The organism is Streptococcus sp. 27098_8_69 (assembly GCF_041432445.1).
In the GTDB taxonomy this organism is placed as follows: Bacteria; Bacillota; Bacilli; order Lactobacillales; family Streptococcaceae; genus Streptococcus.
Genome location: NZ_JAPVZO010000009.1, coordinates 1 through 57,671 on the forward strand (window position 1 = coordinate 1; position 57,671 = coordinate 57,671).

The following is a 57,671-nucleotide window of genomic DNA, read 5'->3' on the forward strand; positions in this document are numbered from 1 at the left end:
TATTATTCTCTTTATTTTCGCTTATTATCAGCTTTTCTAGTCACTTTCTGATATAATAGAAAACATCTTATCTGAAACTAGATTCGGGAGGATTTTATGACTAAAAAAATGATTGCCGTCGATTTGGACGGAACCTTGCTCAACTCTGAAAGCAAACTTTCTGATTTTACTATTGAAACGATTAAGAAAATCTCTAAAAAAGGCCACCAAGTTGTTATCGCAACTGGTCGCCCTTACCGTATGGCCAAAGATTTTTATGACCAACTTGAACTTGAAACCCCTATGATCAACTTCAACGGCTCACTAACTCACCTACCAGGTAATACTTGGAAACATGAAAAGTGTCTGACTGTGGACAAAAAATACCTCTTGGATATCGTGAAACGAAAAGAGGAGATTGAGGCAGACTTTATCGCAGGGGAATACCGTAAAAAGTTTTACATTACAGCCCCGGACAAAGAAATTGCCAACCCTAAATTATTTGGTGTTGAAAACTTTCGCCCAGAAAATCAATTCCAGTCTAACTTAGTGACCAAAGGGCCTAACTGTATTTTATTACAAACTAGGGCAGACGATAAATATGCACTGGCTGAAGAGATGAACAACTTCTACAAGCACCAACTCAATATTAATACTTGGGGTGGCCCTTTGAACATTCTCGAATGCACTCCCAAAGGAGTTCACAAGGCCTTTGCCCTTGAATATCTTCTCAATGTCATGAATATAGACAAACAGAATTTGATTGCTTTTGGTGACGAACATAATGACCAAGAGATGCTTTCTTTTGCAGGTAAAGGCTATGCCATGAAAAACGCAAATCCTGCTCTGTTACCATTCGCAGACGAGCAATTACCATTGACCAACGAAGAAGATGGCGTCGCTCAGTTTTTACAAGAACGATTTCTTTAATTTCACTCATTCTATGCTTTTTTGGTAGACATTAGCGACCTTAAAAGTATGGAATTTTTTTGAGCTCAAAGTAAACAAAAAAGGATTTGAATCCGTCTTTTACAGATCCAAATCCTTACAGAATATCTATTTTTTTAAGACAATACGATCAGAAACGCCGCGGCCCATGTCATCGATAATAATCTGGTTCTCTTCTGCCACATAAATCTTGACGTCATCACCGATGATGACTTTCTGATTTTCTGGTTCGAAGGTCACCTTCTTAACCTTTTGATCTCCGTTCGCTTCAACTTCTGTCCACGTTCCGGTATTTCCAGTGACTACAAGAGTAATGCTATCACCCTCGTCTTGTCCCTTGTAGGTCCCATCTATATTAGTAGTTGTGTCAGTCTTTGTACTAGTAGTAGAACTAGAAGCACTGGTTTCTGATACTTGACTAGTGCTCGCCTCAGAGCTAGTGCTTGCTTGGGATGAAGGTGTCGACTTAGTTGTTGACGAACAAGCAACTAAAAGACTAAGACTTGCTACAGTAGCAAGAGAAAGTGTAAATTTCTTTAGTGACATAATGTCTCCTTTCTTTCAGGAGCTAAGGCAGAAAAACTGCAGAACTATTCCACTTATACTATATCAAATAAAGGAAACAAGGTCAATCAAGCAACTATGTTTTTATAAGGTAGGCACGAACTTCAGATATAAAATAGAGGGAACCTGTAACAAACAGTAAGTCTTTCTCCCCTGCAGACTTTTCAAAATCATCTATAAAGTCTCGATAGGAAGCAACTCTATGATAGCCGCTCAAATCCTGCTCCTCCAAAGATCCCTGATAGTCAAAACTCGTCACATAGAGAGCTGTATCAGGTAAATGAGCTGTCAGATAAGCAAGCATGCCACTGTAATCTTTACGCTTTAAAGCACCAAAAAGGATTTGAGGTTGATAACCTTGCTGAATTTTTTCCTGGATAAATTCAACCAATCGTTCTAAAGCCGGTAGATTATGGGCACCATCTAGATAAATATGCTCCGTAACAGCTTCTAGACGCCCAGCCCAGCTGGTTGTTTTCAGAGCACGCCGGATAGCTTCCTCATTGACTTTTTCACCTCTCGCTGTCATAAACAACAGAAATGCCTGCAAAGCCAAAGCAGCATTCTCCTCTTGATAAGCTCCTTCCAAACCCAGTTTTAGTCGGGTCAAATCCGCTAGAGAAGAAAAAAAATGTCCTGATTTGAAAGAAAAATCTCGGTCAGCTTGGTAGAGAGTGACATCTAAATCTTCTGCTATCTTTTGACAAACGAGCTGGGATTCAGGAGCTAAGTTTGCAATCACTGCTGCTCTTCCTTGCTTAAAAATTCCTGCTTTCTGTTCAGCGATTTCTTCCAGACTATTGCCCAAGGTCTCCTGGTGATCCAGGCCGATTGATGTAATAACTGCGATCTCTCCAGTCACCACATTAGTCGTGTCAAGCAAGCCACCAATTCCAACTTCTAATAGAACTAGATCCACCCCTTGTTCTTTAAAATAAAGCAAAGCAATCACGGTTAACAACTCAAAAAAAGATAGCTGATCGTGTGTTTCTAGAAGTCTTTGCTCCATTTCCTTAACTTGATTTGCTAAACGGATAAAGTCTGCGTCCGATATGGGTTGACCATTGATACAAATCCGATCATGGATGCTAACAATGTGGGGCGAAGTAAAGGTCCCTACCTTCTTACCATGAGAAAGAAAGAGCTCTCTCATAAAGGCGATGGTTGAACCCTTTCCATTTGTCCCTGTCACATGGATAATAGGATAGGCTTGCTCAGGGTTCCCCAGCAAGTCTACCGCTCTCTGCATCCGCCCCAAACCTGATCTGAAATTCAAACCGATTCGACTATGAAGCCATTTTTCTACTTCAAACACGCTTAATCTCCTTAATCCTTAACAAAAAAGCGAAGATTCTCTTCGCTTTTTACTTCATTAGCTAGTATTTAATTCTAGTATGGGAGAAAAATGTCCCCCGGACGTTCTAACTCTCCCTAGTTTCTAGGAGTTGGGGTAAAAACATCCACTGGATATGCCTGCGTTTCTATTTTCTAGCGCAGGGCTAAACACGTCCACTGGACTTACCAGTTCTTTCTTATTTCAAGGAACTGGGCTGATACAGTCTCCCAGACTTACTTACGGTCTTTATTTTTAGCGTAAGGGTAAAAATGTTCACTGAACATTTTTACTCCTCCATAAAGCTGTTGAAGACTTCTTCAATCATGTTCCATTCATCTTCTGAATCTTCAGGGATTGGTTGCAATTCGCCTTCTGTTCCATCTTCATTTTCGATGAATGAGTATGCTTGGATTTCAACTTCACCGTTTTCATCTTCTTCTGCATTAACTGGTACAAGAAGAACATAGTTTTTACCAAATTCTTCTTTTCCATCAATAGTCAAAAGGATTTCAAATAAAGTTTCGTTTCCTTGCTCATCTACAAGTGTAATAAGTTCACGTTCTTCGTGATCGTGGTTGTGATCGTGTGACATAGTTTCTCCTCTGTCTTAAAATTTTCTATCTAAATAATTTTGCAAAATCAATTGAGCGGCTAATTTATCAATAACTTTTTTACGCTTATTGCGACTAATATCCGCTTGCTCAATCAACATACGCTCTGCAGCGACCGTAGTTAGGCGTTCATCTTGATACTCTACTGGTAGACCAAAGAGTTCTTCTAGTTTAGACCCATAGGCTTGACTGGCTTCTACCCGTGGTCCGCTGGTATTGTTCATGTTTTTAGGCAAACCAACAACAAAACGGTCTACCTTATAGGTAGTAACCAGTTCCTTGAGGCGTTCAAAACCGAACTCTCCCTGTTCTTCATTGATTTGGATGATTTCAAGTCCTTGTGCCGTAAAACCTAACGGATCGCTAATCGCTACTCCTACCGTTTTGGAACCAACGTCCAATCCCATAATTCTCATAGATTATAGATCGACTCCTTGTCCTTTAAGGTAGTAGCGAACCAGTTCTTCAACGATTTCATCTCGCTCATACTTACGGATTTGATTTCGTGCATTGTTATAACGAGGAACGTAAGCTGGGTCTCCACTGAGAACATAGCCCACGATCTGGTTAATAGGGTTATAGCCCTTTTCATTCAAAGAAGCATAGACATCTGTCAATGTTTCACTGATTTCTTTTTTATTGGAATCGTCCAATTTAAAACGTACGGTTTCTTCAGTAAATCCCATTCTAACACCCTCTTTCCTTAGAATAGTACTATTATAGCACATTCGCGGTCGTTCTACAAATCACACAGTCTGATTCTGCTGATTTTCTCTGGCTTTTTACTGGACTGTTGCCCCATTTGCAACACGATTAGCAATATAGTCCTCTGGTTCGTTTTTCAATAGATTTTCCAGTCCAACATTCTTCAAGTATTCGTTTTCACTTGCTTTTTTGAGATCCAGTGTTTGGAAATCATAGCTCGTCTTGGTTTCCATTTCTTTCTCATTTAAAAGAGTCGTTTCGATGGTAAATCCTGAAATTTTTCGAGCCGCTTGAACAGACTCATCCTTGTCCTCAGCTTCTTTAAGAGCTTTTTTAGCTTCATCTAATCCTCGCTCAGAAATATAATTTTTTAAATCTTCTGATACAGGACGCTTTTGCTGAATGGTCAAGCTTAAAAATTGATTGCCTTTGTAGGTAATGATTTGAGTTTGCTGAGCACCACTCTCATCAGCTGGCAAAACCAAGGTCTTAGTAACAACTGTATTCTTGGTCGCATTTTCTAATACGGGCAAGGTAGACTGTAGAGCTTCTTGAGAACTCTCAGTAGTTGAAGTTGCTGTTTCTTTTTTCTGACCACATCCAACGAGCAAAAATAGTGCTGCGAATGTTCCAATGACTAACTTTTTCATAAATCCTCACATGTTATCCAATTTAAAAATTTAAATATTAGAGAAGGCCAGGAGTCACTCCCAGCCTTGATGTTTTATAGAGCCGCACGTAAACGCGCTTCTGCATTTTCCACATTACGGACAGAGCGTGGCAAAAAGGCACGGATATCGTCTTCTTTATAGCCAACTTGTAGGCGTTTCTCATCTACAAGAATCGGACTTTTCAAGATACGTGGTGTTTCCATGATTAGGTTGAGCACTTCATTGACACTCAAATCTTCGATATCAACACCAAGGGCCTTTGCATAACGATTTTTCGATGATACGATACTTGCAATTCCATTGTCTGTTTTTGTCAAAATATCAAGTAGTTCTTCTCTCGTGATTCCTTCCTTACCGAGGTTTTGTTCTTTATAACTTAACTGGTGGGCATTGAGCCAGGTCTTCGCTTTTTTACAGCTAGTACAACTTGAGACTGTATAAATTTTGATCATGTACCTACCCCTTTCGCTACATGTTACTATCAGTTTAGTCTATTATACCATAAAAAACATCGGACTTGCGACCTATTTTTAAATTTTTTTGACTTTTTTCGTCATTTTCGCACTTTTTTCTTGACAAATCACAAACTATAGCCATTCCTTGTACTTCTTAATGTAAAATTTCTTAATAACTGTGACACTGAACATATACAAGAAAATAATACAGATTAAGAACAAGAAGTAAGGAAATCCTAAGGGTGCTAGACGAAGGATATTTACTAGTGGTCCATAAGGTAGGCTGGTTACGAAAAAGGCTGCAACCAGAGTCATCAAAATCACAAGCCAAGCTGGTCTGCTTTGTACAAAAGGAACTTTTGCTGTACGAAGCATATGGATGACCATAGTTTGAGACCACATAGATTCGATGAACCATCCTGTTTGGAACAAGATAATAAACTGAAGGGCAGATTCAGATCCATGGACATAATGATGGCCAGTCACCAAAGGAACAATGATAAAGTAGAGGAAGATAAAGGTCAAAATATCAAAGATAGATGAGATTGGACCCATCCAAACCATAAATCGCGTAATGGATTTTGCTTCCCATGTATGGGGTTGTTTAAGGAAGTCTTGATCCACATTATCAAATGGCAATGCCACACAAGACAAATCATAGACTAGGTTTAGGACAATGAGATGAACAGGGGCCATTGGCAGAAATGGTAAGAAAATACTCGCAACAAGGAGTGAGAAGATATTCCCAAAGTTTGAACTAACTGTCATCTTGATGTACTTGGTCATGTTGGCGTAGACCTTACGGCCCTCAACGATACCAGTTTCAAGAACCATGAGATCCTTGTCTAGCAAAATAACATCCGCTGTTTCCTTAGCGATATCGACTGCTGTATCTACAGAAATTCCAACATCAGCCACCTTCATGGATGGAGCGTCGTTGATTCCATCTCCCATATAACCAACGGCATGACCATTTTTCTTTAACTGTAAAATGATACGCGCTTTTTGATCAGGAGACAATTTAGCAAATACTGTTACACTTTCAACCGCTTCTGCCAATTCTTGATCTGTCATTTGGTCAATGTCAGCCCCTAAGAGCATATGCTCAACGTCCAAACCAACCTTTTCACAAATGGCTTGGGTTACTTTTTCGTTATCCCCAGTTAAAATTTTTGTTTTGACACCATGCTCAAGCAGAGCTTGAATAGCTGGTGCTGCAGATGGTTTTGGCGGATCCAAGAAGGCAAGGTAACCCGTAAGGATCATGTCACTTTCATCAGTCACAGCATAGGCATAATCTTCACGTAGACCTGACTTGTAACCAACACCTAAAACACGCAAACCTTGACGGTTTAATTGACCAACTTCTGCCAATACTTCTTGGCGAATGTCTTCGGTTAGGGGAATGATTTCTCCGCGATATTCCACATGAGTCGAAATGGTCAACATTTCTTCTAAAGCGCCTTTGGTAACCATACTAACGACATTGCTATCGTCTTTGACGATGACACTCATGCGTCTGCGTTCAAAGTCAAAAGGCAGTTCATCAATCTTTTGGAAGATGTTATCCAAATCTTGTAGAATAGCGTGTTCTTTGGCTTCTTTTTCGGTTCTACTGATAATGGCACGGTCCATCAAGTTTTTCAAACCGGTTTGGAAATGTGAATTTAGATAAGCTCTTCTCAAGACGGCCATATCCAAATCACCATGGATATCCAAGGGGTATTCTAAGACAATCTCATCTTGCGTTAGAGTTCCAGTTTTATCTGTACATAGGATATCAATTGCTCCTAAGTCCTGAATAGCATTAAGTTTTTTGATAACCACCTTTTCCTTGGCCATGATAATGGAACCTTTGGCCAAGCTGGCTGTGATAATCATTGGAAGCATTTCTGGTGTAAGTCCGACACCGACGCTCAAGGCAAAGACTCCAGCCTCTAGCCAGTCTCCATCAGTCAACCCATTTGCGAAAAACACGATCGGAACCATGACAAGCATCAAGCGGATCAAGAGCCAAGAAATGCTGTTCATTTCACGTTCAAAAGAAGTTGGTTCATCGTAGGTGTTGAGAGTCTGCTCAATGGCTCCCATCATGGTGTCATCACCAACTGCCAGAACCATAGCTGTAGCACTTCCCGAAATAACGTTTGTCCCCATGAATGCCAAAGATTCTGCTTCTAAAAGACTCTCTATATTTTGACTAGTGGCTTTATTTAAAGCAAGCTTTTCAACTGCATCACTTTCTCCAGTCAAACCTGACTGTTGAACAAAAAAGTCGCGGGATTCAAATAAGATGACATCTGCAGGAATCATATCTCCCGCACTCAATTTCACCAGATCTCCTACAACCAACTCATCGATGGGTAACTCTTGTTCAAGACCATCACGAATAACAGTTGCAGTGTTGACAATCATTTTTGAAAGATTGGTTGTTGCCTTGTCGCTCCGCAATTCTTGGACAAAACGGATACCTCCTGAAATCAAAACCAAGACAACGATAATGATAGAAGTCGTTGGATCCTCTTGACCAGGTTTGGCAAGCCAGACGTTTGTAACGAGAGAGATAAAGGCAATCACAAGCAAAATGATTGTGAAAGGATTGATAATGGACTCATAAATCTTTTTTAAGATGGAATCCTCTTGGCCCTTGGTGATGGTGTTTTCACCATATAGGTCACGATTTTCTTGAACTTGTTCTGAATCTAAGCCTTTTAGACTTGTATGGTAAAAAGCTAGACTATCTTTAAATGGAGTTTGAATAGCTGCTGCTAGTCTTTCTTTTGTAGTTTTCATTGGTTTCTCCTATCTGTATGAATGGTGATTTCATACACGGGGACCAATCACTTTATAAGGACAGAACGACACAAATCAGCGATTGGCTGTGTATGTGCGGTTCTGGATGATCGTCAATTTGCATCGTTTGTCTCCCTTCTTTGTTCTAAAACAGCAGAAAGTCCTGCCATAAAATGGCAGGACTAAAAAACTTATTATCCGTTTTCGTTCAAGCTTTAACTCCATAGGGCGATGTAATGAGCTTAGTCTTGACCTTCGCGACCAGGACTGTTGACCAACGAGTAGTGTCTCCACTGCTTTGCGGTAGTCATCCGTATCCCTATGGTAGCCTCACCTACCGTTTTCGCCTTTCAGTATAAACCTTTAACTAGTAAAAGTCAACGATTTATCTCATTTTTCTTAGATTACGATTAATTCTTTTGGAGCAAGGGTTAATAACTCACAACCTGTATCTGTAATCAAGATATCATCTTCGATACGAACCCCGTATTTACCTTCAATATAAATACCAGGTTCATCAGTCAAGACCATACCAGTTTTGATAACTTCTTTGGAAGTTTGGCTAAAGTAAGGTTCTTCGTGGATATCAAGTCCAATACCGTGCCCGATACCGTGAGTAAAGTATTCTCCATAGCCTGCTTCCACAATGATATCACGAGGGATTTTATCAAAGTCACGGAAACCTAAGCCATTCTTAGCTTGGTCTATCAGAGCTTGATTGGCCTTCAAAACGGTGTTGTAGATTTCTGCTTGTTCGTCGCTCACATGACCTAGGTAGATGGTACGTGTCATATCACTGACATAGTGGTCATAAAGACAACCGAAGTCCATAGTGATAGCTTCGCCTAGTTCTACTGGCTTGTGCATTGGATGGGCATGGGGTTTAGAAGAGTTGATCCCGCTAGCTAGAATCGTGTCAAAAGACAAACCAGCAGCGCCTAATTCACGCATACGGAAGTCCAGGAAGTTGGCAATTTCAATTTCTGTCTTCCCTGGCTTGATAAAGTCAAGAGCATCGTGGAAAGCTTGGTCAGAGATAGAGCATGCCTTGCGAATAGTCGCAATCTCTGTCTCGTCCTTAATCATACGAAGGGCTTCAACAAACTGAGTCTGTGGAACTAGTTCTAAACCTTCAAAGGCGGTTTGCATGCGATGATAATAAGAAACTGAAACCTCATCTTCAAATCCGATACGAGAAAGGCCCATGTCTTTTGCAATCTTTGCGATAGTTGCCAACTCATCACGTTCTGCAAAAATCTCAAAGCCAGTAACTTCTTGCTTGGCAGCGATAATATAGCGAGCATCTGTCACCAAGACCTGACGGTCACGGCTGATGAAGACTGTCCCATTTGAACCCCAAAATCCTGTCAAATAGTAGACATTTTTAAGGTTATTGATAATGATTCCATCTAGTTCTTTTTCTTGCATTTTATCTAAAAATGCTTGTACACGTTTATTCATGATGTAACTTTCCTTTCAAATACTGTCCTGTATAGCTAGCTTCATTAGCAGCTACTTCCTCTGGTGTCCCTGTTGCGATAATAGTTCCGCCACCAACACCACCTTCTGGTCCTAAGTCGATAATATGGTCTGCTGTTTTGATGACATCCAGATTGTGCTCGATTACGAGAACTGTATTGCCATCATCGACAAAGCGAGACAAAACGGTGAGTAGTCGAGCGATGTCCTCAGTATGCAAACCAGTTGTCGGTTCATCTAAAATGTAGAAGGACTTACCTGTCGAGCGCTTGTGGAGTTCACTAGCCAGCTTCATACGTTGAGCTTCTCCACCAGAAAGTGTCGTAGCTGGTTGTCCCAAGGTCACATAACCTAGACCTACATCCTTGATGGTCTGGAGTTTGCGTTGAATTTTCGGAATGTGTTGGAAAAATTCTACTGCGTCATTGACCGTCATATCCAAAACTTGCGAGATATTCTTTTCCTTGTAGTGAACTTCTAGGGTTTCACTGTTGTAGCGAGTCCCATGACAGACTTCGCAAGCTACGTAAACATCTGGCAAGAAGTGCATCTCAATCTTGATAATCCCGTCACCCGAGCAAGCTTCACAGCGACCGCCCTTGACGTTGAAACTGAAACGCCCCTTCTTATAGCCACGAATCTTGGCTTCATTTGTCTGAGCAAAGAGGTCCCGAATGTCATCAAAAACACCTGTATAGGTAGCAGGGTTGGACCTCGGTGTTCGTCCGATTGGACTTTGGTCAATATCTATCAGACGGTCGATATGTTCAATCCCTGTAATGGATTTAAACTTACCAGGCTTGTCTGAATTGCGATTGAGCTTTTGTGCAATAGCCTTTTTGAGGATGCTGTTAATGAGGGTAGACTTCCCTGAACCAGATACCCCTGTCACTGCAATGAATTTTCCGAGTGGGAAGCGAGCGGTGATATTTTGCAAGTTGTTCTCACGCGCACCTGTCACTTCGATAAAACGTCCATTGCCTACACGGCGTTCTGACGGTACAGGAATCGCGCGTTTTCCTGATAGATACTGTCCTGTGATGGATTTGCTGTTGCGAGCTACCTGCTTAGGCGTTCCTGCAGCAACAATTTCTCCACCAAAGACACCTGCACCAGGGCCAACGTCAATCAGATAATCAGCTTCTCGCATGGTGTCTTCATCGTGTTCTACCACGATGAGAGTGTTACCCAAATCGCGCATTTTTTTCAGACTGGCAATCAAGCGGTCATTGTCCCTCTGGTGAAGACCGATTGACGGCTCATCAAGGATATAGAGAACTCCTGAGAGGTTGGAACCAATCTGAGTCGCCAAGCGAATACGTTGACTCTCCCCACCTGATAGGGTTCCTGCCGAGCGGGATAACGTTAAATAGTTAAGGCCCACGTTATTGAGGAAAGTCAAGCGGTCCTTGATTTCCTTCAGGATAGGACGAGCGATAATAGCTTCATTTTCAGATAGAGTTAGTTGATCAATGACCTCCAAATGGTCTGCGATGGAGAGGTCTGAAATTTCTCCGATATGGAGCCCTTTTTCTCCCCCTACTCGAACAGATAAGGCTTGGTCATTGAGACGATAACCATGACAAGTGCCACAAGTCAGCTCGTTCATATAGAGACGCATCTGTGTACGAGTGTAGTCGCTATTGGTTTCATGATAGCGACGCTTGATATTTCCAAGCACTCCTTCAAATGGAATGTCGATATCACGAACTCCGCCGAATTCATTCTCATAGTGGAAATGGAATTCTTTCCCATCTGAACCATAGAAAATGAGATGTTTATCCTCCTCAGACAAGTCCTCAAAAGGCGTATCCATATCCACTCCAAAAGCTGTCATGGCTTGTTCTAGCATGTTTGGATAATAGTTAGAAGAGATCGGGTTCCAAGGCGCTAAGGCTCCCTCGCGAAGGCTCTTGCTAGCATCTGGTACGACTAAGTCCGTATCAACCTCTAGCTTGATTCCCAAACCATCACACTCGCTACAAGAACCAAATGGTGCATTGAAGGAGAAGAGACGAGGTTCTAGCTCTGGAACTGTAAATCCACATACTGGACAAGCATAGTGTTCTGAAAATAGCAACTCTGAATCATCCATGGTATCAATAACGACATAACCTTCAGCGATACGGAGAGCTGCTTCAATCGAATCAAAGAGACGACTACGGATACCATCTTTGATGATAATACGGTCTACCACCACATCTATGTTGTGTTGCTTATTCTTTTCAAGTTCAGGAACTTCGGTCACATCGTAAACAACTCCATCGACACGGACACGAACGTAACCATCCTTTTGAATTTTTTCAATCAACGTCTTGTGCTGCCCTTTTTTCTTACGAATAACAGGAGCCAAAATCTGCAGACGCTGGCGCTCTGGCAATTCCAAAACCTTATCCACAATCTGCTCTACAGACGAAGCCTTGATAGCCCCATGTCCATTGATACAGTAGGGTGTCCCTACACGTGCATAGAGAAGACGTAGATAATCGTTGATTTCCGTCGTTGTTCCAACTGTCGAACGAGGATTTTTACTGGTCGTTTTCTGGTCAATGGAAATGGCAGGGCTGAGACCATCGATAGAATCCACATCTGGCTTTTCCATATTGCCCAAGAACTGACGAGCATAGGCTGACAGACTCTCAACGTAGCGACGTTGCCCTTCTGCATAAAGGGTATCAAAGGCTAAACTAGACTTTCCTGATCCAGATAGTCCCGTCACCACAACTAGCTTGTCACGTGGAATTTCCACATCTATATTTTTTAAATTATGGGCGCGTGCCCCATGGATGACAATCTTATCTTGCATATTACTTCTTTCTAGTCCATTGTTGCTTTCCATTATACCAAAAAAAGTGAAATTCTATTACCAAAAAAGCCGATTTTGTAGTATAATTAAAAACTTCTTATGTTATGTTTCCTTAGAGTTCCCTAACCCTTATATCACGCGCTTTTTAATAAAAATCACTAACATTACTATTTACTACTTGCTCCCCCAAAGTACGCAAAAAGGGGAGCAAAAAAGCCCCACAAAAGGGCTAGGATTTGATGAGTTCAGCAGGCAAAATTTAGCACCCTTTGAAGGGTGCTTTTTATATAAGATATTTTTATAAAAAAACTATCAACTACGAACATTAATTTTTATTTCACATCAGAAATATACTCTTTAGCAAGACTGATAATATGTTCCCATAAATCAGGATAGCTTCCTTTCAAATTGGAAATTTCTGGAACTCCTAAATCATTTTGATGGATGGTCATAAACTTACCACAACGAATATGGCATTCATCTTTAGTCAACTTCAAAAGAGGATACATAATTTTTGTAACTTCAACATCAAACTTTGGATCGATATTTTTTTTATTGCTAATTGATGAAATTGGTAAAACAGTAAAATCACTGAATCCTGATTCATTTTCAGCTTTTAAAATAAGGACTGGTCGAGCTTTATACTTTATCGAACTAGTTCTGACATCATAATATGGCATCCGTGAAGACTTTATAGTACCAACAAGAGAAGAATTATCACGCAAGATAAACCTCCTCATTAAAGTCATCGAATTCATCTAAATACATATCATATTGATGGTCATAAACTCGGACTTTTTCCGCATCTTTTTTGATATCTTCTTTAGAAATGATTTTATTTCCGATTTCGCTATCGTTTAGACCATTACGGCTGTTTTTCCATGATAATTCTTCATGAGATAAGTTTCTAAGATACCACGCATCATATTGACTGTATTTATTGATAACGCTCTCAATGATGTATTTATCTGTTTCACTCAGTGATGAGCTATCACCATCGTAAGGAACATAGGATTGTTCAAAAAAATAGCGCAACTCTACAAGAACTGGTCCATGTACCCATCCCTCAAAATCGCTAGAAAAAAGGGATTCACCAGTTAAAGCAAAACTTTCACGTTGTGCGAAATACATCAACTTCTGTAATTTTAATTCTTGCGTTTCGAATCTTGAGTTAGACATTTGTTCATAAGCATAAATCAAATATTTTGCGACATCAATTGTCTTGCTCATAGCTTCTTCCTCCTTAGTCATACAAATAAAAACACAAGTACCACATCTGTCACTTGTGTTTGTTTTTTTGTTAAATTATATAACCATTTTTAATATAACTTTTTTTAAACTTTTTGTCAATGATTTTAATCATTTTTTGTAAACTAAATATGGTTATTTAGTTTTATATTATTGACGAAATATGTACATACTTTTCCATACTTTAGTTTCTGATTGCTGATAGGTATATTATACCATGAAGCGCGTGATATATAAGATTATAGCCTTACAAAAGCCCCCAGATTCGTTTCTAAGGGCTTTGCTATAACGAAGGATAGGCGGGACCGCCGAATGTCGCCCGCATTTCTCGACCCACTAGCTAAGTGGCGCGTTGGTGGCGGATACTTTTCAACCTCTATCCTCTATGCTTTTATTATATCACATTTTCTATTTATTGATGTTCAGGTTATCTCCAAAGAGTAGAGTCTCAATGTTCTTGTATTTAAAAGTTTTTTAGGTTATAATCTAAGCAATGAGAGTTACTACCCCCTACATTAAAGGCTTCGGCTGTGGGGGGTGTGTGCTCTCTTTTTTCTTTCAAAAATATCTATGATTTCATCGCCTACTACCAAGAAAATATTATAACCCCGTCTCTGCCAAATGTTCTATAACTTCCGTTTTTACTCGTCCGCTCCAAAACAAAGCGAAATAGGGGTAAAATATGAAGTTTAGGGCTACTCATATACTAACAAAACACCACCACGATAGATTTTAGCAAAGTCTAGCAGTATCTCAACCTTAAGACGTTCATACTCAGCTTTATCAATCTCTAGTGTCTCATATAACTGCCATAGCTTTAATCTCTCCCCTACTCTTCTTGTAAAGAGATTAGCGAATATCTCGCGCCTTAAATCATCCAGATTATCCTTGTAAACATCAATCACACCCACCAACTCTTCAGCTTTGGCTCTAAACGCTCCATCTTGACCATCTAGGCTCAATTTAATCAATGAGTGATAGCTTTTTAGAAATCTGTATACCTGTTTGACTGTCTCTTTTTTATCGATTTGCATTTTTTACCTTGTCCAAGTTCTCAATGGCTTTTTTCTTAATTCTGTAAATTTGTACTTTGCTAAAATTTAAATCATTACAGATTTTTATCATAGGGAAATTATTAAAGTATATCATTACCAATACCAACCATTCAACTACATCATCTAACTGATCTATCATGTCCATTACTTCCATACGTTCGCTAGTAATAGTTTGTATTTGCTCCACTATTTTATCTTTAAGTTCCAATGTTTCCAGTATCTTATCCTCGGTGGTATTGGTTTTGCTAGTTTTTACCCTTGTAGTGAATTGATTGGATCCAGATAATAGCCCATTGTCTAAACTCTGGTACTTTAGTTGCAGTCTCTGGATGAGGTCGTTCCCTTTCTTTACTCTTTTTAGTTGTTCCTCTATTTCTTTAATGGTCAAGTTGATACTCCTTCATGGTATAATAGTTTTAAGGAATAATTTATAAAGGAGTCAGCCCTGTGCTGTCTTTTTTACGTTTTCTAGGAGTTTGATTATATCCCCCTTAACATTCTTTGTCTCTAAAAGTATCTATATCTTAGGAAATCTTAGTGTTTTATCTCTAAAATAAGGTCTTGTGCCTTGCTATTTTAAAATGTAAAACCTAATCAAAACCTAGCCAAAACCTAACCATTCTTTGGTTCTAAAATCAATTCTCATTTACCATACCTGCCAAGTGTTCTATAGCTTCTTTTCTAGCCTGATATATCGAAGTTTTAGACTTACCTAATTCTTCAGCGACTTCCAAAACTACAAGATCATTCAAGTAAAAAAGTCTTAGGACAGAACGCTCAAGCGGATTGTCCAGTTTATCGATTAGCCCAGATATTGCCATTCTTTCCTCGGTAAGGCGCTCAATTCTCTGGAGTATATCCTCTTTTAGCTTCAGAACACTTATAAGATTGTCCTCTGTCTTGTTCTCTCTGCTTGTCTGCACCCTGCTATGGCTTAGTGTTGGCTTTTTGATAATACCACCTTCCAGGGCTTCCAATTCCAAATATAAGCCTTTGATCTCCTTGTTTATCCACTTAACGCCCTCTAGTTTTTCTTTTACCTGCTCTGGTGTCATGCCTTGGCCTCCTCTATGATATAATAATAGTGTTGAAATTATAGCTGAGGCGGAGCGCCTTGGCTTTTTGCGTTTTCTCTAGCTTCGCTCGAGGTTCATTTATTCCCTGGGAAGTATTTCCCGTGAGAAAAAATGTATAATGACGGTGTGAAGTTCGCTAGCGCCTAGTGGGAGGGGGATACCCCCCTATGTTATAAAATTGGATAATTGAGTAGTAGCTTTATCGGTCAAAAAATCAAGCTAAACACTTAGTAAAACCACATGCTACCATCTTCAAAAACATTTCAAAAAGGGAATTTTCTGCACAAAAGAGGGCAGCGTTCTTATATCCGAACAATACCTACCCCCGTTTAAAATTAAAGGGGGTATCTCTGCCTCTTATCTCATAATCATAGTTGTTAGGTATCTTGTAATTGAACTGTTGTAACTGTGATCTTTATTTAGATTTGTTTGAAAATGTTCCAAAAAACTACTTCATATTGTCTCACAATCTCAATCCATTCAGCCAAAAACTATCTCCTTTCTTGGTATAGTTCACAAACTTTTGATAATGCTTATAATACTTGTCACGTTTCATATACTTTGGTCTTTCAGGAAAACTGTCAAACATATATCCGCCACGTTTGGGACTCCAACCTGGTTCCACCTTTCTAGCTTCCCTCAGTGCTCTCTCCCAATAGTATTGGCAATCTGTCTTACTTCGGTTCAGTGTTGATTTGTGTATTTTCTGGCATGATCCACAACCATATAGCAAAAGTCTCTTATAGAGTTTTCTGCATCGATTACCACAAATAGGACAAAGAAAGAAGTAGCGATTACCTCCCTTGGTTCCTGGTATACTTGCTAAATCAAAATGATTGTTTCCAAAGGTGATATATAGATTATCTAGGTCTATCTCTAGTTTTCTACCGTCCAACTCAGCTATTCCATAACTAATATTCTTGTCTTTCATTGGCTTTATAAACGTTTCTATGGTTATTGATTCTATAATTTCCATTCATTCAAAATACCTTTATATAGAAAAACCCAAATCAATTGGGTTAGTAGTAATAAAACCACAAAAAGAGGCTGGTGCCTCTCTTGATAGTTCTAGCTTTCTGCCTCTGCCACATAATCAGCAAGGCCTTTATATTCCCCTTCTACGTCCAATTTTTGGAGTAAGCTAATACTTTCATCGCCCAGCATTTCCAAAGTACCAAAAGCGGTCATAGAGTCCATAGGGATAGGCTTATCAGAAAGCAAGCGATCAGCATAGTCTAATAGCTCCAGCTCGTAGGCTGTGACCTTTTCCAGCAAACTCTCAAAGTCCTCTGACTCTTTGAGTTGAAGCACGCGCTCCTGTTTGTAACGTTCTTCAAATGCTTCATCGTCCACTGGTTGGTTGTAATAGTCTTTGAAACTGTCACAAATACGCTTGAAGGTCTTGTTTAGTTTGTTATCCTCCACATACTCAGCTACCAGCGTTCCCTTATCCTTATGAGTTATTGAAATAGATGGTACTTCATAAGTTCCAGTCATATATCCCAGTAGCGCGTGACCTGCAACCATAGCAGTATCTAGGTCTTTAAATTCGTAAGTGAAAGTAAATGTTTTTGCTTTATCTGAAAATGTTTTTAATGTCATGTTGTTTCTCCTTTTTCTATTTTTCAATAATCAATACCAACAAATTTTTTACGGTTATCGAGAACAATATACCCCTGTTGTATAGCTAAAATTACAAAATATTTTAGTAGTTGATTTTCACGCTTCAAGGTCTGGATAAGCTCACTGTTTTTAAAAGTTTCCCATTCAGAAATATAAGAAGCAGAACCTCCATCTTGTGGCGGAAGAAGATCCAATTCACTTTCTTCCATCTTCTCGTATATCTTTTTTGTGATGCACCTTAAACGTGGAGTTTTAGAAAGCAACTCCCTGGACTCCTTTCCATAATTCTTACCTTGCCACTTACAAGTAGCTTTGTCAAATACTAAATATTTCCTCACTCTATCAAAAATATACCTCATTGGTTCGTTATCACCAGCCCACTCAATAACTTCTCCAATATTTTCCATGTAAGACATTGACTTGAAAGCTAAAAAATTTTTGTCTTGGATAACTCGTTTATTTAATTTATTTTTTACCACTAGTTCCCTACTCCACTTTTTACAATATATATCCGCGCAACGTGGAAGTGTTAAAGGACAGGGTTACAGGGGGCGTAGCTCAATCGCCCCTGTTCCTGTTCCTTACTTCCACATTTCACGAAAATTGGACAAACTAGAATTGACGCTAGGCTATTCTAGTCATGTCCCTCCTTTTACATCTGTAAAATTTACAAACCTTTACAAGTCTTTACAACTCCTAAAAAATCCAATAATACCAACGCTTTTTGAGTTATGCTTTATATTTTACAAGTGTAAAAAAATAATTGTTTTACATCTTTTACAATGAGTTGTAAAGAAGTGTAAATTTTACGTTTGTAAAGGTGTAAAATCATGTAAAATTTTTACACTTTTTTTACAACTTTTTACAACTTTTACATTTGTAAAGTTTACAACTCTTTACATATTTAAAGTTGTTAATAAGCAGGATTTTCTTGTATCATTCCATCGACGACCACTATGTTATTATCGGATTCATCAATCAATTTGTCTAAGGTAGGTCTGCTGATTTTGGCAAAACGAGAAAGCTCTGACTTATTGGGTAGTCTATTATTCGCCTGTTCAAAGTTTGCTATCATAGATTTTACTTTGTTTGTCGCTTTTTCTTTCGTTTCTTCATTAGCCCATGCTTTTTCTTTCTGTTCTTTTGAAAGTGGTAACCCTGGTTCGTGATAGGCTAATATTTTCTCCTTATCATTTATCAACTGTGGATAGTAGAAAAGAAAATTTTTCTCCCCGTCGTAATCAGCTTCCGAGGTAACTGCTTCAAGTCTCCAATAAGTTCGCGTTTTTAACGGCAAATCTATGTTATCAAAATGTTTTAGAATTTCCTGCGTCTGTTCAGTAGGTAAATGTTCTAGCGCTACCTCAATATGATTTCGTAGATCCTCGCTTGTTGCTCTCTTGTTTTTAAAACTGATATAATCATTTGTTACGTTTAGCTGAAAATATCTTTTATTGTGCGTAGTCATTACATTCTTGGCCAAATCCCAGACAGCTTCTAGCCTCTCTAGGCGTAACAATTCTGGATCTAATTCCATCTTGAAAAATTCCAACAAGCTATCGCAATGAGCTAGAGACTCTGACCACTGCGCAAAGTCTGAACTTTCCGTAGTCCCTTTCGGTCTATCTCTATGACTTTGTGTATAGATCAGGCCACCGCCTACGTGTTGGGTAATCTGTTGCAAATAATCCCCTAAGGAGCCCCCGAACTGCAGTAATTTTAAATTATCAATACTATCAATAATAACCACTTGAAAAGCGTTGTTTGGTACTTTATCTTTTACAACTTTGGCTAAATCTTCTAAGGCCGTTGACTTTGGAAGAGTTAAGATAGAAATATTGTCAAGATCTTTTTGCTCAACTTCTAAAAGTTGGGCAATCTGCATGAACTTACTAAAACAGTCGTTTTCTTTATGATTCGTATTGATATACAAGACGTTGAAAGCTCTTTTACTCTTCCACTCTAGCCAATTACTCCCCTGAGCTAAAGATAGAGCTAGGGAAATAACTACGCTAGTCTTTAAGGATCTTCTTGGCGCCGATATACCCAATACTTGCCCGCGTCTCAACAATCCTGTCAAAATGCTAGCAGATGGCCCTATTGTCTCAGCAGGAACTTGTCCTAGTTTTTTAATTTCTGTCATTGGTTATCCTTTCTGGTTTTTCAATCGTTTCTTTTTCATTTTCTTTAATTGTTGTAACTCTTTGCGTTGCTCAAGCGTTAATTGTCTATTTTTCCAAGTGTAGCCGTTGGTAGTCCGGACAGATTTTCTCTGTCCGGGGAATCTTTCAAAGCTAGCCATTTTCTACCCCCAGAAACTTCCAGATGTCAGAAATTCTATAATAGATTTTCCTAGTGTCTTCTAGTGGGGGCTGGTATCGTCTTAGCCCAGCATCTTCCCACTTTTGGAGTGTCTTGTACTTTATATCTAACTCGTCCATGACCTCCTAGGCTGAGATTAACCCTGTCAATCGTGGTTTGACTGTATCACGGCTTTTTAGATAACGCTCAATAGCTTCTAATATTTTTGTTTTGAGTTCCTCAATCATCTTTTCAAACATACTAGCACCCCCACGGTCTCACCCCTGCAAGCTGGATATATCGGCCATAATCAGGGTTTAAATCCTCGCTAGGTGTTTCTATCGTCTGCTTGCTTTCTCGCTCAAATTGGGCGCTTTTTTTGCGGTCTCGGTGGTTTAGATAAAGCAGTAAGCCAATCAACACCACCATGAAGATAACTGCTTGTGTATTGGTCAAATCTAATTCATTCATGTTATGCCCTCGCTTTGTAATTCTTGATATAGTCCACTTGGTCGCTTCGTTCCATCTTCAGGAAGTCGTCCACCTCTTCAGTGCTTACTTTTCGATCTACAAAATCAGCGATGAACTGGAATAGGTTTGGATTTCTTGCCTTGATCTCAGCCATTTGTTTATCAAATTCTGATTGTGTCATGTTATCTAGGTCTAGAGTCATTTCAATAGCCCTCTTTCTTTCAAATCCTTTATAATCAAGCTACGTAAATACGTCCAGGTTGAAGCTGTTGTGTGATTGATCCCATTACTTAAATTGTTTTCTTTTATTGCTCTATCTAAGAAACTGAATAGCAACCAGTCAGGAGCTTCACCATGCCTTTCTGTGCATTCATCGTCATATTTTTTTAATTCTCCAAGTAGGTTCTCAACATTGCTATTAAAGAAATCCTCATGGCTTCCCTCTTGCTTTTTATATGCCTCAGATAATTTGTAAAACTGAATCCATAACTGACTAATTGCTGATCTACAATCTTCAGCAATTTCTGTTGCTCCATGGTGTTCCTTGGATAAATGCCACTCTGATAAAATATCTAGCTTTTCCTCTACAAGTCCCAGCTCTTTTTCAAAATCTTTAAAGTATGTGTCCATGTTTTTTACCTCTGTTTCTATGTTTGTGTAATCGCCTTGATGGGCTTTTTAATGCCTTTTACTATCCAGGATATCCTCACACTCAAAGATGGCCGTCGGAGAGTGTGGGGATTTTGAATGGTTGTTTCTTATACATGATTTCCTCACACTCAGAGTCGCCAATATTTGAAAGCGTGAGAAAGTACCAGTTTAAAGAGTTGGCGCTCTCCGTATGGTCAAAATGTCCTAAATATGCTATAATCTAGGTATAAATCTTTACTAAAACCTCTTTAATAATAGCTTGCCTGCTTTGTTAAATTCGTTTTAGTGTTAGTGTGAAAGGCTTTGCGGTGTGGTTATTGCTAAGCCTTTTTTGTTGTTCTCACGCGCTTCTTTGGCGTGCTTTTTTATTTCTGAATGCCATAGCTTTGATTTCCTGATAACTCATATTCAAGCCAATCATGGCTATTACCATGTCCTCAAATGCCTGGTACTGTTCCAACTCGTCACTGGTCAAGCTATCAATGCCATTGTAGCCCCCACGTTCTTCCCTTAACTGCTTAGCGTTCCTGTCGGTTACTGCTTTCAGTAGCAAGTTGTTCATGGTGCTATGCGCGTGCTTTGGTGCTTGTTCCCAGTTCTCAATACTGTCATGCAGTGTTTTTCTTTTTGGCTTTTCTAGCGCTCTCTGCATACGAAACTTAGAAAGTTCCTCACGCATTTCAAAGAAGGCTTTGACTAGGTTCATCTTAAAACGCCTTACTGGCTCGGTGTTCTTTAAGAATGTGATCAGCAATGTTGCTTGTTGCTCATTCAAAATATAGTCTTTCGTCTGTTGTCCGCTTTGTAAAGGTCGCATTTTAAATGACACCTTTCCAAATTGCTCCAGACGTCCAATTTGTTTTCTAATGTGTTCCTGTATTGCATGGTGTTTTATTCCAGCACATTCAGCTATGATTGCACTCGTAGTATACGGCTCTTTCTTTCCGTCCATGTAGACTAGTTCCATTGGTTTGTTCCTTTCTATTCTTCTGGTGTCAGTAGTTCATCAAGTGTGACTCCTAAATAGTCAGCAATCTTTAGCAAGGTTTCAATATCTGGGCGCTTAGTACGCTCATAGTACAAAGCTATCAAAGTGCTTTTTGCGATACTTGTCGCCTTGTGTACGTCTGAAACCTTTTTTCGTTGTTTCGCTAAAAGAACACGAAAATTATTTTTCATATCCCTAACCCTCCTTTTTTGTGTTTTTTAGAAAAATTGAAGCGTTAACGCTAAAATTATATCTCTGATTATACACTATATTTTTATTGTGTCAAGTAAAATAATTAAAAAACTTGAAAAAAATTAGCGCATAGGCTAAAATGTTTTCAAGGAGGAGTTTTCTTATGCTTCGTAATAATTTAGCTAAATTGATGATTGATAGAGGTATCTCGGCAACTCAATTATTTAATGACACTGGTATAGCACGCTCTACCATTTCAAAAATTTCAAATAATAATACAGATAAAATAAGCTTACAAACCATTGATAAAATTTGTAATTATCTAGAGGTTAGCCCTTCAGAATTTTTTGATTTTTGGCCTTATGATGTAAAGGTACAGTGTGGTTTTATTAATTTTGATTCTCTAGCGGAAGTAAAAGAGAAATGGAAGGCAATACCAGACTTTAAAGAACCTGCTTTTCTATTAATTGAATTCACTAGAGGTAAAAATATAAAAAAAATTCTTGAGTATAGATTTAATTACATAGAGGAATATGAACCAGGTATTCCATTTAACAATGGATATTTAGATAGTATTGTTCTGGACAATTCACCGTCAGAAACGAGTATTTTTGATAACATGCCTGTTCAATTTCAAAATGAATTAGTCGAAGAAGTAAAAGAAAAATTATATGAAACTTTTGAAGTTCTGCCATTTTCACCAACGATAGAGAATTTGGATCTATTCACCCTCAGCGGTCTGTTCTAAACCCACGCGCCACAATGTCCAACAATCCTGAAGCGCGTGTTTTCTCTTTGTTCGCTCGGTGTTCGCTTGACACCTATCACTTCAATAACGCCAGTAACTACCTGTATTTTAGAAAGGATACTTTATTCATGGAAATCCAACAATACGATGAACTAACTTTTGAAAACATCAAACATATAGACGAAAATGGAGTAGAATTTTGGTATGCCAGGGAACTACAAACCATTCTAGAATATATGGAGTGGCGTAACTTTAACCAAGTTATAGACAAAGCAAAAATAGCCTGTGAAAACTCCGGAGAGCGCGTGGTTACCAATTTTGTTGACGTCAACAAAACTGTACAACTTAATTTTGGAACGCGAGAAATTGCAGATATTAAACTATCACGCTATGCCTGTTATTTAATTGTACAAAATGGCGATCCTAGAAAAGAAGTCATTGCACTAGGGCAATCATATTTTGCTATTAAAACTCGTCAGCAAGAATTACACGATGATTTTAATCGACTGACCGAAGATCAAAAACGAATAGCTATTCGTGATGAAATTAAACGCCACAACAAATCATTAGCTGAATCCGCTGGCAATGCTGGCGTTAAAAACTTTGGCCGATTTCACAACTCAGGATATCAGGGGTTATATGGTGGGTTGAATATGCAGGATATCCATAACCTCAAAGAACTAAATGAAGGTGAACATATTTTAGACTTTATGGGAAGTGCTGAATTAGCTGCTAACTTATTCCGTGCTACTCAGACCGATGAAGTTCTACGCCGGAAGAATATAAAAGGCGAGGAATTAGCGAATAGTACACATTTTAACGTAGGGCGAACCATTAGAAATACCATGAAAGAACTTGGGACAACCATGCCGGAGAATCTCCCTACTCCTCGTGAAAGTATACAAGAATTGAAAAATAAACAAAAAGAACTTGAAAAACAAGCTGATAATAACCAACTTTCATTATTTGATGATATGTAATAGCGGGCAATATAAGCCCTATATCCGTCTTATTCCCAACTCTGGTAATTTACCGCCTGACTCTTTAAACTCGAATACAGGGCAATCTGTGAAGCCCTAGCATGATATAAACCACAATCTAAAACCTTTTTAATAATAGCTTGCCTGCTGATGTATTTTAGAAAGGTTTATCATCATGAAAATAACTGAAGTTATAAAAAAAGACGGTAGTAAAGTCTATCGTGCTAATGTATATCTAGGAGTTGACCAGGTAACAGGAAAGAAAGTTAAAACTAAGGTAACGGGGAGAACACAAAAGGAAGTTAAGCAGAAAGCTACTCAAGAAAAAATTGCTTTTCAAAAAGCAGGATCTACTAGACAAAAAGCTAGTACCATAAAAGACTATCAAGAATTAGCCACTCTCTGGTGGGAAAGTTATAAAAATACGGTTAAGCCAAACACTCAAGGCAATGTTAGAAAGCTAATCGATAATCACATATTGCCTACTTTCGGGGAGTATAAGCTCGATAAGCTCACTACTCCACTTATTCAGTCAATTATCAATAAACTTGCAGATAAGGCTAATAGAGGGGAAAACGGGGCTTTTCTACACTATGACATGATACACGCTTTAAACAAACGTATCTTACAGTATGGCGTAACCATGCAAGCGATACCGTCCAATCCTGCTCGTGATGTTGTTTTACCTCGTAACACTCAGAAAGCAAAGCGAAAAAAAGTAAAACACTTTGATAATCCAGAATTAAAAAAGTTTCTTGGTTATCTCGATAATTTAGATAGCGATAGATATCGTTACTACTATGAGGCAACGCTCTATAAGTTCCTATTGGCTACTGGTTGTCGCATCAATGAAGCTTTAGCCCTTTCCTGGTCTGATATTGACTTAGACGGTGCCATTGTACACATCACCAAAACACTAAATCGGGATTTAGAAATCAATAGCCCAAAATCTAAGGCTAGTTATCGGGATATAGATATAGATCAAGCGACTGTTAGCATGCTGAAACAGTACAAACTACGCCAAACTAAAGAGGCCTGGAAGATAGGACAACGTGAAAGCGTGGTATTCTCGGATTTCATTCATGAATATCCTTGCAGTTCAAAACTTAAAAGAAGATTGCTAACACATTTTAAGCGTGCTGATGTTCCTAACATTGGCTTTCACGGATTCCGTCATACTCACGCTAGTTTATTGCTTAACTCTGGCATTCCTTACAAAGAACTTCAGCACCGTTTAGGTCATTCTACTTTATCCATGACTATGGACATTTATAGCCACCTCTCAAAAGAGAACGCAAAAAAAGCAGTCTCATTCTACGAAACTGCACTAAAAGCACTATAAGGGGAGCAAAAAGGGGAGCAAATTCCAAAATCAACTTTTCAAGACAAAGTAAAAAGCCAATAACAACGGTACTTTTGTAAGATTTTATTTGAAAAAAGCCGATTTTGTAGTATAATAGTACGGTGTCAAAAATCACTGCAACACGGATTAGATTAGGAAAGGATAAGAGATATGAAGCAGATCTTTCTCTCAACAACAACTGAATTTAAAGAGATCGATACGCTCCAGCCGGGCACTTGGATCAATCTCGTCAATCCTACTCAAAGCGAATCGATGGAAATCGCCTCGGCCTTTGATATTGATATCGCCGATCTCCGTGCACCGCTCGATGCGGAAGAGATGTCACGTATCACCATCGAAGATGAGTACACCTTGATTATCGTAGACGTCCCAATCACAGAGGAAAGAAATAACCAGACCTACTACGTGACTATTCCCTTGGGGATTATCATCACAGAAGAGGCTATCATCACTACCTGCTTGGAGTCTCTACCACTTCTTGATGTCTTTATCAATCGTAGACTTCGCAATTTCTATACCTTCATGCGGTCGCGCTTCATCTTCCAAATCCTCTACCGCAATGCGGAGATTTACCTAACTGCCCTCCGTTCAATCGAACGTAAGAGTGAGCAGATTGAGAGTCAACTTCACAAATCTACTCGAAACGAAGAATTGATTGAACTCATGGAGTTGGAGAAGACTATCGTCTACTTCAAAGCTTCACTTAAGACAAACGAGCGCGTGATTAAAAAATTGACCAGCGCAACTAGCAATATCAAGAAATACCTTGAAGATGAAGACTTACTGGAAGATACTTTGATTGAAACGCAACAGGCCATCGAGATGGCGGACATCTATGGAAACGTCCTTCACTCTATGACAGAGACCTTTGCTTCTATCATTTCAAACAACCAGAACAATATCATGAAAACCTTGGCACTTGTGACTATCGTTATGTCCATCCCGACCATGATTTTCTCAGCCTACGGAATGAACTTTAAGGATAATGAAATTCCTTTAAACGGAGAACCGCATGCTTTCTGGCTCATCGTCTTTATCGCCTTTGCTATGAGTGTTTCTCTCACTCTTTACCTCATCCATAAAAAATGGTTCTAACAGGAGTTATTATGTCACAGATTGATTTAAAAGAATTAACCAAGAAAAACCAAGAATTTATCCACATTGCAACCCAGCAATTTCTAAAGGATGGAAAAACTGACGCCGAAATCAAGGCTATCCTTGAAGAAGTCATTCCTCATATCCTTGAAGAACAACCAAAAGGTGTGACTGCTCGTTCAATCTACGGAGCACCAACTCACTGGGCTCATAGCTTTAGTGAAAAAGAGCAATACGAAAAAGAACATCCAAAGGAAAATGACGATCCAAAATTGATGATGATGGATTCAGCTCTTTTCATCACAGGATTGTTTGCAGTAGTCAGTGCCTTGATGAGTCTCTTTTCAAACCAACCAGTAGCCTACGGCTTGGTAACACTGATCTGCGTAGGAGCCTTTGGTGGAGTTGCCTTTTACCTTCTCTACCACTTTATCTATCGCTACTATAGTCCAGATGCTGACCGTAGCCAACGCCCACCATTCTGGAAGTCACTTTTGGTCATGCTAGCAACCATGTTTGCATGGGTCTTCATCCTCTTCTTGAGTAACTTCCTGCCACAGGCAATCAATATTAGCCTACCACCTCTTGTTTTATTGGTGATTGGAGGAGCTCTCCTTGCCCTACGTTTCTACCTCAAAAAACGTTTCAACATTAAGAGCGCAAGTGCAGGACCAGCTAGATATTAAGATAAACAAAAAAAGTAGTGTGTTTTGTAGACAGACTACTTTTTTTGTAGTTCCAAATCATTTATTGATTCGTCAAAATCATAAATAGACATTTTGTCTAAATTTACTTCAATGTAAAGTCTTCCCTTGGAATCCCGAGGTTTTATCCTTGAATCCAAGTTGTTTTTCTGTTATACTAATAAAATAATAAGGAGAAATATATATGACTAAACAGAGAATTAATCAAATTGTTGGTTCAATTGGTGCCTTTATTGGGATTATTGTATTTATAGCCTACATCCCCCAAATTTTTGCCAATTTACAAGGAAATAAAGCTCAACCTTTCCAACCTTTATCAGCAGCAGTCTCTTGCTTAATCTGGGTCATTTATGGATGGACAAAAGAGCCTAAAAAAGATTGGATTCTAATCATTCCAAACTCGGCTGGGGTTATCCTTGGCGGACTGACCTTCCTTACTGCTCTATAAGAATGCAACTACTATAAAAAGCAACCACATCGAGCGGTTGCTTTTTTGCTTACTTTCGTGATCTAAAAGCCTTTTTCTGATTCTAATTCTTGTTGTTTCTCCTCTTCTTTTGTGATACAATAGCATCAATTTATTTCTAGGAGGATGAGATATGGTTTCTACTATTGGTATTGTTAGTTTGTCTAGTGGCATTATCGGAGAAGACTTTGTCAAACACGAAGTGGACTTGGGGGTCCAACGTCTCAAGGATCTAGGACTCAATCCTATCTTTTTGCCCCATTCGTTAAAAGGCTTAGACTTTATCAAGGACCATCCTGAAGCACGTGCGGAGGATTTGAGGCAAGCCTTTTCTGATAATAGCATCGACATGATCCTATGCGCCATCGGTGGAGACGATACCTATCGTTTATTACCCTATCTTTTTGAAAATGACCAACTAGAAAAGGTTATCAAACAAAAGATTTTTCTTGGCTTCTCGGATACAACCATGAACCATCTCATGTTGCATAAACTAGGAATCAAGACTTTTTATGGGCAATCCTTTTTAGCAGACATTTGTGAATTAGACAAAGAAATGCTAACCTATAGCCTTCACTACTTTAAAGAATTGATTGAGACTGGAAAAATCTCAGAAATCCGCCCTAGCGACGTTTGGTATGAGGAACGGATTGACTTTAGTCCAAAGGCCCTGGGAACAGCTCGTATCAGTCATGTAAATACAGGTTTTGACTTATTGCAAGGAAATGCTCAGTTTGAGGGAGAAATTCTCGGTGGTTGCCTCGAATCTCTCTACGATATCTTTGACAACTCTCGATACGCAGACAGCACGGAGCTCTGCCAAAAATACAAACTTTTCCCTGACTTATCCGACTGGGAAGGAAAGATTCTATTGCTAGAAACAAGTGAAGAAAAACCTGAACCTGATGATTTCAAAAAAATGTTGCAGGCTTTAAAAGAAACTGGTATATTCGAGGTCATCAGTGGACTCTTGGTCGGAAAACCTATGGATGAAACTTTCTATGACGACTATAAAGAGGCACTATTGGATATCATTGACAGCAATATCCCGATTGTCTATAATCTAAATGTTGGTCATGCAACTCCAAGAGCTATCGTCCCCTTTGGAGTCCACGCCCATGTAGATGCAACGGAGCAAGTTATTCGCTTTGACTATAACAAAGAAAGCTGAGATAGAAATCTCAGCTTTTTTCAGTATCGTTACTAGCATTTTCATCACATACTACCGATAGCTAAAATAATAAAGGAGAGGCTATTGCCTAACATGTGAACAAGTAGGGGATAGTAGACATTCTCCTTTTCTTTCACATAAATAATAGAAAAGGCAAGGCCCCCACCTAGGTATCCGACTGCACCGACCCACTCTGATAAACTTACATTATGCATATGAGTCAGAGCAAAGACAATTCCTACCAGAAGAATGCTTAGCCAACTTGGCAGACTTTTCTGCAAGTGATGCAATAAGAGCTGACGGAAAAAGAGTTCTTCCACCAAAGGTCCAATGATGCAGGCGAAAACTGCTATCAGTAGTGGTTGCTCTTGAAAGGTAATTTGAATATTCGACTGGTTTAGACCTTGTCCGACCAGCCCGAAAAACTGCCTCAACAACTCTGATATAAATCCAAAGGCAACAGTCATCAGAATGAGAAAGAGCCATCCTGTTAAGACGCCAAAGAAGAATTTTCTTTTAGTTTTTCTAATCTCATTCCATTGTTGAATTAATCTATCCTTGAACAAGAAAGAGCCGTATAGTGCTAATACTACATAGACTAGATAATTTGCAATGGTAGATGGCATCAAGGAAGCCAACCATCTAACGCCATCAAACACAAAGAGAATTGTATATAGGAGCCCAAAAATCAGAACTCCCTTATATTTGGTAGACATCATTTAAGACCCTTCCATTCACAATCATTCTCATGGTCATCAACTAGCCCTGCAGCCTGCAGATAGGACAAGACAGCGACTGGTCCAGTGAACTTAAAACCACGTTTTTTGAGATCTTTGGATATCCCTTCAGACAAGACTGTTTTAGCAGGAGCCTGTCTGTAGTCAAGGACATCATTGACCATGGTCTTTCCATCTACAAAAGACCAGAGATAAGCATCAAACGACCCAAATTCCTCCTGGACTTGTAAAAAGGCTTGAGCATTAGCACGCGTCGCAAAAATCTTTGCACGATGGCGAATGATAGCTGGATTATCCATCAAAGCTTCCAATTCAGAATCGGTCATCTTTGCAACAGCTTGAACTTGATACCCATGAAAAGCTTCACGGAAAGCCTGCCGTTTATTGAGCACCGTTTCCCAAGAAAGACCTGCCTGATAAGTCTCCATACAGAGCAACTCAAAAAGCGCTCGGTCATCATGGAGGGCCTGGCCCCATTCCTCATCGTGGTAGGCTACATATAGAGGGTTGTTCATTTTAACCCAGCCACAGCGTTTGGACATAGAAATCTCCTATTTCACCAACATCTTAAGGGCAGACTTGATGTAGTTTTCAGCTGTATCAGAAGTTCCTTCAAAGAATTTCTTGATCTTCTTAAGTTCCGTTGCCTTGTAGCCCAAGGCCAACATGGCTTCCATGGCTTCTTCCAATTCTTGGTTGTCGTTGCTAGATGGAATAGCAGTCTTAGCAGGGAGGTCATCTCCTGCCACAACCACCTTGCCTTCCAAGTCCAGCACCATCTGCTGGGCTGTTTTCTTACCGATTTTAGGGAACTTGGTCAAGTAGGTGATGTTCTTGGTCTCGATAGCTTGAACAAGCCCTGCATTGTCATCAGCAGCGATAATAGCAAGAGCTGATACAGGACCAATGCCTGATACAGAAATCAAGCTGAGAAAGAGCTTCTTTTCGTCTTCTGAGCGAAATCCATAAAGTAGATGAGCATCTTCACGTACAACTTGATGCACATAGATTTGCGCTTCTTGGTTGACTTGCCCTGAGTAGGCATAAGGGTTGGCTACATGCAGAATGTAGCCGATACTGTTAGCTTCTAGGACGATGTATTTAGCAGTAATTTTGGTAATAACACCCTTTAGATATTCGTACATAATTTTCCCTTCAATTTATACTCAATGAAAATCAAAGAGTAAACTAGGAAGCTAACCGTAGGCATAACTTGAGTTATGCAAGGTATGGCTGACGCAGTTTATATTTGATTTTTGAAGAGTATTAGTATTTTCCTAGCTCTCGGAGGCTAGTATGATTTTCCTGAATACGACGGAACATCTTTTCCATGTCTGACTTGGTAAAGTGCACCAAAACAGGACGTCCGTGCGGACAATTGTATGGGTTGTCACATTGAGAGAGCTGATAGAGGAGCTGTCTAGCTGAGTGGTCATCGATACGGTGGTTGGCCTTGATAGACCGCTTGCAGGACATCATGATGGCCAGCTCTGCTCGGTATTTCTTGATCGAAACTTCCTTGGTCAAAAGGAGCATATCACACATCTCATAGATACCAGACTCGATTTCCTCCTCTGCCATCCAAATCGGATGTTCCCGAAGGATGAATTGATTCTCACCATATTCTGCTAGAAAGACTCCCACTTCCTCTAAAAGAGGCATTCTTTCCTTGAGACGAAGGGCATCGTCTGCTGGGAATTCAAAGATGTAAGGTACTAGGAGTTGCTGCTGGCTCTGGTCAACATTGCCAATGCTTTCACGGTACTCTTCATACTTAACCCGCTCCTGGGCCGCATGCTGGTCTATGATGTAGAGCCCATCTCGACCTTGGGCAAAGAGGTAGGTGCCGTGCATCTGCCCGAAAAATTCCAACTCTGGGAAACTAGAAGACTCTTCTCGTTCCAGCTTGTCATAAGCCTTATCCAAACTAGCCATATCTAACTCTGGATGATCTAGTTGGTCGTAGCTGACAGGCTTTCTCTCTGCAAAATGCAGTTTGGCTGACTTGGTCATCTGATCCAAGGTTTCCTTGGCGAAGAGGTTCAAATCCTGTTTCTCTCCAGTCAAGTCTACTTGACTGTCTGAAACCTCAGCTGGAATAGAGCTTGTTGCTTCCGTTTGCTCGTAGTAGAGATTGTTTTCTTTAAGTGGGAGAATTGTTTGCTCTACTTTTTCACGATTACGAACAGTAGATTTGGCAAGATTTTCCAGAGCATCTGGAATCAAGGTCTGTTCCTTGAGACTCTTTGCGATAGCTTCTGAAACTAGCGCCATCAGCTCTCTTTCCTTGGAAATTCGCACTTCTTGCTTAGTTGGATGCACATTGACATCCGCCAGATAAGGATCGATATGGATGTGAATAACGGCTAGTGGAAAACGTCCCACCATGAGCTTGCTGCCGTAACCATCTAAAATAGCTCGATTGAGTAGGAAGTTTTTGATATAACGGCCATTGATAAAGAGGCTGATATAGTTGCGATTAGCCCGTGTCAATTCCGGCAATGAGACAAAACCAGAAATTTCAAAGTCTAGGTCAGAATTCTCAATTTCAACCATTTTTTTGGCACTGGCTAAACCATAAATACCAGCAATGGCCTGACGCAGTTGACCCGTACCAGCTGTCCGTGTCATTTCCTTGCCATCACTAATCAGGCTAAAGGAAATCTCCGGATGGGCCAAGCCTAGACGGTTAACGATATCGATGATATGAGATAACTCTGCCTGCTGGCTCTTCATATACTTGAGACGAGCTGGTGTGTTGAAAAAGAGATCCTCCACACAAACCTTGGTCCCAACAGGACTGGTCGCAGGCACAACTTCTTCTACTTCTCCCCCACGAGCCACTAGCTTGGTCCCGTGACTTGCTCCATCCACTGCTGTCAAAAGAGTCAGAACACTGACAGAAGCGATAGAGGGCAGGGCTTCACCACGAAAACCGAGGGTCCGAATCCGAAAAAGATCAGCTTGATTCTTAATCTTGCTAGTCGCATGACGGCGGAGGGCCAACTCTACTTCATCGTGTGCAATCCCGTGACCATTATCGGTAATTTGGATTTTCTTAAGACCAGCTTCTTCGATCTCAACGATAATCTGGCTAGAACCAGCATCGATAGCATTTTCAACCAACTCTTTAACTACGCTGGCAGGACGTTCGATCACTTCTCCTGCCGCAATCTGGTTGGCCAAAACCTCTGGCAATTCAATAATATGAGACATCTTTCAGCCCCTTTCTTAACTGTTTTTATCTATTTCTCTGAAAATAATACTCTTCAAAAATCAAATTCAAACCACGTCAGTCTCGCCTTGCCGTACTCGAGTACAGCCTTCGGCTATCTTCCTAGTTTGCTCTTTGATTTTCATTGAGTATAAGCTAGTGCTATTATACCATATTTCACTCGTTTCCAAAAAAGTCCAAGAAGCAACTTTCTTCCCGATTTTACTAGGTTATTTGCCAAGTTTGTGGTAAAATAGGTAGAAACAATATTTTAAAAAGGAGAAAAGACACATGCACATTTTTGATGAGCTAAAAGAGCGTGGTTTGATTTTTCAAACGACTGATGAAGAAGCTTTGCGTAAAGCCCTAGAAGAAGGTCAAGTTTCTTATTATACTGGCTACGATCCAACTGCTGACAGCCTTCACCTAGGCCACCTTGTCGCTATCTTGACAAGTCGTCGTTTGCAGCTAGCAGGTCACAAACCTTATGCGCTCGTTGGCGGTGCTACAGGTCTCATCGGAGATCCGTCCTTCAAAGATGCTGAACGTAGTCTCCAAACAAAAGACACAGTAGATGGCTGGGTCAAGTCTATCCAAGGACAACTTTCTCGCTTTCTTGATTTTGAAAATGGTGAAAATAAAGCTGTCATGGTCAACAACTACGACTGGTTTGGCAGCATCAGCTTCATTGACTTCCTCCGTGATATCGGAAAATACTTCACTGTCAACTACATGATGAGCAAGGAGTCTGTGAAGAAACGTATTGAAACTGGGATTTCTTACACTGAGTTTGCCTACCAAATCATGCAAGGGTATGACTTCTTTGTCCTTAACCAAGAGCACAATGTAACCCTCCAAATCGGTGGTTCTGACCAATGGGGAAATATGACTGCTGGTACAGAGTTGCTTCGTCGTAAGGCTGATAAGACTGGTCACGTAATCACTGTTCCACTCATCACAGACGCAACTGGTAAGAAATTTGGTAAATCAGAAGGAAACGCAGTCTGGCTCAATCCTGAAAAGACTTCCCCATATGAAATGTACCAATTCTGGATGAACGTTATGGACGCAGACGCTGTTCGCTTCTTGAAAATCTTTACTTTCTTGTCACTTGATGAGATTGAAGAAATCCGTAAACAATTTGAAGCAGCGCCACACGAACGCTTGGCTCAAAAAATTCTCGCTCGTGAAGTCGTGACTCTTGTTCACGGAGAAGAAGCTTACAAAGAAGCCCTCAACATCACTGAACAACTCTTTGCAGGAAACATCAAAAACCTTTCTGTTAAAGAACTCAAACAAGGACTTCGTGGAGTGCCAAACTACCAAGTTCAAGCAGATGAAAACCACAATATCGTGGAACTGCTCGTCTCATCTGGTGTAGTTAACTCAAAACGCCAAGCCCGTGAAGACGTCCAAAACGGAGCTATCTACGTCAACGGCGACCGCATCCAAGACCTTGACTATGTCTTGAGTGACGCAGATAAGTTAGAGAACGAACTGACCGTTATCCGCCGTGGGAAGAAAAAATATTTTGTATTGACTTACTAAACTGTTCAACATTTACCTATAAACAAAGGAGTTACCCTCGAGAAAGGTAACTCCTTTTTGCTGTTAATAACTTTCATCTATCTAGCCTTAATAGACAGGCTACGCAGTACAATGCGCAAGGTTGTTAGATTATGTAAGATAGAGAGATTTGAAGGACTGAGCCAATTAAACAAGCCAAAGCCAATCAAACTACTATTTACGACAACGGTATCTTGAATATTCTTCTTGATGAGTGTTTGCAAAGATGATGATAGCGAATCCAACTCTTGGAAGAAATCCAAGCGATTATCTAGCAATAAGATATCACTCATCTGCTTAGAAATATCTGCACTCTCATTCATCACCACACCGATATCTGATAGGGTTAGAGCCGCTGAGTCATTCAAGCCATCTCCAACCATCAAAATAGTGTGACCTGCTTTCTGCAGTTCCTCTACTAACTCAAATTTTCCATCAGGTTTCAAGTCTGTATAGACCTGATCAAAGGGCAAATCTTTGACTAATTCCTCTGTTCTAACCAAGGTGTCCCCTGTTGCCAGAATCAATTTTTTCCCTTGTGCCTTAAGTTTCTCCAAGGCTGCTTTTGCTTCTTTTCTCAAAGGAGTATGAATGCAGAACATTCCAATCAATTCATTCTGATAAGCCAAGAATAAGAGATTGTAGTGACTCTTGTACTCTTCAATTAAAGCATTTTGTTCTGAACTGATATGAATCTGCTCATCCTGCATCAAGACATAATTCCCAATAAGAACTGGTTGCCCATCTATATGAGATTTGATCCCCTTGCTTGCAATATATTGGAGTTTCCCATGCATTTCCTCATGTTCAATCCCCTCTATCTCAGCTTGCTTGACGATGGCATTAGCAATAGGATGATAAATGTGTTCCTCAAGACAGGCACTGATTCTGAGAATATCTTCCTCACTATAGTCCCCAAAAGGTAACACCTTTTCAACTATAGGATAACTAGTTGTGATTGTTCCCGTCTTATCAAACAAGAAAGTATCAACTTCCAGGTATTTCTCCAGAACATCTCCATCCTTAATCACCATTTCACGATTCAACCCCTCCTTGATAGCTGTCAAATAAGCTACAGGAGTAGAGATTTTCAAAGCGCAGGAGAAATCGACCAATAGGAAAGAAATAGCCTTAGAAAAAGAACCTGTCAATAGGTAAGTCAGCCCAGCCCCCAAGAAATTATATTTGACGACCTTATCCGCCATCTTGATGAAATAGCGTTGTTTCGTTTTCTTGTTTTCTTCAGATTTCTTCATCAACTCAATCAGTTGTAAAATCCGGCTGTTCATCTGATTATCGGTTACACGAATGCGTAACTCTCCAGTTTCTAATACTGTATTTGCACAAACTAAATCAGACTCTCTTTTTTCAACTGGAAAACTCTCTCCCGTCAAGGAACTTTCGTTGACCATACCTAAACCTGAAACTACTTGTCCATCAAACAGAATTTCATTTCCTTGAGATAGGACCAAGACATCTCCTATTTGAACATCGGAACTCTTGATACTAACAACCGTATCGCCCTGTACTAAGAATACATCGCTCTCTTTTGCAAGAAGGCTTTGTTCTAAATCTGTTGCAGTTTTTTTCAAGGACCACTGATCTAAATGATTCCCCAAATCAAGCATAAACATGATATTGCTAGCTGTCTTGGATTGGTTCATAAACAAGGACAATAAAATCGCCGAACAGTCCAAGACCTCCATCGTTAGTTCCTTACGCGCTAGTGTTTGATAGGCTTCTCTAATATAGCCAAAAGCCTGATAACAAGTCCATATATAGCGAATAGGATACGGCACAAAACTACGAAAAAGTATACGCTTAATCGCTGCACCTGAAACAATAGAATAAGCACTCTCTTCTCTACGAATGGGAAGAGTCATCAACTCAGAAACTTTCCCTTTATCAATTCTTTTTAAAAAGGCTTCTGCATTATCTAATACAGAAAAGCCTTCTTTTATACGTAGAGTAAAGTGCTGTTGATCCATGTAAAACTGGATAGACTCAATCCCCTTTTCATCTCTCGCCAAGGAACGAAGATAGTCTTGAATATCCAAGGTGAGTGAAAAAGAAGATGATAGTCGGATATGTTGGTATCCTCTATGTAGCACTTTAAAAGACATATTATTCTCCTATAAGGCTATCTAATTGCTCTTCTTTTTTCTCTTGCTCGTACAAATATTTGGCATCTTGCAAGACATCGTCTCCATGTTGTTTCACAACAGAAACAGATGCATCTAGCCCGTCTTTCAACTTGTAAGCCTTAGCCAAAGCTTTAGAATAACCTTTTTTAGCTTCCTTACTTGCTAAGATTTTCAAGCCAAGGGTACCAAATGCGACACCACCCAAAAAGAGTGATGATTTTTTCGCAACTTTTGCAACGGTTAATACTTCTTTTAACATACTTATTTCCTCCTTATCATTATTATATAGAAATTTAGATATAAAAGCAATTTTATTCTATAAATTGGAGAATTAGTTTTATTTCTACTGAATCTCCCATCTACTTATTCCTAAAGTTGCTTTCATTTGCCTCTTTTGATACACTTAAACTATGAATACAAACCTCAAACCAAAACTCCAGCGTTTTGCTTCTGCGACTGCCTTTTCCTGCCCTATCTGCCAAAAAAAACTCACCTTGGTAGAAACTAGTCTCAAGTGTGATAATCGCCATTCTTTTGACCTTGCAAAATTCGGCTATGTCAATCTGGCACCTCAGATCAAGCAATCCACCAACTACGACAAAGAAAACTTTCAAAATCGCCAGCAAATCCTAGAAGCTGGCTTTTATCAGGCTATCTTAGAAGACATCTCGGACTTACTAGCAACCAAACCATCCGCAAAAACAGTCTTAGATATCGGCTGTGGCGAAGGCTTCTACTCTCGCAAACTCCAAGAAGTGCACCCTGAAAAAACCTTTTATGCCTTTGACATTTCAAAAGACTCAGTCCAAATCGCTGCCAAGAGTGAACCCAACTGGGCAGTCAACTGGTTTGTTGGCGACTTGGCTCGCCTTCCTATAAAAGACGCCAGCATGGATATCTTGCTTGATATCTTCTCACCTGCCAACTACGGAGAATTCCGACGAGTCTTATCAAAGGACGGCATCTTAATCAAGGTCATTCCTACTGAGAACCACCTCAAGGAAATCCGTCAGATGGTACAGGATCAGCTGACAAAGAAGGATTATTCAAACCAAGATATCAAAGAACACTTCCAAGAACACTTCAGCATCCAATCTAGTCAGATTGTTTCCTTGACCAAGTCTATCACAGCAGAGCAACGCCAAGCCCTGCTCAGCATGACCCCCCTCCTCTTTCACGTTGACCAGAGCAAGATTGACTGGAGTCAGTTGACAGAAATTACTATCGAAGCAGAGATTCTGGTCGGAAAAGCACTATAAATAAATTTTTGAGATACTACAAAGCCCACACCTCTTCTTGAGATGCGGGTTTAAAACACGATTTTATACTGTCTTTCCGAACAGTATAAAACATTTTGACCTCTCCATTTATTTTCGATTTGAAATGACAAATTTATCAATAAATAGCAAGTGATATAAGGCAAGTGATGCCCCATAACAACATCCATGAAAAGAGATTTCTTGATGAGTCAGTGGAAAGGAAGTGCTATTGCCCATATAAAGGCATGACCAAATTAGCAAAAGAATCCAAAATAAATCCGTCCATTTATATTTTGAAAAATATTTTTTCCACATAAGAACATCCTCCTTCTTTACTACAATACTATTATAATACTGTTTGTAAACGAATACAAGAAATTTGAGGTAACAGCTAAGAAGAATCTTAGGCTTAAAGGTAGTACAACCAACCTTCTTAGTGTCCTCTAGGTCTGATTTTTAAGTCTAGAAATTATTGACAAATTATTTTTTCTTTTGAGATCAGTCAACCTCAAATCCATAACATTTAAAAAAAGCGAATTTCAATTGAAACTCGCTTTTTTGCTAGATATGTAATAACTATAAAATTTCGTATCTTATACTCAATGAAAATCAAAGAGCAAACTAGGAAACTAGCCGCAGGCTGTACTTGAGTACGGCAAGGCGACGTTGACGCGGTTTGAAGAGATTTTCGAAGAGTATTAGTCCAAGTGCCAGATATCTTCGTTATACTGAGCGATTGTACGGTCAGATGAGAAGAATCCTGCTTTAGAAATGTTAACGATGACTTTATCCAACCATGCGTCACGGTTTTCATAGTCAGCAAGCATTTGCTCTTTCACTTTGATGTAGTCTTCCAAGTCAAGAAGAGTCATGAACCAGTCTTTGTTAATTAATTCGTTATAAAGACGTTCCAAGCGTTCAATCTTACCAACTGCAAGAACAGCGTCGCTCACGATAAAGTCAACCAATGGTTTGATAGCTTCACGTGCGTAGAATTCGCTTGATTTGTAACCTGATTTCGCGTATAGGTCGATAACAGTTTCTGAATCTTCACCGAAGATGTAGATGTTTTCATCGCCAACCAACTCAGCGATTTCCACGTTAGCCCCGTCCATAGTACCAAGAGTCAAAGCTCCATTCAACATGAATTTCATGTTACCAGTACCTGAAGCTTCTTTAGAAGCAAGTGAGATTTGTTCTGAGATATCACATGCTGGGATCAAGAAGCTTGCTGCAGTAACGTTGTAGTTTTCAACCATAACAACTTGCAAGTGTGGAGCTACTGCTGGATCGTTAGCAATTACTTCTGACAAGCAAAGAATCAAGTGGATGATGTCTTGAGCGATTGTGTAGGCAGGGGCTGCTTTACCACCAAAGAATACTGTGATTGGACGAGCAGGGATGTTACCAGCCTTGATGTCAAGATATTTGTGGATCACATACAAGGCATTCATTTGTTGACGTTTGTACTCGTGAAGACGTTTGATCTGGATATCAAAGATAGAGTTCGTATTGATTTCCACACCTTGGTGCTCTTTCAAGTGACGAGCCAATTTACGTTTGTTGTGAGCTTTGATGCTTTCCAATTTTTCTTTGACAGCAGCCTTGTCTTCGTATGAAAGAAGGTCTTCCAATTTAGAAGCTTCATGGTGCCATTCGCGTCCAAGAATCTCATCCAAGTAGTGAGACAAGCTTGGGTTAGCATGCATAAGCCAACGACGGAAGGTGATACCGTTTGTTTTGTTGTTGAATTTTTCTGGGTAAAGATCGTAGAAAGCTTTCAACTCAGAGTTCTTCAAAATTTCTGTGTGAAGAGCGGCAACCCCGTTTACGCTGTATCCATAGTGGATATCCATGTGGGCCATGTGTACACGATCGTTTTCATCAATGATTTGAACAGCTGGATCTTTGTATTCAGCACGAACACGGCGGTCCAATTCTTTGATGATTGGTACCAAGTGAGGAACCACTTCTTCCAAGAATTCAAGAGGCCATTTTTCAAGGGCTTCAGCAAGGATTGTGTGGTTTGTGTAAGCAGTCATGCTACGAACGATAGAGATTGCTTCATCAAGTTCGATACCACGTTCAGTCAAAAGACGGATCAATTCAGGGATCACCATTGATGGGTGAGTATCGTTGATTTGTACAACTGCGTAGTCAGCAAGGTCATGCAAGTTGCTTCCTTTTTCGATTGCTTCATCGATGATCAATTGTGCACCGTTTGAAACCATGAAGTATTGTTGGAAGATACGGAGCAATTCACCTTGTTTGTCGCTATCGTCTGGGTAAAGGAAAAGAGTCAAGTTGTGAGCGATATCTGTCTTGTCAAAGTTAATGCCATCTTCAATGATAGATGAATCAACTGAATCCAAGTCAAACAAACGCAAGCGGTTTTTCGTAGCTGTTTTGTAACCAGGTACATCGATATCGTAAAGAGTAGATGTCAATGTAAAGTGTGCAAATGGCACTTGGTAGCTACGACTTGAGCGAACCAACCAGTTTTGGGCAGTCAACCAAGCGTTAGGAATTGTTTCTTGTTGGTTGTTTTTAAGAACTTGTTGGAAAAGACCAAAGTGGTAGTTCAAACCAACACCGTCACCGTTCAATCCAAGTGTAGCGATTGAGTCAATAAAGCAGGCTGCCAAGCGTCCCAAACCACCATTACCAAGTGATGGTTCCAATTCTACTTCTTCGATTTCGATCAACTCTTTACCTGCGTCAGCAAGTTCTTTTTTAACTTCGTCATAAAGACCAAGGTTAATCAAGTTGTTTGACAAGAGTTTACCAATCAAGAACTCAGCTGAGATATAGTAAACTTTTTTCTTACCAGTGTTCACTGGTTTTTGGCTGCTTGCTAGTTTGCTGTAGTTAAGAAGAGCAAGGTAAAGCTCCTCATTGCTACATTCTGCGATAGATTTATTGTAACGATTTTGTACAAATTCTTTTAATGGTAACATTTTTGTGTCTCCTGATAATGTCTTATTTCTTTAATTCTACCAAATTTTCATTAATTCGGCGATAAATTGTAGTCAAGTCAAGCAAAGTTTCTTCGACAGCAGGAGTCAATTGTTCCTCTGTCATACGCCATGACCAGTTTCCACCAAGAGTAGATGGGAAGTTCATACGAGCTGAACCATCCAACTCTAGCAAATCTTGCATAGTTGCAATCGTCATGAAACTTACTGATGCGAAGGCTGTACGAAGCATAGCATGCACCACTGTTTCGTACTCTTTACGGTTTGTGTAGCGTGCCATGTACTCACGAGTTGGATCATCAATCTCATCACGGTACCAACCAAGAACAGTGTTGTTATCATGTGTTCCTGTGTACATAACAGAGTTAGCTGTTGCCAAGTGTGGGCTGTCGATACTTTCGTCTTCTGGATTGAAGGCAAATTGAAGGACCTTCATTCCTGGGAATCCAGTACGCTCGCGAAGTTCGATAACTTCATCAGTCATGAATCCAAGGTCTTCTGCGATGATGTTCAAGTCACCAAGTTCTTCTTTAACCGCTGCAAAGAGTTTGTAGTCAGGCCCTTTCACCCATTTACCAGGTGCTGCTGTTTCAGAACCCGCAGGGATTTCCCAGTAAGACTCAAATCCACGGAAATGATCGATACGCACGATGTCGTAAATCTTAAAGCTTTCACGCAAGCGTTCGATCCACCATTTGTAGCCATCTTTATCCATTGCTTCCCAGTCATAGATTGGGTTCCCCCAAAGCTGACCAGTCGCAGAAAACTCATCTGGTGGGCATCCTGCGATGCAAGTTGCTTTCCCGTTTTCATCTGTTTTAAAGAGGTGTGGATTTGCCCACATATCGCTTGAATCTTCAGCAACATAGATTGGCATATCCCCCACAATTTCGATGTGGTTTTCGTTAGCGTATGCTTTCAATTTCAACCATTGTTGGAAGAAGAGATATTGAGTTACGCGGTGGTAAACAAGTTTGTCTGCCAATTGTTCACGGTAGCTTTCAAGTGCTGAAGCTTTACGCGCGCGAATATCTGCATCTGGCCACTCTGTCCAAGCAAGGTTGTCAAAATGCTCTTTAATAGCCATATACTCTGCAAAGAGTTCAAGCCATGATTGGTTGTCTTGAGCAAATTTCTCAAAATCTTTAACATCTCCGACTTCAAAAAAGCGTTTCACCGCTTTTTCTAAAAGAGGACGACGTGCATAGTAGATTTTAGCATAGTCAACTTCAGACGCATCGCTACCAAAATCAACTCCTTCAAGATCACTTGCTTGCAACAAACCTTGTTCCACCAAGATATCCAAATCGATGAAATGAGTGTTTCCAGCAAAGGCTGAGAAAGATTGATAAGGAGAATCTCCGTAGCTGGTTGTTCCTAAAGGAAGAATTTGCCAGTAACGTTGTTTGGTACGAACCAAGAAGTCAACGAAATCATAGGCGCTTTGACCAAATGATCCGATTCCGTAAGCTCCTGGAAGTGATGAGATGTGCATCAACACACCACTTTGACGTTTTTTCATAATAGCACCTCAAGTGTTTGTAGTTAAATATTTCATTTTTACAAGCGCAAACGTTTGCGCTAACTAAAGTATAACCCATTTCTAAAATAAATGCAAGCGTTTCAACAAAAAACTTTTCAATTTATTTACTTTATAGCTTTTTTAAAAAACTATATTCTTATTTTTTCACCTCTACAAAAACATCTACAAACTATGCAAACGTTTCCCTTAAATTATTCTTGAATTGAAATTTATATGATTTCATCCTTTCCTTCCTATTATATAACCAATTTTAGAGATTAACCAGTTACAAGCTTTTTAAATTTTTTTCAAAAAAACGCTTGCAACCGTTTTCTGTTTGTGCTATACTAAGTTCATAAGAGAAAACGTTTGCGTTTCCTTGAAATCAAAATTTGTTATTCTTTAGGAGGAATACACTATGTCAACTAAATTCATGAAGAGCGCAGCTGTACTTGGTACTGCTACTCTTGCTAGCTTACTTTTAGTAGCTTGTGGAAGCAAAACTGCTGATAAAACTGCTGACTCTGGTTCATCAGAAGCGAAAGAAATCACTTTCTACGTTGAAGATCAATATAAAGCTTTTGCAGAATCAGCTGCCAAAGCTTACGAAAAAGAAGCTGGTGTAAAAGTTACTATTAAAACAGGGGACCAATTAGGTGGACTTGACAATCTTTCACTTGATAACCAATCAGGTAAAGCTGCTGACGTCATGATGGCACCATACGACCGTGTAGGTAGCCTTGGTACTGACGGACAACTTTCAGAAGTTACTTTGAGTGACGGTGCTAAAACAGACGATACTACTAAATCTCTTGTAACTGTTGGTGGTAAAGTTTATGGGGCTCCAGCCGTTATCGAGTCACTTGTTATGTACTATAACAAAGACTTAGTGAAAGAAGCTCCTAAGACATTTGCTGACTTGGAAGAACTTGCTAAAGATAGCAAATATGCCTTCGCTGGTGAAGACGGAAAAACTACTGCTTTCCTAGCTGACTGGACTAACTTCTACTACGCATATGGACTTCTTGCTGGTAATGGTGCCTACGTGTTTGGACAAAACGGTAAAGACCCTAAAGATATTGGTCTTGCTAACGATGGTGCTATTGCAGGTATCAACTACGCTAAAACTTGGTATGACAAATGGCCTAAAGGTATGCAAGATACTGAAGGTGCTGGAAACTTGATCCAAACTCAATTCCAAGAAGGTAAAACAGCTGCTATCATTGATGGACCTTGGAAAGCTCAAGCATTCAAAGATGCTAAAGTAAACTACGGTGTTGCAACTATCCCAACTCTTCCAAACGGTAAAAACTACGCAGCCTTTGGTGGTGGTAAAGCTTGGATCATCCCATCAAGCACTAAAAATCTTGAAGGAGCTCAAAAATTCGTAGACTTCCTTGTTTCAACTGACCAACAAAAAGCATTCTACGATGCAACAAACGAAATCCCAGCTAACACTGAAGCTCGTACTTACGCTGAAGGTAAAAACGATGAGTTGACTACTGCTGTTATCAAACAGTTCAAGAACGCTCAACCAATGCCAAACATCTCTCAAATGTCAACAGTTTGGGACCCAGCTAAAACAATGCTCTTTGACGCTGTAAGCGGTAAGAAAGATGCTAAAACAGCTGCAAATGATGCTGTAACATTGATCAAAGAAACAATCCAACAAAAATTTGGTAACTAATTGATTGATTCAAGGGGGATTTAAAACTTATCCCCCTTGATTTTTAGATATTAACAGAACTCAGCTTGACGTTCACATCTTATGAAAGGAGTACTCATGGAACAACAACCAAGAAAAGCAGCCTTGCTTTCATTGATTCCTGGGTTGGGGCAAATCTATAACAAACAAAAAGCCAAAGGTTTTATCTTCCTTGCTGTAACATTAGCTTTTGTCCTCTATTTTATAGTACTTGCAGCACCTGAATTGAGCAACTTGATCACACTCGGTGAAAAACCTGGCCGTGACAACTCTCTCTTTATGTTGATTCGTGGTGCATTTCACTCTATTTTTGTAATTGTTTATCTAGCATTTTATATTCTCAATATTAAAGATGCTCATACCATTGCAAAACGTATCAATAATGGCATTCCTGTCCCATTGACACTTAAGGATATGATTAAAGGTATCTATGAAAATGGATTCCCATACTTGCTCATTATCCCATCTTACGTTGCCATGACATTTGCCATCATCTTCCCAGTTATTGTAACCTTGATGATCGCCTTTACTAACTATGATTTCCAACATTTACCACCTAATAAATTGTTGGACTGGGTTGGATTGACCAACTTCACAAATATCTGGAGCTTGAGTACCTTCCGTTCAGCCTTCGGTTCTGTTCTTTCTTGGACTATTATCTGGGCTTTGTCTGCATCTACTTTGCAAATTGTACTCGGTATCTTTACAGCTATTATTGCTAACCAACCATTCATCAAAGGAAAACGTATCTTTGGTGTTATCTTCCTTCTACCTTGGGCTGTCCCAGCCTTCATCACTATCTTGACATTCTCAAACATGTTCAACGATAGTGTCGGAGCTATCAACACTCAAGTTTTGCCACTTTTTGCTAAGGTTCTTCCTTTCTTAGATGGCGTTCTTATCCCTTGGAAGACAAATCCAACTTGGACTAAGGTTGCCTTGATTATGATGCAAGGTTGGCTTGGATTCCCTTATATCTATGTCCTAACTCTCGGTATCCTACAGTCTATTCCAAATGACTTGTATGAAGCAGCTTATATCGACGGTGCAAACGCTTGGCAAAAATTCCGTAGCATCACTTTCCCAATGATTTTGGCTGTTGCGGCGCCTACTTTGATTAGCCAATACACCTTCAACTTCAACAACTTCTCTATCATGTACCTCTTCAATGGCGGTGGTCCTGGTAGTGTCGGTGGTGGAGCTGGTTCAACCGATATCTTGATCTCATGGATTTACCGTTTGACAACCGGTACAGCTCCACAATACTCTATGGCAGCTGCCGTTACCTTGATTATTTCAATCATCGTCATCTCTATTTCTATGATTGCCTTCAAGAAACTACACGCATTTGATATGGAGGACGTCTAAGATGAATAACTCAATCAAACTAAAACGTAGACTGACTCAAACCCTCACTTACCTCTACTTGATCGGACTTTCAATCGTCATTATCTATCCTCTTTTAATCACGATTATGTCTGCCTTCAAGGCTGGTAACGTTGTGGCCTTTAAACTCGACAGCAATGTCAACTTTAGTCTTGATAACTTCAAAGGGCTCTTTACAGAAACCTTATACGGTACATGGTACCTTAATACTTTGATCATCGCTTTGATCACTATGGTCGTTCAGACAAGTATTATCGTGCTTGCTGGTTATGCTTACAGCCGTTACAACTTCTTGGCTCGTAAACAAAGTTTGGTCTTCTTCTTGATTATCCAAATGGTGCCAACAATGGCTGCTTTGACTGCCTTCTTCGTTATGGCCCTCATGTTAAATGCCCTTAACCATAGCTGGTTCCTCATCTTCCTATATGTCGGTGGTGGTATCCCTATGAACGCTTGGTTGATGAAAGGTTACTTTGACACCGTGCCAATGTCTCTCGATGAATCTGCAAAACTGGATGGTGCAGGACACTTCCGCCGCTTCTGGCAAATCGTTCTCCCTCTTGTTCGCCCAATGGTTGCGGTACAAGCACTCTGGGCCTTCATGGGACCTTTCGGAGACTACATCCTCTCTAGTTTCTTGCTTCGTGAGAAAGAATACTTTACAGTTGCCGTTGGTCTCCAAACCTTCGTCAACAATGCGAAGAACTTGAAGATTGCCTACTTCTCAGCAGGTGCTATCCTCATCGCTCTTCCAATCTGTACACTCTTCTTCTTCTTACAAAAGAACTTCGTTTCAGGACTTACAAGCGGTGGCGACAAGGGGTAATATACCCCCGCCACCCTTTTTCATTGTTAAACTTGTACTTAGATAGTCTAGTGAAAAACAAGAGCTTATTGAAAATCCCCCTCATGGTTAGTTGACAATTTTTATTAAAAATCTACTTTTAACAAGGATGCGTCTCCCCTGCTTGAAATAAAACACATTTCTCTATATAATACTCATATAGAAAAATGCCTATAGAAAGAGATTTATGTTACCATATCCATTTTCTTATTTTAATAGTGTATGGGGATTTCGTAAGCCCCTCTCTCATCGTTTTGGTCTAAACTGGTTTCAACTGATTTTTACCAGTATTTTCTTGATTAGTTTGTCTATGGTGCCTATTGCCATCCAAAACAGCTCTCAGGACACCTATCCTTTAGAAACCTTCATCGATGATGTCTACGCTCCTCTGACGGACGATGTCGTACAAGATTTAGCTGCGAATACTCAGATTAATAATGGGAAGCTGAGCTACACTGGTTCAACCCCTCATCAAGCTTCTGTTCAAATCGGAGACGCTTCTAGTTCAGACTTTCCTGAGGAATTACTTCTTAACTTTGAACCTGAGCAGCTCGTCATCAGTAAGCAAGGAAAAGAATTGACTAGCATTCGCTATCATGCGATCACGACTGAGAGTTTCCAAAGTAAGGAAAGCTTAACACAAGACATTTCTAAAGACTGGTATCAACAGAATCGTGTCTATGTTAGTCTCTTTCTTGTATTAGGTTCTAGCTTCCTCTTCGGACTTAATTTTTTCATCGTTGCTCTAGGTTCTAGCCTCTTGCTCTACTTTACGAAAAAATCACGTCTCTTTTCATTTAAAACCTATAAAGAGTGCTATCATTTCATTTTGAACTGTTTAGGATTACCAACCTTACTTGCCATGATTCTCGGTCTCCTAGGCCAAAATATGGCAACTTTAATTACTGTTCAAAACATTTTATTTGTTCTATACCTGGTCACTATCTTTTACAAAACGCATTTCCGTGATCCAGACTACCATAAGTAGGAGATTATTATGCCTGTTACGATTAAAGACGTGGCCAAGGCTGCAGGGGTCTCACCCTCAACCGTAACCCGTGTTATTCAAAATAAATCAACCATTAGCGATGAGACTAAAAAACGAGTTCGAAAGACAATGAAAGAGCTCAATTATCATCCTAACCTCAATGCCCGAAGCTTGGTTAGTAGTTATACGCAGGTCATTGGTTTAGTTCTTCCAGACGACTCCGATGCCTTCTATCAAAATCCTTTCTTTCCTTCTGTCCTACGCGGTATTGCACAAGTTGCTTCAGAAAATCACTATGCCATCCAGATTGCAACTGGAAAAGATGAAAAAGAACGCTTAAATGCAATTTCACAGATGGTCTATGGAAAGCGTGTAGACGGTCTTATCTTCTTGTATGCCCAAGAAAATGACCCCTTGGTAAAATTAGTCTCAGAAGAGCAATTTCCTTTCCTCATCCTTGGAAAATCCTTGTCCCCTTTTATTCCGCTTGTTGACAACGATAATATTCAAGCTGGTTTTGATGCAACCGAATACTTCATTAAGAAAGGATGTAATCGAATCGCTTTCATCGGTGGAGCCAAGAAACTCTACGTTACGCAGGATCGTCTAACAGGTTACGAACAAGCCCTTCAAGAACACAAACTTCCTCTTGATAGTCAACGTACCTTCTTTGCAGATGAATTTCTTGAAGAAAAGGGATATAAATTTAGTAAACGTCTCTTCAAACATGATCCTCAAACTGATGCCATCATTACAACAGATAGCCTCTTAGCTGAAGGTGTTTGTAACTATCTCAACGATCACAATCTCAATATCCCTGTACTCAGCTTTGATTCTGTTAATCCAAGATTAAACCTAGCGGCCTATGTGGATATCAATAGCCTCTCTCTGGGACGTACTTCATTTGAAACCATCCTGCAAATCATCAGCGATACCAAAGAAAATCGTCAAATCTGCTATCGTCAAGTGATTGCCCACAAAATCGTTGAAAAATAAAAAAGCCCAACTCTGACAATGTGTTCAAGAGTTGGGTTTTTCGTTCTATTCATTGTTATAAATAACTATTAGTAAACTAGAGCAAGGTATCACTAATGGAATTTGAAGATGTCCTGAAATCTTTAGTTTTCGACTTCGACAAATCGGCCTAGGATATGAACATTTTCTGAAACAGAAACAAAGGCTGTTGGATCGACTTGCTTCATGATTAATTTAAAATCATTGAACTCTGCACGAGTGATAACCGTAATCAAAACAGCCTTACGCTGGTGATTATAAGTTCCTTCAGCATCATGGATCATGGTTGCTCCACGGTGCAATTTATTATGGATCTTCTCAATGACGGCATCTGGATTGCTAGTGACAATCATAGCCTGCATGCGTTTTTGCTTGGTGAAAACTGCATCTGTCACACGACTTGAGACAAAGATGGTAATCATGGAATAAAGGGCATATTTCCAACCAAAGGTCACCCCTGCAATCAACATGATTGTACCATTAACCAAGAAAGATATACTTCCGACGTTACGACCAGTCTTCTTACGAATGGTTAAGCTGACAATGTCTGTTCCACCACTGGAGATGTTATGACGTAAAGCAAAGCCAATCCCCAGTCCCATGACAACACCCCCAAAAAGGGCATTGATGATTGGATCCTCTGTTAAGATCACCACAGGCACAAACTGGATAAAGAGCGAGCTCATAGATACCGTGATAAAGGTAAAAATTGTGAACTTATGTCCAATTTGATACCAGGCCAAAATCATGAGAGGAATATTGATGGCATAAAAGGCTACTGAAATCGGGAAATGAAAACCAAACCAGTGGTTACTAAGGGCAGATATAATCTGGGCCAAACCTGTCGCACCACTTGAATAAACGTGCCCTGGTTGGAAGAAGAAATTGACGGCTACTGCTGATAGAAAACCATATACCAGAGAAGCTGAGATTTTTTCATCGTATTTTTCTCGAGAAATACTTTGTAAAACACGCAAAATCTTTACTCGATACGCAAAGCGACGAAGATAATGGTACCACTTTTTAGTTAGTTTCGTTTGTTTCATCTTGTTCTACTTGTAGATTAAGTTCCTCTAGTTGTTTAAGAGCTACTGTTGATGGTGCTTGCGTCATTGGGTCAGTTGCCTTGTTGTTCTTAGGAAAGGCAATGACTTCACGGATATTTTCTTCTCCAGCGAGCAACATGACAAAACGATCAAGACCGATGGCCAATCCACCGTGTGGTGGGAATCCATAGTCCATGGCTTCCAAAAGGAAACCAAACTGGTCATTTGCTTCTTCAGCTGAGAAACCAAGAGCTTTGAACATACGTTCTTGAAGTTCTTTTTGGTTGATACGAAGACTACCACCACCAAGTTCATAACCATTCAAGACGATATCATAAGCAATGGCACGAACCTTAGCCAAATCACCTTCAAGCTCATGAGCAGTTTCTGCTTGAGGAAGGGTAAATGGATGGTGGGCACTCATATAACGGCCTTCTTCTTCTGACCATTCAAACATTGGCCAGTCAACAACCCAAAGGAAGTTGAACTTGTCAGTATCAATCAAGGCAAGTTCTTTGGCAATACGTCCACGAAGGGCACCAAGTGTTGCATTAGCCACTTCAAGTGTATCAGCTACAAAGAGAACCAAGTCCTTATCTTCAAGAGCAAGCGCGGCGGTCAAGTCTGCTTGAATACCAGTCAAGAATTTAGCAACTGGTCCATTTAATTCTCCATCAACTACCTTGACCCAAGCAAGACCTTTAGCACCATACTGTTTAGCTACTTCAGTCATCTTGTCAATATCTTTACGTGAATAGTTGTCCGCAGCTCCTTTGACCACAATGGCTTTTACAGCAGGTGCTTCTGTAAAGACTTTAAAGTCCACACCTTTGACCACTTCTGTCAAGTCCTGAAGCAACATGTCAAAACGCGTATCAGGTTTGTCAGAACCATAAAGAGCCATAGCATCATCGTATTTCATACGAGGGAATGGCAGTGTTACTTCGATGCCTTTTGTTTCCTTCATGACGCGCGCAATCAAGCCTTCTGTGATGTCTTGGATTTCTTGCTCAGTCAAGAATGATGTTTCCAAGTCGACCTGGGTAAACTCAGGCTGACGGTCTCCACGCAAGTCCTCGTCACGGAAGCATTTAACGATTTGGTAGTAACGGTCAAAACCAGCATTCATCAACAACTGTTTGGTAATCTGTGGACTCTGAGGAAGGGCGTAAAAATGCCCTTTATTGACACGAGATGGTACCAAATAGTCACGCGCTCCTTCTGGCGTTGACTTAGAAAGGAATGGTGTCTCCACGTCGATAAACTCGAGCTCATCTAAGTAGTTGCGGATAGAGTGGGTCACCTTAGCACGAAGTTTAAGATTTTCCAACATTTCTGGACGACGAAGGTCAAGATAACGGTAACGCAAACGCGTATCGTCATTAGCCTCAATGCCATCCTTAATCTCAAATGGTGTTGTTTTAGCTGTATTAAGCACTGTCAAAGCTGTCACGTTTAACTCAACTGCACCAGTTGGCAACTTATCATTGGCTTGCTCACGCGCAGCGACCTGACCAGTCACCTCGATAACAAATTCGCTACGAAGACTTTCAGCTGTTGTCATGACCTCTGCAGAGACTTTTTCAGGGTTGATAACCAACTGCATGATTCCTTCACGGTCACGAAGGTCGATAAAGATCAAACCACCAAGGTCACGACGACGGCCAACCCATCCTTTCAAGGTCATTTCTTGTCCGATGTGTTCCTCACGAACACGACCAGCATACATACTACGTTTCATTGTTTCTCTCCTCTTTTATTCTGTTACTATTTTACCATAAAAGCGCAGGCTCTTCATGAAAATCATCAGAAAAGTTGAGAAGAATCCTGCTATAAATGAAAAAATCCAGCAAAGTCATTCGCTGGATCTTATTTTACTTGGTATTTCTTTATTTTTTTCGCTTCTCAGCAATCTCTGCAGCCTTTTTAGGGAGAACAATCTCCGTTGCATAGGCTGTCGCAAATCGCATAATACCTGCGATTGGTGCAAAGATAACTGCTAGATGGTTATAAAAGAAATCCCCTTTAAAAGCATAGGCAAGCGCTCCAATAATGAAGAAGAGTACAACTGCCTGAATCACTGCTAATAATATCACTCGTTTCATGACTTCCTCCTGAGTCTATTATAGCATGAGAATCATTAAAAATCCGATTAAATTATTTAAAGCATGTAAAGCAATGCTGTATGCCAAACCACCTTTGCTGATATATGCCAAGCCCAAGCTCAAACCGAGGGAACCATACACTAGGAATTGTTGAGGAGTGCCAGGGAAATGAACAAGGGCAAAAATGATAGTACTTACAAGAAGAAAGAGTACTGTCTGCTTGACGTTATCCTGCTGAGGGAAGACATAACGAGCTAACAGACCTCTAAAGGTCAACTCTTCTGTCAGGGGTGCAAAGACAACAATCATGAAGAAAGAGAAGAGAGGTTGATTATGAGTCAATTGTTCTGCCGTCTGTTGACTGACAGATGGATCATTTGGTAAGAAATTTTGTACAACAATGATAAGGACCCATACCAAGGCAGGCAACCAGATGTATTTGTTAAGGCCCGTTTTTTCTATCGTAACAGTTCCTGTCTTATACCACTTGTATGTTAAGAAGGTAAAAGCTCCTGCTAATAGAATATAAAGCGGAAGAACACCGACTATAGGTGCACCTGAACCAAGAGCAATCAGAGGTAAAGTCTGAATAAAACCATAGATAAACAAAAATGATAAGAAAGCAAGAACAAACCAGCCAATGTTTTTAAGTGTTTTCATAAAAGACTCCTATTTAAAATAACGTTTTGTTTTTCTTAATTGTGCGATAGTTATATAAAGATGGATGATAATCAAAAGAACTAAGGCAACTATTTGTATTTCTCGTAAAATAACTGATAATACTATCAATAAAATATAGAGTGCGGGCAGTATAATTTGATCCAGCCTAAACAGAGTTAAATAGGCACTTTCCATCTCTGCCTGCTTTTCTCCCTCATCATAACTGTTAAGATAGGCTAAAATATCTTTTGGAGTGTAATAAACAGACAGTTTATAGTGTCGAACGATAAAAATAGTTCGCAACAAGTAATTGGCAACAATAATGTATAAGCATAATAGAATAAGAGCAGGAAGAATTAGCAAGGTATTCTTAAATATCGGAGAAATCAGTATGATCCCACTGGTCATCATTGCTATCATCAAAACGTTTGAAGAAACCGAACCATAATCTAAGTAACGATAGGCTCTTACATCGGTCTGATCACTATCTTCTTCCTCTGTCCCCCTTTGATAAAGAGTATAAACTTCTCGACTTTTACCAAGATAATACATGGCTAAAACGAAGGAAATTCCTCCAATAACGAGAGCAAGTCCATAAACAGTGTGTAAGACTTGTGACATTTGAATCTGTTCAGCTATACCTCTAAGAGTGTAAGCAAAGGCTCCTACAAAAGCACTTAACATACACACTACTACTCTCAACCATTTACGATTATTTTTCATTTTCTGACCTCTATCTAAACTAGCCAATAACCTTAAGTAGTTTCAGTGATCTTTCCTATTTGAAATAGCGTTTCACCATAGGTAACTGCATCACATTGATATAAACATGGATAGCTCCGACAAGCAAGAAGGCTAGTAACTGAATCTCTCCTGTCAGTAAGGAAAAGAGAGCAATCAGAAAGTACAAAGCTGGCAAGACATACTGATGTAATTGGAATAAAATCCGAAAACTCTGTTCCAAATTAGCCTGGCGCTCCCCTTCATCGTAAGAATTGACATAACCTAAGATATCCTTTGGCATAGAGAAAAATACCATATCAAACTGGCGAACAATCGCAATGGTTTTATAAAAATATTTTTGAACATTAAAAATCAATACTAATCCCAAAAAAGAAAGAGATAAGGTTAGATTGCTTCTATTTAGTATAACCACTTCACTTGCTGAAATGAAGAGAGCCAATAAAATCGCTACGCTTGTAATATTAAAAGCAATGGTTCCAAACTCGAGATTCCGATACATTTGCACATAATAGGTTTCATTCAGATCATCATCCATTTCCTCTTGATACAAGGAATGAAATTTTCTGCTTTTCTTTAAGAAATTGAAAGTTAAAAGAATGCTAATGAAACCTAACAGTAAACAAATAGTTGATATCCAGGGTATCAAGACTTTTACATCTAAAATAACTTCGTAGGATTCGGCACCGGCCTTATACATCCCTACAAAACCGCCCAAGAAACCTCCAAAGACAACAGCTGCTAAAAATAATAGTAATCCACGTTTCTTTTCCATCTTTTAACCTCTTTCTAAAACAATCCAACCAACCATTGACCAAAGGCTTTCCCTGATTCAAAAATAGCTGTCAAACCTTCTGCTTCAAGCGACACCAAAAGCAAACAAACAGCAAACAATAGAATAGCTTGGTTTCTTGCTTTTTTCGCTCCATCTCCTAATGGCTCTTTACCTAGCCAACCTGCTAGATAAGCATAGAGAACAACTGTTATAATCCCAATTTCCGTCGAAGAGAGGAATAAGAAGAGCGTCACCAAACGAACGATATTGGTCTGGATGTTAAAATAATTTCCTATACCTGCACAGACACCTGCAAGTTCTTTGTTCTCAGTATCTACTTGAAAACCTGCTAAAAACTCTTTCATATTCATTCTCCTTTTTCACTTGCTAGATTTTTGGATTTCTTTTCAATCCAGTCAATTACTGGGATGAGAGCAAAGTAGGCCCAAATAAATTGGTCGCTTTGATACGGATTAAACCATCCTAAGTCCATCCCAATCAGTAGAAATACGCTGACTAATAAAGCTATGGCAACTACATAATAAATCACTTTATACTTGTTCATCATTTTTCTCCTTTTTCTTCAACCGATTGAAAATGGACAAGAGGGCTAAATTAAGCCAAAACAAATACTTACTTTCATCAAAATAAAACCACCCCAGTAATGTTCCAATCATAGCAAAAGCATTCACATAAAGGGCAAGAACACTCATGTAATAAATCACTTTAAACTTATTCATCACTCATCCTCCTCTAAGCGAAATACCGATTCGACTGTTTCGTTGAAAATTTGAGATATTTTCAGGGCAATGATAATGGATGGGGTGTACTCATCCCGTTCTAATAGGCTAATAGTCTGTCTGGAAACCCCTGCCAGTTTGGCTAGGTCGGTTTGATTGAGACCATCACGAGCCCGAAGCTCTTTTAGACGGTTTTTTAGTTGCATGTTACACACCTACTCTCCGTCAAATTCAACAGCTTGGATATCCTCAATACGTTGCAACTTGAATTTTCTTTTCCTTTTTTATTTACACGGCGTAGCTTGACCCACTCCTCATCAACATCTACAACTTCCCAATTGTCTGTCCCAAAAACTTGTCCAAAGATTGTTGGTTTTTTCCCAATCAATTCTTTTAATAATCTTGACATTTCTTTATTTCCTTTCAGTTTTTGCTCAATTCTTTTGATTTTATTCTCTAGTTTCTTGACCCTTTGGGTATGATAGAGATAAAACATAAACACAAGAGGTACAAATCCTAATGCCCACATAATTGTTCCTTTCTCCTTTTCTCTTAACTTGATTATATTGTAACACATCTTTTTCTTTTTGACAAACATATTTGTCAAAAAGTTTATGATTTTTGTCATTTTGCAAAAGAAAACGGTCAGGAGTAAAATCCTGACCAGTTTATGTGTTATTAAAATCCTAGTTTTTCAAAGGTTTCTGAGAAATTTTGACTGATAGCACCAAGCGAAACTTGAACTTCTTCTCGAGTTTGGTTATTCTTAACTGCCACTTGTCCGCTTTCGACTTCACTCTCTCCTAGGGTGATGAGGGTCTTAGCCGCAAAGACATCAGCTGACTTGAACTGAGCTTTGAGCTTACGGTTGAGGTAATCACGCTCTGCTTTGAATCCTTGTTGGCGAAGAGCCTGTACTAATTCCAAAGCCTTGACATTTGCCCCTTCGCCCAAAACTGCGATATAAACATCTAGGGCGTTTTCGATAGGAAGTGCTACACCTTGTTTTTCAAGGACTAAAAGAAGACGCTCAACACCAAGTCCAAAACCAAATCCAGCAGTCTCAGGACCGCCGAAGTAAGCAACCAAGCCATCATAGCGACCACCTGCACAGACTGTCAATTCATTGCCCTCGATTTCTGTGATAAACTCAAAAATCGTGTGGTTATAGTAGTCCAAACCACGCACCATGTTGGTATCGATGATATAATCTACTCCGAGATTTTCCAACATCTGACGAACAGCATCAAAGTGAGCTTGACTTTCTTCATCAAGGAAATCCAAGATAGATGGTGCACTCTCCACTGCCACCTTGTCTTCTTTCTCCTTAGAGTCCAAGACACGAAGAGGATTTTCCTCCAAGCGACGTTGGCTATCCTTAGACAAGGTCTCCTTGAGCGGTGTCAAGTAGTCAATCAAGGCCTGACGGTAAGCCGCACGGCTCTCAGGATTTCCAAGAGTGTTGAGGTGCAATTTAACACCTTGTATGCCAATTTCTTTCAAGAAGTGGGCTGCCATAGCGATAGTTTCTACATCGGTAGCTGGATTGCTAGAGCCAAAGCACTCCACACCAATCTGGTGGAATTGGCGTAAACGACCTGCTTGTGGGCGCTCATAGCGGAACATTGGCCCCATGTAGTAGAACTTACTTGGTTTTTGAACTTCTGGTGCGAAGAGTTTGTTTTCTACATAAGAACGAACAACTGGCGCAGTTCCTTCTGGACGGAGGGTAATATGACGGTCACCCTTGTCATAGAAATCATACATTTCCTTGGTTACGATATCAGTCGTATCTCCGACAGAACGACTGATGACTTCGTAGTGCTCAAAAATTGGGGTACGCACTTCTGCGTAGTTGTAGCGTTTGAAGATTTCACGCGCAAAGCCTTCAACGTACTGCCATTTGGCAGACTCAGCAGGTAAAATATCCTGCGTTCCTTTTGGTTTTTGTAATTTCATAGGGAATCCTCTTTATAACTTAATAGTCCTATTTTACCATAAATGAAGGGATAGCGACAGTGTGAAAAGAAGACTAGCACCTAAATTTCATTTTTGAGATTAAGACTAGCTAGGAGAATCGCAATCAAGGAAAGCCCAACAAACAGAGCCCATGTTAACTGTATATCCCATACTGCCACCAGTGAAAAACTGGCCGTCCCCACTGGTATAGATAGAGTAAACAACAAACCTAAAAAATTACTGGTACGAGAGAGAACCTCTGGAGCAAGATTTTTCATGAGCAGAGCACTAATTTTAGGGGAAATTTTACCAGAGATATACATAGTAAAAAAGACGAAAAGCATCCCAAGCAAGACTTGGTTTAACAAATTAGATAGACCAACTAGACTGGCTCCTAATGTGACCCACATCATCAATCTAGGCAAAGATTGCTTCCCAAAATAGTCATTTCCCGTAAGACTACTGATGATAACTGCTAATAAGGTAATCAATTGTAAGATAAACAATGCATCCTTGTAGGAAAAATTCAGTAAGGAATGATTTAAAAGGAAGATGTTATAGATACCACCTAAGGCACCACCCAAAGCATTGATAAGCAAGATAGCAAAGAGCATAAAACCAAAGTTTTTCTGTCTACTTTTAAGAAAAACGAGACGTAAGTTTCGGTAAATCGTTAAAAACTGATCTTTGATAGAAAGTTTCTCATTTTTCAGTGATTTACTATCACCAAGTGGAGTTGATAAGCTTAATTCAGCCCTTCCTAAAAAGAGAATGAGAGCTGACACTAGGAAAAATATAGCATTGATTCCCGCTACGAGCGAAAAGTTCTGTGTTGACACCCCTAATAGCCAAACTCCAAAAGCTTGGCCGCCAATCGCAGAGATGTAGGTAATAAACTGAGAAAAGGAATAGGCCTCCATCAGATCTGACTCTGCTACCTTTTCTTTATCGAGAGGCATTCGCAAGCCACCAGCAAAATCACTGGCTACATCACTAATGACATTGATGAGGCAAAGGGTCGAAAAGGCAAAGAAACTAGCTTGCTGAACAACTAGGGCTGCTAGAAAAAATAAAACCGCCTGAAATAAACCGACATAGGTCATCCATTTGACCTTGTCCTTGGTATAATCTGCCCGAATGCCCACAAAAACTGTAAAAAGAGTTGGAAGCATCATCACAACATTAGCCATGGCAACAGCAACAGAAGCCTCTGGCAAAGTTGAGGCATAGACCACAAATACTAAATTAAAAATGGAAGCTCCAAAAGCATTGAAAAATCGTGATAAACTCAAAACTCTGTATGCTTGATTTCTTAGTAATAGTTTCATATAGATTCCTCTCTTTCGCACATACTACTTTTATGGTAGCTCTAGTATAGCATCAAGAATCTTACGAGAAGATATTTTTGAATATATGCAACAGACTAAACTGATAACGAAAACGATAGAATTTATCTAATGCTAATCAGTATCTTCACAGTCCTATCGTTTCAAGTTATTTTATCTAGTTGCAGATATTCAACACTTCATGGCGCTTCTATAATAGTCAGCAGATCTGCTACAACCAATCATATCGAAAATACGGAGAGCGTCCTCCATCTTTCTCTGCCCTTCCTCTGCTCTTCCTTGCTTACTATCAAGCAAACCTTCTGCCCAGAGGTAGACTATTCGAAAATAGGTTTCATTTTCTTCAAAGAAGTTCTTTTCAATTTGTTTTTTAAAATAGAGGGCATTGGTAAAATCATCAATTTCAATACAGGCCATAAAAGCATTGAGGAGCAAGGTGTGCATCATATTTCGATTTTTCCCAACT

Annotated in this window: 62 protein-coding genes, 2 pseudogenes and 1 riboswitch (1 of these 65 running past the window's edge); of the genes and pseudogenes, 15 read left to right on the forward strand and 49 right to left on the reverse strand. The window is 39.7% G+C overall.

All coding sequences use genetic code 11. From position 1 onward, the window contains the following. Positions 1-96 precede the first annotated feature (96 nt). Positions 97-909, forward strand: a complete 813-nt coding sequence (locus tag O3658_RS04420; RefSeq protein ID WP_371559554.1) for a Cof-type HAD-IIB family hydrolase — start codon at positions 97-99, stop codon at positions 907-909. Positions 910-1,035: 126 nt separating this feature from the next. Here the strand turns inward: O3658_RS04420 and O3658_RS04425 are convergent, their stop codons facing one another. The 26 genes and pseudogenes from O3658_RS04425 to O3658_RS04550 form a co-directional block, all read right to left on the reverse strand. After that, positions 1,036-1,473: an SP_0198 family lipoprotein gene (locus O3658_RS04425; protein WP_371559555.1), complete on the reverse strand. Its 438-nt coding sequence runs from the start codon at positions 1,471-1,473 to the stop codon at positions 1,036-1,038. A 94-nt stretch (positions 1,474-1,567) separates the two neighbouring features. Beyond that, positions 1,568-2,806, reverse strand: a complete 1,239-nt coding sequence (locus O3658_RS04430) for a folylpolyglutamate synthase/dihydrofolate synthase family protein (RefSeq protein WP_371559556.1) — start codon at positions 2,804-2,806, stop codon at positions 1,568-1,570. Positions 2,807-3,113: 307 nt separating this feature from the next. Beyond that, complete coding sequence (locus O3658_RS04435; RefSeq protein ID WP_000017624.1) at positions 3,114-3,419, reverse strand: DUF1292 domain-containing protein; 306 nt, start codon at positions 3,417-3,419, stop codon at positions 3,114-3,116. A gap of 15 nt (positions 3,420-3,434) precedes the next feature. Next, positions 3,435-3,854 carry a Holliday junction resolvase RuvX gene (ruvX, locus tag O3658_RS04440; protein WP_371559558.1) on the reverse strand — a complete coding sequence of 140 codons (420 nt, stop codon included), beginning with the start codon at positions 3,852-3,854 and terminating at the stop codon, positions 3,435-3,437. Between the two features lie 3 nt (positions 3,855-3,857). Then, positions 3,858-4,124, reverse strand: coding sequence for an IreB family regulatory phosphoprotein (locus O3658_RS04445; RefSeq protein WP_000507060.1), 267 nt, complete (start codon positions 4,122-4,124; stop codon positions 3,858-3,860). A gap of 96 nt (positions 4,125-4,220) precedes the next feature. Beyond that, entirely contained in the window at positions 4,221-4,793 is a 573-nt protein-coding gene (locus O3658_RS04450; protein WP_371559560.1) for an SP0191 family lipoprotein, read from the reverse strand. A 74-nt stretch (positions 4,794-4,867) separates the two neighbouring features. Further along, a complete protein-coding gene (spx, locus tag O3658_RS04455) occupies positions 4,868-5,266 on the reverse strand; it encodes a transcriptional regulator Spx (RefSeq protein ID WP_000591165.1) in 399 nt (132 codons plus the stop codon). Between the two features lie 135 nt (positions 5,267-5,401). After that, positions 5,402-8,062 carry a magnesium-translocating P-type ATPase gene (gene mgtA, locus O3658_RS04460; protein ID WP_371559564.1) on the reverse strand — a complete coding sequence of 887 codons (2,661 nt, stop codon included), beginning with the start codon at positions 8,060-8,062 and terminating at the stop codon, positions 5,402-5,404. Between the two features lie 192 nt (positions 8,063-8,254). Then, positions 8,255-8,408, reverse strand: a riboswitch (M-box (ykoK) riboswitch). A 53-nt stretch (positions 8,409-8,461) separates the two neighbouring features. After that, positions 8,462-9,523: a M24 family metallopeptidase gene (locus O3658_RS04465; protein WP_371559565.1), complete on the reverse strand. Its 1,062-nt coding sequence runs from the start codon at positions 9,521-9,523 to the stop codon at positions 8,462-8,464. Continuing rightward, entirely contained in the window at positions 9,516-12,347 is a 2,832-nt protein-coding gene (gene uvrA / locus O3658_RS04470) for an excinuclease ABC subunit UvrA (RefSeq protein WP_371559567.1), read from the reverse strand. The genes O3658_RS04465 and uvrA overlap by 8 nt, the downstream gene beginning before the upstream one ends. A gap of 332 nt (positions 12,348-12,679) precedes the next feature. After that, positions 12,680-13,072, reverse strand: coding sequence for a hypothetical protein (locus O3658_RS04475; RefSeq protein WP_371559568.1), 393 nt, complete (start codon positions 13,070-13,072; stop codon positions 12,680-12,682). After that, positions 13,065-13,577: a Panacea domain-containing protein gene (locus O3658_RS04480; RefSeq protein WP_371559570.1), complete on the reverse strand. Its 513-nt coding sequence runs from the start codon at positions 13,575-13,577 to the stop codon at positions 13,065-13,067. The genes O3658_RS04475 and O3658_RS04480 overlap by 8 nt, the downstream gene beginning before the upstream one ends. Before the next feature lie 713 nt (positions 13,578-14,290). Then, positions 14,291-14,629, reverse strand: a complete 339-nt coding sequence (locus tag O3658_RS04485) for a hypothetical protein (RefSeq protein WP_371559571.1) — start codon at positions 14,627-14,629, stop codon at positions 14,291-14,293. Further along, positions 14,616-15,038, reverse strand: a complete 423-nt coding sequence (locus O3658_RS04490) for a DUF1492 domain-containing protein (RefSeq protein WP_247952591.1) — start codon at positions 15,036-15,038, stop codon at positions 14,616-14,618. Before O3658_RS04490 ends, O3658_RS04485 begins: the two co-directional genes overlap by 14 nt. 247 nt (positions 15,039-15,285) lie before the next feature. Further along, positions 15,286-15,705 (reverse strand): DUF1492 domain-containing protein, encoded by a 420-nt coding sequence (locus O3658_RS04495; RefSeq protein WP_371559574.1) that lies wholly within the window; start codon positions 15,703-15,705, stop codon positions 15,286-15,288. 484 nt (positions 15,706-16,189) lie between these two features. Continuing rightward, positions 16,190-16,702 (reverse strand): hypothetical protein, encoded by a 513-nt coding sequence (locus tag O3658_RS04500; protein ID WP_371559575.1) that lies wholly within the window; start codon positions 16,700-16,702, stop codon positions 16,190-16,192. 92 nt (positions 16,703-16,794) lie between these two features. Next, positions 16,795-17,328 carry a hypothetical protein gene (locus O3658_RS04505; RefSeq protein ID WP_371559577.1) on the reverse strand — a complete coding sequence of 178 codons (534 nt, stop codon included), beginning with the start codon at positions 17,326-17,328 and terminating at the stop codon, positions 16,795-16,797. A gap of 23 nt (positions 17,329-17,351) precedes the next feature. Beyond that, positions 17,352-17,828, reverse strand: a complete 477-nt coding sequence (locus O3658_RS04510) for a hypothetical protein (protein ID WP_371559578.1) — start codon at positions 17,826-17,828, stop codon at positions 17,352-17,354. A gap of 434 nt (positions 17,829-18,262) precedes the next feature. Beyond that, positions 18,263-19,492 carry an AAA family ATPase gene (locus O3658_RS04515; RefSeq protein ID WP_371559580.1) on the reverse strand — a complete coding sequence of 410 codons (1,230 nt, stop codon included), beginning with the start codon at positions 19,490-19,492 and terminating at the stop codon, positions 18,263-18,265. 3 nt (positions 19,493-19,495) lie between these two features. Then, the gene (locus tag O3658_RS04520; protein ID WP_013903991.1) at positions 19,496-19,651 is read right to left on the reverse strand and encodes a hypothetical protein; all 156 of its coding nucleotides are present in this window, start codon (positions 19,649-19,651) and stop codon (positions 19,496-19,498) included. Next, positions 19,644-19,910 (reverse strand): annotated as a pseudogene (locus O3658_RS04525) (XRE family transcriptional regulator). Before O3658_RS04525 ends, O3658_RS04520 begins: the two are co-directional and overlap by 8 nt. Position 19,911: 1 nt before the next feature. Continuing rightward, positions 19,912-20,121: a hypothetical protein gene (locus O3658_RS04530; RefSeq protein ID WP_371559583.1), complete on the reverse strand. Its 210-nt coding sequence runs from the start codon at positions 20,119-20,121 to the stop codon at positions 19,912-19,914. 1 nt (position 20,122) lies between these two features. Beyond that, positions 20,123-20,323, reverse strand: a complete 201-nt coding sequence (locus O3658_RS04535) for a hypothetical protein (RefSeq protein WP_371559585.1) — start codon at positions 20,321-20,323, stop codon at positions 20,123-20,125. Next, positions 20,320-20,751 carry a hypothetical protein gene (locus tag O3658_RS04540; protein ID WP_371559587.1) on the reverse strand — a complete coding sequence of 144 codons (432 nt, stop codon included), beginning with the start codon at positions 20,749-20,751 and terminating at the stop codon, positions 20,320-20,322. The genes O3658_RS04535 and O3658_RS04540 overlap by 4 nt, the downstream gene beginning before the upstream one ends. Positions 20,752-21,112: 361 nt before the next feature. Continuing rightward, positions 21,113-21,739, reverse strand: coding sequence for a Rha family transcriptional regulator (locus tag O3658_RS04545; protein WP_371559588.1), 627 nt, complete (start codon positions 21,737-21,739; stop codon positions 21,113-21,115). A 14-nt stretch (positions 21,740-21,753) separates the two neighbouring features. Next, positions 21,754-21,951: a helix-turn-helix domain-containing protein gene (locus O3658_RS04550; protein ID WP_371559589.1), complete on the reverse strand. Its 198-nt coding sequence runs from the start codon at positions 21,949-21,951 to the stop codon at positions 21,754-21,756. 164 nt (positions 21,952-22,115) lie between these two features. Between O3658_RS04550 and O3658_RS04555 the strand changes: the two genes are divergently transcribed. From O3658_RS04555 to O3658_RS04585, 7 genes are all read left to right on the forward strand, one after another. Continuing rightward, a complete protein-coding gene (locus O3658_RS04555; protein WP_138702109.1) occupies positions 22,116-22,700 on the forward strand; it encodes a helix-turn-helix transcriptional regulator in 585 nt (194 codons plus the stop codon). Positions 22,701-22,828: 128 nt separating this feature from the next. Further along, entirely contained in the window at positions 22,829-23,680 is an 852-nt protein-coding gene (gene dinD / locus O3658_RS04560) for a DNA damage-inducible protein D (RefSeq protein WP_371559591.1), read from the forward strand. A gap of 175 nt (positions 23,681-23,855) precedes the next feature. Then, positions 23,856-25,022, forward strand: coding sequence for a tyrosine-type recombinase/integrase (locus tag O3658_RS04565; protein WP_371559593.1), 1,167 nt, complete (start codon positions 23,856-23,858; stop codon positions 25,020-25,022). 171 nt (positions 25,023-25,193) lie between these two features. Then, entirely contained in the window at positions 25,194-26,138 is a 945-nt protein-coding gene (locus tag O3658_RS04570; RefSeq protein WP_371559595.1) for a magnesium transporter CorA family protein, read from the forward strand. 11 nt (positions 26,139-26,149) lie between these two features. Beyond that, on the forward strand, positions 26,150-26,824 hold the full coding sequence (locus O3658_RS04575; protein WP_371559597.1) for a DUF1129 domain-containing protein: 675 nt from the start codon (positions 26,150-26,152) through the stop codon (positions 26,822-26,824). Between the two features lie 202 nt (positions 26,825-27,026). Then, positions 27,027-27,290, forward strand: a complete 264-nt coding sequence (locus O3658_RS04580; protein WP_004250486.1) for a SemiSWEET family transporter — start codon at positions 27,027-27,029, stop codon at positions 27,288-27,290. Between the two features lie 151 nt (positions 27,291-27,441). After that, a complete protein-coding gene (locus O3658_RS04585; protein WP_371559599.1) occupies positions 27,442-28,479 on the forward strand; it encodes a S66 peptidase family protein in 1,038 nt (345 codons plus the stop codon). Between the two features lie 44 nt (positions 28,480-28,523). Here the strand turns inward: O3658_RS04585 and O3658_RS04590 are convergent, their stop codons facing one another. The 4 genes from O3658_RS04590 to mutL form a co-directional block, all read right to left on the reverse strand. After that, positions 28,524-29,198, reverse strand: a complete 675-nt coding sequence (locus O3658_RS04590; RefSeq protein WP_371559600.1) for a lysostaphin resistance A-like protein — start codon at positions 29,196-29,198, stop codon at positions 28,524-28,526. Next, entirely contained in the window at positions 29,195-29,758 is a 564-nt protein-coding gene (locus O3658_RS04595) for a DNA-3-methyladenine glycosylase I (protein WP_371559602.1), read from the reverse strand. Before O3658_RS04595 ends, O3658_RS04590 begins: the two co-directional genes overlap by 4 nt. Before the next feature lie 9 nt (positions 29,759-29,767). Then, on the reverse strand, positions 29,768-30,361 hold the full coding sequence (gene ruvA, locus O3658_RS04600; RefSeq protein ID WP_371559605.1) for a Holliday junction branch migration protein RuvA: 594 nt from the start codon (positions 30,359-30,361) through the stop codon (positions 29,768-29,770). 121 nt (positions 30,362-30,482) lie between these two features. Then, positions 30,483-32,432: a DNA mismatch repair endonuclease MutL gene (gene mutL, locus O3658_RS04605; protein ID WP_075227022.1), complete on the reverse strand. Its 1,950-nt coding sequence runs from the start codon at positions 32,430-32,432 to the stop codon at positions 30,483-30,485. Positions 32,433-32,721: 289 nt separating this feature from the next. Between mutL and tyrS the strand changes: the two genes are divergently transcribed. Beyond that, positions 32,722-33,978, forward strand: a complete 1,257-nt coding sequence (tyrS, locus tag O3658_RS04610) for a tyrosine--tRNA ligase (RefSeq protein WP_075227021.1) — start codon at positions 32,722-32,724, stop codon at positions 33,976-33,978. 77 nt (positions 33,979-34,055) lie between these two features. Here tyrS and O3658_RS04615 read toward each other — a convergent pair whose 3' ends face one another. Both O3658_RS04615 and O3658_RS04620 read right to left on the reverse strand, forming a co-directional pair. After that, positions 34,056-36,119, reverse strand: a complete 2,064-nt coding sequence (locus O3658_RS04615) for a heavy metal translocating P-type ATPase (RefSeq protein WP_075227020.1) — start codon at positions 36,117-36,119, stop codon at positions 34,056-34,058. Position 36,120: 1 nt separating this feature from the next. Continuing rightward, positions 36,121-36,399: a DUF6110 family protein gene (locus tag O3658_RS04620; RefSeq protein ID WP_000910910.1), complete on the reverse strand. Its 279-nt coding sequence runs from the start codon at positions 36,397-36,399 to the stop codon at positions 36,121-36,123. Positions 36,400-36,550: 151 nt separating this feature from the next. Between O3658_RS04620 and O3658_RS04625 the strand changes: the two genes are divergently transcribed. Then, on the forward strand, positions 36,551-37,399 hold the full coding sequence (locus O3658_RS04625; protein ID WP_371559607.1) for a putative RNA methyltransferase: 849 nt from the start codon (positions 36,551-36,553) through the stop codon (positions 37,397-37,399). 108 nt (positions 37,400-37,507) lie between these two features. Here the strand turns inward: O3658_RS04625 and O3658_RS04630 are convergent, their stop codons facing one another. The 3 genes from O3658_RS04630 to malQ all read right to left on the reverse strand — a co-directional run bounded on the left by O3658_RS04630 (position 37,508) and on the right by malQ (position 41,896). Continuing rightward, on the reverse strand, positions 37,508-37,714 hold the full coding sequence (locus tag O3658_RS04630) for a hypothetical protein (protein ID WP_371559609.1): 207 nt from the start codon (positions 37,712-37,714) through the stop codon (positions 37,508-37,510). Between the two features lie 383 nt (positions 37,715-38,097). Continuing rightward, the gene (gene glgP / locus O3658_RS04635) at positions 38,098-40,356 is read right to left on the reverse strand and encodes a glycogen/starch/alpha-glucan family phosphorylase (protein WP_371559611.1); all 2,259 of its coding nucleotides are present in this window, start codon (positions 40,354-40,356) and stop codon (positions 38,098-38,100) included. 22 nt (positions 40,357-40,378) lie between these two features. Then, the gene (malQ, locus tag O3658_RS04640; RefSeq protein ID WP_371559612.1) at positions 40,379-41,896 is read right to left on the reverse strand and encodes a 4-alpha-glucanotransferase; all 1,518 of its coding nucleotides are present in this window, start codon (positions 41,894-41,896) and stop codon (positions 40,379-40,381) included. Between the two features lie 418 nt (positions 41,897-42,314). Here malQ and O3658_RS04645 point away from each other — a divergent pair, with 418 nt between their 5' ends. The 5 genes from O3658_RS04645 (at position 42,315) to O3658_RS04665 (ending at position 47,815) form a co-directional block, all read left to right on the forward strand. Continuing rightward, positions 42,315-43,583 (forward strand): extracellular solute-binding protein, encoded by a 1,269-nt coding sequence (locus O3658_RS04645; RefSeq protein ID WP_075232327.1) that lies wholly within the window; start codon positions 42,315-42,317, stop codon positions 43,581-43,583. A 96-nt stretch (positions 43,584-43,679) separates the two neighbouring features. Then, positions 43,680-44,969, forward strand: coding sequence for an ABC transporter permease subunit (locus O3658_RS04650; protein ID WP_371559615.1), 1,290 nt, complete (start codon positions 43,680-43,682; stop codon positions 44,967-44,969). A gap of 1 nt (position 44,970) precedes the next feature. Then, the gene (locus O3658_RS04655) at positions 44,971-45,813 is read left to right on the forward strand and encodes a sugar ABC transporter permease (protein WP_045613887.1); all 843 of its coding nucleotides are present in this window, start codon (positions 44,971-44,973) and stop codon (positions 45,811-45,813) included. A 205-nt stretch (positions 45,814-46,018) separates the two neighbouring features. Further along, complete coding sequence (locus O3658_RS04660) at positions 46,019-46,819, forward strand: DUF1189 domain-containing protein (protein WP_371559616.1); 801 nt, start codon at positions 46,019-46,021, stop codon at positions 46,817-46,819. 9 nt (positions 46,820-46,828) lie between these two features. Continuing rightward, positions 46,829-47,815 (forward strand): LacI family DNA-binding transcriptional regulator, encoded by a 987-nt coding sequence (locus O3658_RS04665; RefSeq protein ID WP_281335257.1) that lies wholly within the window; start codon positions 46,829-46,831, stop codon positions 47,813-47,815. 122 nt (positions 47,816-47,937) lie between these two features. Here the strand turns inward: O3658_RS04665 and O3658_RS04670 are convergent, their stop codons facing one another. From O3658_RS04670 to O3658_RS04735, 14 genes and pseudogenes are all read right to left on the reverse strand, one after another. Continuing rightward, on the reverse strand, positions 47,938-48,879 hold the full coding sequence (locus O3658_RS04670) for a YitT family protein (protein ID WP_281335256.1): 942 nt from the start codon (positions 48,877-48,879) through the stop codon (positions 47,938-47,940). Continuing rightward, entirely contained in the window at positions 48,857-50,620 is a 1,764-nt protein-coding gene (aspS, locus tag O3658_RS04675; protein WP_371559618.1) for an aspartate--tRNA ligase, read from the reverse strand. The genes O3658_RS04670 and aspS overlap by 23 nt, the downstream gene beginning before the upstream one ends. Before the next feature lie 148 nt (positions 50,621-50,768). Beyond that, complete coding sequence (locus tag O3658_RS04680; RefSeq protein ID WP_060955102.1) at positions 50,769-50,984, reverse strand: hypothetical protein; 216 nt, start codon at positions 50,982-50,984, stop codon at positions 50,769-50,771. 18 nt (positions 50,985-51,002) lie between these two features. Further along, positions 51,003-51,644, reverse strand: a complete 642-nt coding sequence (locus O3658_RS04685) for a CPBP family intramembrane glutamic endopeptidase (RefSeq protein WP_153224585.1) — start codon at positions 51,642-51,644, stop codon at positions 51,003-51,005. 9 nt (positions 51,645-51,653) lie between these two features. Then, a complete protein-coding gene (locus O3658_RS04690; protein WP_371559620.1) occupies positions 51,654-52,367 on the reverse strand; it encodes a DUF3169 family protein in 714 nt (237 codons plus the stop codon). Between the two features lie 55 nt (positions 52,368-52,422). Beyond that, a complete protein-coding gene (locus O3658_RS04695) occupies positions 52,423-53,160 on the reverse strand; it encodes a DUF3169 family protein (protein WP_371559621.1) in 738 nt (245 codons plus the stop codon). A 14-nt stretch (positions 53,161-53,174) separates the two neighbouring features. Then, positions 53,175-53,525: a PspC domain-containing protein gene (locus O3658_RS04700; protein ID WP_371559623.1), complete on the reverse strand. Its 351-nt coding sequence runs from the start codon at positions 53,523-53,525 to the stop codon at positions 53,175-53,177. Between the two features lie 2 nt (positions 53,526-53,527). Next, positions 53,528-53,725 carry a hypothetical protein gene (locus O3658_RS04705; RefSeq protein WP_301352041.1) on the reverse strand — a complete coding sequence of 66 codons (198 nt, stop codon included), beginning with the start codon at positions 53,723-53,725 and terminating at the stop codon, positions 53,528-53,530. Beyond that, positions 53,712-53,900: a hypothetical protein gene (locus tag O3658_RS04710; RefSeq protein WP_371559625.1), complete on the reverse strand. Its 189-nt coding sequence runs from the start codon at positions 53,898-53,900 to the stop codon at positions 53,712-53,714. The genes O3658_RS04705 and O3658_RS04710 overlap by 14 nt, the downstream gene beginning before the upstream one ends. Continuing rightward, positions 53,900-54,106 (reverse strand): helix-turn-helix transcriptional regulator, encoded by a 207-nt coding sequence (locus O3658_RS04715; protein ID WP_001176227.1) that lies wholly within the window; start codon positions 54,104-54,106, stop codon positions 53,900-53,902. Before O3658_RS04715 ends, O3658_RS04710 begins: the two co-directional genes overlap by 1 nt. Before the next feature lie 9 nt (positions 54,107-54,115). After that, positions 54,116-54,429 (reverse strand): annotated as a pseudogene (locus O3658_RS04720) (hypothetical protein). A gap of 149 nt (positions 54,430-54,578) precedes the next feature. After that, positions 54,579-55,859 carry a histidine--tRNA ligase gene (gene hisS / locus O3658_RS04725; RefSeq protein WP_371559629.1) on the reverse strand — a complete coding sequence of 427 codons (1,281 nt, stop codon included), beginning with the start codon at positions 55,857-55,859 and terminating at the stop codon, positions 54,579-54,581. Positions 55,860-55,939: 80 nt separating this feature from the next. Further along, positions 55,940-57,187: a transporter gene (locus O3658_RS04730; RefSeq protein WP_371559631.1), complete on the reverse strand. Its 1,248-nt coding sequence runs from the start codon at positions 57,185-57,187 to the stop codon at positions 55,940-55,942. Positions 57,188-57,376: 189 nt separating this feature from the next. Next, positions 57,377-57,671: the final stretch of an Rgg/GadR/MutR family transcriptional regulator gene (locus tag O3658_RS04735; RefSeq protein WP_371559633.1), read on the reverse strand. The gene runs 557 nt beyond the window's last position; 295 of the gene's 852 nt are visible here — the last part of the coding sequence; the start codon falls outside the window, past its right edge; its stop codon occupies positions 57,377-57,379.

Coding starts and splice junctions, on each gene's coding strand:
- O3658_RS04420 (WP_371559554.1), top strand. CDS start 97: ATGACTAAAAAAATGATTGCCGTCGATTTGGACGGAACCTTGCTCAAC.
- O3658_RS04425 (WP_371559555.1), bottom strand. CDS start 1,473: ATGTCACTAAAGAAATTTACACTTTCTCTTGCTACTGTAGCAAGTCTT.
- O3658_RS04435 (WP_000017624.1), bottom strand. CDS start 3,419: ATGTCACACGATCACAACCACGATCACGAAGAACGTGAACTTATTACA.
- ruvX (WP_371559558.1), bottom strand. CDS start 3,854: ATGAGAATTATGGGATTGGACGTTGGTTCCAAAACGGTAGGAGTAGCG.
- O3658_RS04445 (WP_000507060.1), bottom strand. CDS start 4,124: ATGGGATTTACTGAAGAAACCGTACGTTTTAAATTGGACGATTCCAAT.
- O3658_RS04450 (WP_371559560.1), bottom strand. CDS start 4,793: ATGAAAAAGTTAGTCATTGGAACATTCGCAGCACTATTTTTGCTCGTT.
- spx (WP_000591165.1), bottom strand. CDS start 5,266: ATGATCAAAATTTATACAGTCTCAAGTTGTACTAGCTGTAAAAAAGCG.
- mgtA (WP_371559564.1), bottom strand. CDS start 8,062: ATGAAAACTACAAAAGAAAGACTAGCAGCAGCTATTCAAACTCCATTT.
- O3658_RS04465 (WP_371559565.1), bottom strand. CDS start 9,523: ATGAATAAACGTGTACAAGCATTTTTAGATAAAATGCAAGAAAAAGAA.
- uvrA (WP_371559567.1), bottom strand. CDS start 12,347: ATGCAAGATAAGATTGTCATCCATGGGGCACGCGCCCATAATTTAAAA.
- O3658_RS04480 (WP_371559570.1), bottom strand. CDS start 13,577: ATGAGCAAGACAATTGATGTCGCAAAATATTTGATTTATGCTTATGAA.
- O3658_RS04485 (WP_371559571.1), bottom strand. CDS start 14,629: ATGCAAATCGATAAAAAAGAGACAGTCAAACAGGTATACAGATTTCTA.
- O3658_RS04495 (WP_371559574.1), bottom strand. CDS start 15,705: ATGACACCAGAGCAGGTAAAAGAAAAACTAGAGGGCGTTAAGTGGATA.
- O3658_RS04500 (WP_371559575.1), bottom strand. CDS start 16,702: ATGGAAATTATAGAATCAATAACCATAGAAACGTTTATAAAGCCAATG.
- O3658_RS04505 (WP_371559577.1), bottom strand. CDS start 17,328: ATGACATTAAAAACATTTTCAGATAAAGCAAAAACATTTACTTTCACT.
- O3658_RS04515 (WP_371559580.1), bottom strand. CDS start 19,492: ATGACAGAAATTAAAAAACTAGGACAAGTTCCTGCTGAGACAATAGGG.
- O3658_RS04520 (WP_013903991.1), bottom strand. CDS start 19,651: ATGGCTAGCTTTGAAAGATTCCCCGGACAGAGAAAATCTGTCCGGACT.
- O3658_RS04530 (WP_371559583.1), bottom strand. CDS start 20,121: ATGAATGAATTAGATTTGACCAATACACAAGCAGTTATCTTCATGGTG.
- O3658_RS04535 (WP_371559585.1), bottom strand. CDS start 20,323: ATGACTCTAGACCTAGATAACATGACACAATCAGAATTTGATAAACAA.
- O3658_RS04540 (WP_371559587.1), bottom strand. CDS start 20,751: ATGGACACATACTTTAAAGATTTTGAAAAAGAGCTGGGACTTGTAGAG.
- O3658_RS04545 (WP_371559588.1), bottom strand. CDS start 21,739: ATGGAACTAGTCTACATGGACGGAAAGAAAGAGCCGTATACTACGAGT.
- O3658_RS04550 (WP_371559589.1), bottom strand. CDS start 21,951: ATGAAAAATAATTTTCGTGTTCTTTTAGCGAAACAACGAAAAAAGGTT.
- O3658_RS04555 (WP_138702109.1), top strand. CDS start 22,116: ATGCTTCGTAATAATTTAGCTAAATTGATGATTGATAGAGGTATCTCG.
- dinD (WP_371559591.1), top strand. CDS start 22,829: ATGGAAATCCAACAATACGATGAACTAACTTTTGAAAACATCAAACAT.
- O3658_RS04565 (WP_371559593.1), top strand. CDS start 23,856: ATGAAAATAACTGAAGTTATAAAAAAAGACGGTAGTAAAGTCTATCGT.
- O3658_RS04570 (WP_371559595.1), top strand. CDS start 25,194: ATGAAGCAGATCTTTCTCTCAACAACAACTGAATTTAAAGAGATCGAT.
- O3658_RS04575 (WP_371559597.1), top strand. CDS start 26,150: ATGTCACAGATTGATTTAAAAGAATTAACCAAGAAAAACCAAGAATTT.
- O3658_RS04580 (WP_004250486.1), top strand. CDS start 27,027: ATGACTAAACAGAGAATTAATCAAATTGTTGGTTCAATTGGTGCCTTT.
- O3658_RS04585 (WP_371559599.1), top strand. CDS start 27,442: ATGGTTTCTACTATTGGTATTGTTAGTTTGTCTAGTGGCATTATCGGA.
- O3658_RS04590 (WP_371559600.1), bottom strand. CDS start 29,198: ATGATGTCTACCAAATATAAGGGAGTTCTGATTTTTGGGCTCCTATAT.
- O3658_RS04595 (WP_371559602.1), bottom strand. CDS start 29,758: ATGTCCAAACGCTGTGGCTGGGTTAAAATGAACAACCCTCTATATGTA.
- ruvA (WP_371559605.1), bottom strand. CDS start 30,361: ATGTACGAATATCTAAAGGGTGTTATTACCAAAATTACTGCTAAATAC.
- mutL (WP_075227022.1), bottom strand. CDS start 32,432: ATGTCTCATATTATTGAATTGCCAGAGGTTTTGGCCAACCAGATTGCG.
- tyrS (WP_075227021.1), top strand. CDS start 32,722: ATGCACATTTTTGATGAGCTAAAAGAGCGTGGTTTGATTTTTCAAACG.
- O3658_RS04615 (WP_075227020.1), bottom strand. CDS start 36,119: ATGTCTTTTAAAGTGCTACATAGAGGATACCAACATATCCGACTATCA.
- O3658_RS04620 (WP_000910910.1), bottom strand. CDS start 36,399: ATGTTAAAAGAAGTATTAACCGTTGCAAAAGTTGCGAAAAAATCATCA.
- O3658_RS04625 (WP_371559607.1), top strand. CDS start 36,551: ATGAATACAAACCTCAAACCAAAACTCCAGCGTTTTGCTTCTGCGACT.
- O3658_RS04630 (WP_371559609.1), bottom strand. CDS start 37,714: ATGTGGAAAAAATATTTTTCAAAATATAAATGGACGGATTTATTTTGG.
- glgP (WP_371559611.1), bottom strand. CDS start 40,356: ATGTTACCATTAAAAGAATTTGTACAAAATCGTTACAATAAATCTATC.
- malQ (WP_371559612.1), bottom strand. CDS start 41,896: ATGAAAAAACGTCAAAGTGGTGTGTTGATGCACATCTCATCACTTCCA.
- O3658_RS04645 (WP_075232327.1), top strand. CDS start 42,315: ATGTCAACTAAATTCATGAAGAGCGCAGCTGTACTTGGTACTGCTACT.
- O3658_RS04650 (WP_371559615.1), top strand. CDS start 43,680: ATGGAACAACAACCAAGAAAAGCAGCCTTGCTTTCATTGATTCCTGGG.
- O3658_RS04655 (WP_045613887.1), top strand. CDS start 44,971: ATGAATAACTCAATCAAACTAAAACGTAGACTGACTCAAACCCTCACT.
- O3658_RS04660 (WP_371559616.1), top strand. CDS start 46,019: ATGTTACCATATCCATTTTCTTATTTTAATAGTGTATGGGGATTTCGT.
- O3658_RS04665 (WP_281335257.1), top strand. CDS start 46,829: ATGCCTGTTACGATTAAAGACGTGGCCAAGGCTGCAGGGGTCTCACCC.
- O3658_RS04670 (WP_281335256.1), bottom strand. CDS start 48,879: ATGAAACAAACGAAACTAACTAAAAAGTGGTACCATTATCTTCGTCGC.
- aspS (WP_371559618.1), bottom strand. CDS start 50,620: ATGAAACGTAGTATGTATGCTGGTCGTGTTCGTGAGGAACACATCGGA.
- O3658_RS04680 (WP_060955102.1), bottom strand. CDS start 50,984: ATGAAACGAGTGATATTATTAGCAGTGATTCAGGCAGTTGTACTCTTC.
- O3658_RS04685 (WP_153224585.1), bottom strand. CDS start 51,644: ATGAAAACACTTAAAAACATTGGCTGGTTTGTTCTTGCTTTCTTATCA.
- O3658_RS04690 (WP_371559620.1), bottom strand. CDS start 52,367: ATGAAAAATAATCGTAAATGGTTGAGAGTAGTAGTGTGTATGTTAAGT.
- O3658_RS04695 (WP_371559621.1), bottom strand. CDS start 53,160: ATGGAAAAGAAACGTGGATTACTATTATTTTTAGCAGCTGTTGTCTTT.
- O3658_RS04700 (WP_371559623.1), bottom strand. CDS start 53,525: ATGAAAGAGTTTTTAGCAGGTTTTCAAGTAGATACTGAGAACAAAGAA.
- O3658_RS04705 (WP_301352041.1), bottom strand. CDS start 53,725: ATGAACAAGTATAAAGTGATTTATTATGTAGTTGCCATAGCTTTATTA.
- O3658_RS04710 (WP_371559625.1), bottom strand. CDS start 53,900: ATGAATAAGTTTAAAGTGATTTATTACATGAGTGTTCTTGCCCTTTAT.
- O3658_RS04715 (WP_001176227.1), bottom strand. CDS start 54,106: ATGCAACTAAAAAACCGTCTAAAAGAGCTTCGGGCTCGTGATGGTCTC.
- hisS (WP_371559629.1), bottom strand. CDS start 55,859: ATGAAATTACAAAAACCAAAAGGAACGCAGGATATTTTACCTGCTGAG.
- O3658_RS04730 (WP_371559631.1), bottom strand. CDS start 57,187: ATGAAACTATTACTAAGAAATCAAGCATACAGAGTTTTGAGTTTATCA.